This window comes from Pseudomonas sp. P106(2024) (genome assembly GCF_057480815.1).
This window is the reverse complement of the sequence record NZ_JBLIYU010000004.1, coordinates 283,662-340,267: the sequence shown is the minus strand read 5'-3', so window position 1 is coordinate 340,267 and position 56,606 is coordinate 283,662. Positions and strand designations below refer to the sequence as shown.

The window sequence follows — 56,606 nt, the reverse complement described above, 5'->3', positions numbered from 1 at the left end:
GCCAGCTTGTTCAACCACTCGCTCGCCTCGGGCGAGGAGTTGGCGGCCAGGGCCTGCACCGTCAGGCTGCTGCCAAGCAGCAGCGACAGGAGAGGTAGCGCGCGCATGATCCTCCTTAACTTAGCGGTTTTCCAGGCTGGCGGCGCGGGCGTAAGGCAGCGCGGTCTCGTTGCCCTTCAGCGCGGACTCCTGGGCGTGCTGGCGCAGGTAGCCCGGCAAGCGTTGATCCCAGCCGGCCTGGTTCTGCAGCACACCGTTGGCCATTGGCCCGGTCGGTTGCTCGTTGCTTTCACTATATCCTGCCAAAACGGCCGGACCTTGCGCCTGCGGCATGCTCAGCCCCTGCTGGGCAGGCTGCTGGGCGGCCAGTTCGGCACCGCTGATCTCGTCCTGGTTGTAGAAGCGCACACCGGCCAGCACGGCAACGGTCACCGATGCGGCCACGGCCAGGCGACCGAGGCTGCGCCAAGGGCCCTGCTTGACCTTGGCCGGCACGGCCTCATCGGCCAGCGCTGCGGAAACCGCCGAGGCGATGTCCAACTTGGGCAGCAGCAGCTCTTTGTGCATGGCTGCGCGAGCAATCTGGTAACGCGACCAGGTAGCACGGGTTTCGGCATCGTCGACGGCATTCAGCACGCGACGCAGTTCCAGTTCGTCCGCTTCGTTATCCATCACCGCGGACAGCGATTCCTGCAAAGCTTCACGACTCATGGCGGTTCCTCTCTTGGCTGTCGCCGCTGTCTCAGGTTTCCTGCAACAAGGGTTGCAGGGCTTTGTCTATGGCCTCCCGAGCGCGGAAGATTCGAGAGCGCACGGTACCCACTGGACATTGCATGACGCTGGCAATGTCCTCGTAACTCAATCCATCGAACTCACGCAGGGTCAGCGCCGTACGCAAATCTTCCGGCAGTTGCTGGATGGTTCGATGGACGGTGCCTTCGATTTCATCCCGCAACAACGAGCGCTCTGGGGACTCGAGATCCTTGAGACCATGATCGCCGTCATAGAACTCCGCATCCTCGGAGCTCACATCACTGTCTGGTGGCCGCCTTCCGCGGGACACCAGGTAGTTCTTCGCCGTGTTGATGGCGATGCGGTAAAGCCACGTATAGAACGCACTGTCACCGCGAAAATTCCCAAGCGCACGGTATGCCTTGATGAAGGCTTCCTGCGCCACGTCCTGCGCCTCATGGGTGTCGTGTACGAAACGCACGATCAACCCGAGAATCTTGTGCTGATACTTCAGCACCAACAGATCGAAAGCTCGCCTGTCGCCACGCTGCACGCGCTCTACAAGCTGCTGATCCTCTTCCTGGGTTAGCATGAACACTCCTCAGTGATCTCGAAGGAGCGCTGCATCAGCCATCGTTCAGGCTTGCAACCATAGACTCGGGCTTTGCGCAAAAGTTCTCCCCTCCAAGCAAGTTTCCTGCGGCCCTTGGTCGGCTCGCACGAAAGACGCAGCGCGGTCACGGCCGGCTGCGTCGATATTCTGGTTTCGTTACGCAGGTGTCAGCCCAAGATAGAGCTGCCGCCTTGCGTCGCCGCGGCAATCTGTGGCGTACGGGCAGCCTTTATAGGATTTCCAGGGGTATCGGAAAGTTCCCATAAAGATCGCCAGCCACCCGTATGCACCATTGGAAATCAGGCGCCCGGGGCTGCTATAAAGGCATCCCGGCCAGGTTTCACGATAGTTTCACAGTGCCATCTGCGCTCGACTATTGTGCCGTGCCCCCTCCAAAGATTACTAGTGTCCCGACATGAGCCAACAATTCCAACATGATGTCCTGGTGATCGGCAGCGGTGCCGCCGGTCTCAGCCTGGCACTGAACCTTCCCCGCCACCTGCGCATCGCCGTACTGAGCAAGGGCGACCTGGCCAACGGCTCGACCTTCTGGGCCCAGGGCGGCGTTGCCGCGGTGCTTGACGATACCGACACCGTACAGTCCCATGTCGAGGACACCCTTAACGCCGGTGGCGGGCTGTGCCACGAAGATGCCGTGCGCTTCACCGTCGAGCACAGCCGCGAGGCCATCCAGTGGCTGATCGAACAAGGCGTGCCATTCACCCGCGACGAGCATTACAGCGTCGACGACGGCGGCTTCGAGTTCCACCTGACCCGTGAGGGCGGTCACAGCCACCGGCGCATCATCCATGCCGCCGACGCCACGGGCGCTGCGATCTTTACCACCCTGCTGGAACAGGCCAGGCAACGCGCGAACATCGAACTGCTCGAACAGCGCGTGGCCGTCGACCTGATCACCGAGCGCCGCCTGGGCCTGGACGGCGACCGCTGCCTGGGCGCCTACGTGCTTAATCGCAACTCCGGGGAGGTGGACACCTTCGGCGCGCGCTTCACCGTGCTGGCCACCGGCGGCGCGGCCAAGGTCTACCTGTATACCAGCAACCCAGACGGCGCCTGCGGCGACGGCATCGCCATGGCCTGGCGCGCCGGATGCCGGGTGGCAAACCTTGAGTTCAACCAGTTCCACCCGACCTGCCTGTACCATCCGCAGGCCAAGAGTTTCCTGATCACCGAGGCACTGCGCGGCGAGGGTGCCCTGCTGCGCCTGCCCAATGGCGAGCGCTTCATGCCGCGCTTCGATCCACGCGAAGAGCTGGCGCCACGGGACATCGTCGCCCGCGCCATCGACCACGAGATGAAGCGCCTCGGGGTGGACTGTGTCTACCTCGACATCAGCCACAAGCCGGCCGACTTCATCACCAGCCACTTCCCGACAGTGTACGAGCGCTGCCTGACCTTCGGCATCGACATCACCCGCCAGCCGATTCCGGTGGTGCCCGCAGCCCACTACACCTGCGGTGGGGTAATGATCGACGAGCACGGTCACACCGACGTGCCCGGCCTGTATGCCATCGGCGAGACCAGCTTCACCGGCCTGCACGGCGCCAACCGCATGGCCAGCAACTCGCTGCTCGAATGCTTTGTCTACGGTCGCGCCGCCGCCGCCGACATCGAGGCGCGCCTGGACCAGGTCGCCATGCCCCGCGCCCTGCCTTGCTGGGACGCAAGCCAAGTGACCGACTCGGACGAGGACGTGATCATCGCGCACAACTGGGACGAGCTGCGGCGGTTCATGTGGGACTATGTCGGCATCGTGCGCACCAGCAAGCGCCTTCAGCGCGCCGAACACCGGGTGCGCATGCTGCTGGACGAGATCGACGAGTTCTACAGCAACTACAAGGTCAGCCGCGACCTGATCGAGCTGCGCAACCTGGCGCAGGTGGCCGAGCTGATGATCCGCTCGGCCATGCAACGCAAGGAAAGCCGAGGCCTGCACTACACCCTGGACTATCCGGGGATGCTGCCCGAAGCCCGGGACACCATTCTGGTGCCGCAGAACCACGAGTGAGGTTGCAGTCTGCGCGCTCCTACAGGGGCATGCTCCAGATCACACGAGCGTCGGGTCGATCACCAGCACCAGCTTGCCGGATACCTGGTTGCTCGCCAGCTCCGCATAAGCCGCCTCGACGAAGGCTACCGGGTAGGTGTCGACCAACTGTGGCGACAGGCGTCCCTGGGCGAAAAGCGGCCACACGTGCTGACGCAGCTCCTGTAACAACTGCGCCTTGAACGCGTCATCGCGATTGCGCAAGGTCGAACCGGTGATTTCCAGGCGCTTGCCCAGCACCAGCGCCAGGTCCAGCTCGACCTTGCGACCGCCCATCAGGCCGATGATCACCCAGCGCCCGTCACGCGCCAGCAGCTTGAGGTTGAACGGGCCATAGCTGGCGCCCACCGGGTCGAGGATCACATCGAACGGCCCGAGCTGTTCCAGATCATCAAGATTGCCATTGCGTACCACGCCGCCCACGGCGCCGAGGGACTGACAATAGGCCAGGCGCTGCGGCGACCCGACACTGACCCACACCGGGTTGCCGAACGCCTTGCACAGCTGGATGGCTGCAGAACCCACGCCACTGGCACCGGCATGCACCAGCACTTTCTCACCGGCTTTCAATGCACCCAGCTGGAAGATGTTCAGCCAAGCCGTGGCGTACACCTCGGGCACAGCCGCCGCCTCGTGCAGGCTCAGGCCTTCGGGCACCGGCAGCACGTGCCGGGCGTCGACCACGACTTCCTCGGCCATGCCGCCACCGGCCAGCAACGCGCATACCCGGTCGCCCACGCGCCAGTCGGCGCCGGCCCCGACCTGCTCGACGATCCCTGAGCATTCCAGGCCCATATAAGGGCTGGCCCCGGGCGGCGGCGGGTACAGCCCGGCCCGCTGCAGCAGGTCGGCGCGGTTCAACCCGGCGGCGGCTACGCGAATACGCACCTGCCCGGCATCACAGGCCGGGCGCTCGGCCTCAACCCACGCCACATGTCCGTCAACGCCTTGCAATGCCTTCACAGTGCCTCCATAGTTGAATCATATGACCGAGCCTGGGAACGCCAAGTCCCAGGCTTTTTGCAGTATGCGTCCGGCTCCGATGGAACCGGCGAACGGAAAAGACGGCCTACTATGCGTGATCAATTGCCTCCACGTCGAATCAGCATGAAGCATTTCCTCCCCAGCACCGCCCTCGCCCTCATGATCGGCCTGGGCAGCCTCACGCTCGGTGGCAATGCGGCCGCCGCCAACAAGTGGGACAGCCTGCAGCCGGACCGCGACGAGGTCGTGGCCAGTCTCAACATCGTCGAGCTGCTCAAGCGCCACCACTACAGCAAGCCACCGCTGGACGACGCCCGTTCGGTCATCATCTACGACAGCTACATCAAGCTGCTCGACCCGTCGCGCAGCTACTTCACCGCAGCCGACATCGCCGAATTCGACAAATGGAAGACCCAGTTCGACGACTTCCTCAAGAGCGGCAACCTCGAACCTGGCTTCACTATCTACAAGCGCTACCTGGACCGCGTGAAGCAGCGTCTGGACTATGCCTTGGGCGAGTTGAACAAAGGCGTCGACAAGATCGACTTCAGCGTCAAGGAAGACCTGCTGGTCGACCGCAAGGACGCGCCGTGGATGAAGAACCAGGCCGAGCTCGACGAGCTGTGGCGCAAGCGCGTGAAAGACGAGGTGCTGCGCCAGAAGATCTCCGGCAAGGAGCTCAAACAGGTTCAGGAAACCCTGATCAAGCGCTACAAGAACCAGTTGGCGCGCCTGGACCAGACTCGCGCGGAAGACATCTTCCAGGCTTACATCAATACCTTCGCCCAGTCCTACGACCCACACACCAACTACCTGTCGCCGGACAACGCCGAAAACTTCGACATCAACATGAGCCTGTCGCTCGAAGGCATCGGCGCGGTGCTGCAGAGCGACAACGACCAAGTCAAGATCGTGCGCCTGGTGCCGGCAGGCCCTGCCGCCAAGACCAAGCAGGTCGCCCCGGCCGACAAGATCATCGGCGTGGCCCAGGGCAACAAGGAGATGGTCGACGTGGTCGGCTGGCGCCTGGATGAAGTGGTCAAGCTGATCCGCGGCCCGAAAGGCTCGGTGGTACGCCTGGAGGTCATTCCGGCCAGCAACGCGCCGAACGATCAGACCAGCAAGATCGTCTCGATCACCCGCGAAGCGGTCAAGCTCGAAGAGCAGGCGGCGAAAAAGTCGGTGCTCAAGCTCAAGCAGGACGGGCGTGACTACAAGCTGGGGATCATCGAGATCCCGGCCTTCTACCTGGACTTCAAGGCCTATCGCGCTGGCGATCCGGACTACAAGAGCACAACCCGCGACGTGAAGAAGCTGCTCACCGAGCTGCAGAAGGAAAAGGTCGACGGCGTGGTCATCGACCTGCGCAACAACGGTGGCGGCTCGCTGCAGGAAGCCACCGAGCTGACCAGCCTGTTCATCGAGAAAGGCCCGACCGTGCTGGTGCGCAACGCCGACGGCCGTGTCGACGTGCTCGAGGACGAGAATCCGGGCGCCTTCTACAAAGGCCCGCTGGCGCTGCTGGTCAACCGCCTGTCGGCCTCGGCGTCGGAAATCTTTGCCGGTGCCATGCAGGACTACCACCGCGCGCTGATCATTGGCGGCCAGACCTTCGGCAAGGGCACCGTGCAAACCATCCAGCCGCTCAACCACGGCGAGCTCAAGCTGACCCTGGCCAAGTTCTACCGGGTTTCCGGGCAGAGCACCCAGCACCAGGGCGTACTGCCGGACATCGCCTATCCGTCGATCATCGACACCAAGGAAATCGGCGAAAGCGCGCTCCCCGAGGCCATGCCGTGGGACACCATCCGCCCGGTGGTCAAGCCGGCCTCCGATCCGTTCAAGCCGTTCCTGGCCCAGCTCAAGGCGCAGCATGACGCGCGCAGCGACAAGGATGCCGAGTTCGTCTACATCCGCGACCGCCTGGCGCTGACCCAGAAGCTGATGAACGAGAAGACCGTCAGCCTCAACGAGCAGCAGCGTCGCGCCCGCCACGACGAGATCGAGTCCAAGCAGCTGACGCTGGAGAACATCCGACGCAAAGCCAAGGGCGAAGAACCGCTGAAGGAGTTGAAGAAGGAAGACGAGGACGCCCTGCCCGCCGAGCCGGACGACACCAAGCCCGAGGACGATGCCTACCTGTCCGAGACCGGTCGTATCCTGCTCGACTACCTGAGCCTCAGCACGTCGGTGGCCAAGCACTGAAGTGATGGCGAAATAATGTGACCTGTCATCAAACAGTCACTGGACTGTCGTGAAATGGAAGGGCCGAACGTGCAAGCGTCCGGCCTTTTTCACTTCAGGAAGCAGTCCATGACCGTCACCGAACAGCTCAGCGCCTTGAGCGCCATCCTGGCTCAACGCAGTATCCACTGTCTGTTCCAACCCATCGTCTGCCTGTCTGAAAGGCGCATCCTCGGCTATGAGGCCCTGAGCCGCGGCCCGTCCAACAGCCCGCTGCACTCGCCGCTGAACCTCTTCGCCATCGCCCGCCAGGCCGGTCGCCTCGCCGAACTGGAGGTGCTGTGCCGTGAAACCGCCTGCCGCCGTTTCAGCGAGCTGAACCTGCCGGGCCAGTTGTTCCTCAACGTCTCCCCCGAATCCCTGGTCGAGCCCGACTACCCGTCCGGGCGCACCCTGAAAATGCTCGAACAGGTCGGCCTGGCGCCGAGCCGGGTAGTCATCGAGCTGACCGAGCAGACGCCTACCGAAGATTTCCAGCTGCTGTACAACGCCCTGCACCACTACCGCGACATGGGTTTCTCCATTGCCCTGGACGATCTGGGCGCCGGTTACTCGAGCCTGCGCCTGTGGTCGGAGCTGCGCCCGGACTATGTGAAGATCGACCGTCATTTCATCGATGGCATCCACCAGGACCCGCTCAAGCGCGAGTTCGTCGGCTCTATCCTGCAGATCGCCCGGGCCTCCCGCGCTCAGGTGATCGCCGAGGGCATCGAGCTGGCCGAGGAACTGACAGTGCTGGGCGAGATGGGGGTGTTCCTGGTCCAGGGCTACCTGCTTGGCCGCCCCCAGGAGTTTCCAGTGGCAGACTACCTAGGCTTGCCACCCCCGGCGCCAGACTCGGTTGTAGCGCTGGGCGAGGACAGCCGCGACCTCAGCGCCCTGCTTCTCCAGCAGCCTTCGGTCACCCTCGATACTGCCACGCAACAGGTACTAGACGCCTTCCGCCGCCAGGCCAACCTCAACTCCCTCGCCGTGCTGGACGAGCAAGGCAGCCCTTGCGGCATCGTCCATCGCCACTCGCTTGCCGATGCCCTGCTCCAACCCTTCGGCACCGACCTGTTCGCGCGCAAGCCGATCAGCCGGCTGATGAGCCAAGACTTTCTCGCTGTCGAGCGCGGCCAGTCGCTGCAGCAGGTAAGCCGCCTGCTTACCAGCCGTGCGCGCCAGCGTATCGAGGAAGACTTCATCATTACCCAGAATGGGCGTTACCTGGGGCTTGGGCGGGTGATCGACGTGCTCAAGCTGATCACCGAGCAGAAGATCCAGCAGGCAAGGCACGCCAATCCGCTCACGTTGCTACCGGGCAACGTGCCGATCCAGCAGTGCCTGGCGCGCCTGTTGCTGCAGCGACGCGAGGCCGCCGTGTGCTACGTGGACATCGACAGCTTCAAGCCTTTCAACGATATCTATGGCTATGCCCGTGGCGATGAAGTGCTGTTGTGCCTGGCCCAGTGCCTGAACGACTGCGTCGACCCAAGCCGGGATTTCGTCGGCCATATCGGCGGCGACGACTTCATGCTGGTGCTGGGCTCGGCGGACTGGCGCGAACGTCTGCAATTGCTGCTGGAGACCTTTGGCCGGCAATGCCGACGCTTCTACCGCAGCGATCACCTTGAGGCAGGTTGCTTCATCGCCCACAACCGCCAAGGGCAGCGGGAGACCTTCGCCTTGCTGTCGCTGTCAATCGGCGTGGTCTGGCTGGAGCCCGGCAGCAGCGACGGGCTGGATGCCGGTCAATTGGCCGAGCTTGCCTCCCAGGCCAAGCGTCAAGCCAAGGATGACGGTGGCTCAGGGCTGAGCCTGATCGATACAACCGTGCTGAGTTAAACCTGGGGACCGCTGTGCGGTCCTTTCGCCGGCAAACCCGCTTCCACAACCAAGCCTACAGCCACGATTTCAGGCCTCTTCCGGATAGCGATACTCGAACACCCGCACCACTTCAGAGGCATGCCAGGACGCCGCCTCCATGCCATCCACCGGTCCGGAAAACCGTCCCAGGCGCTCGACGCACTCGAAGAAGCCGGTGCGCGGCAGGCGGCTGGCCCCCTGGCTGATCACCAGCGAACTGCGCAGTGGCTGCTCGGCGCGGGCGTCAAGCGCCGCCAGGTATTCAAGCGCCGCGGTCAGCGTCTGCATCGCCGGACTGGGCAATTGCAGGCGCTCAAGCAGCGCACGGTACGTGAGCAGGTGGCGTTGACGGCGGGCCAGGTCGAGCTCGGTCAGCAGGCTCTGCCATTGCTGACGGCTGATCCTGACCTGGCTCATGACGGCTCGCTCCAGCCGGCCACGCCAAGGTGCCAGGCCAGGCTGCGCAGGATCGCAGCGTCCGGGCGGCGCTCCCCGGACTCGATCATCGCCAGGTAGGCCGGGCTGATGCCGACGCTGCGTGCCAGTTGCTCCGGCGCCAGGCCCTTGGCCTGACGCAAGGACGCCAGCTGGTCCAAGGAGGACAGGCTGGCGCTTGGTTGAGTGCTCTCGTTGTGACTGGCTGAGTCGGGAGCCGCGGCCGGCGCCTGGCCTGCGGCCGCCAGCAACTTCTGATATTGCTCCCAGGGAACCACTGCGTACTCGGGCTGACCGTCCCGGCTGATGACCTGAATACCCATACAACCCCCTTGACGTTGGATTACGGCATGTAATCCGTAGGCATAACCCTTATGCCAATTATATTACCAAGCTCGGGGGTCTGTGCGAATCAGCTGCCGGGCCGCTCGAGACGCAGCGCCTCCGGGGTGTCCGGAAGGCGCTCGACCACCCGCAGCCGTTCCGGCGCCTGGGCGTCGCGCCAGGCCTTGAAGCGACCCAGCTCATCGGCGACGGTCTTGAGCACCCAGCCCAGCACGGCGATGTCGTCGAGCAGGCCGACGCCCAGCAGCCAGTCGGGAATGGCGTCCAAGGGGCTTACGAAGTACAGCAGTCCGGCCACGATGGTCACCAGTGCCTTGGGGCTGACGGCGCGGTACTCGCCACGCCACCAGGCCAGGCACAGCGCCTGCATCAGGCGCAGATCCTCGCGCAACTGGCCCAGCTTCGGCCCCTTGCGGGCCACCGCGAACAACAGGGCCGGCAGCCGCCCGCGGCTGAGCAGGCGCTCGGCCAGGGGCAGGAAGCGGGCGAAATTCCAGGGTGCGCTCATGGGACCTCCAGAGGACCAGGGGTTATCCACAATTATTGTGGATAACCTTGTGAACAGGGCGACATTGGCGCCGCGTGGTGCCCGCCGGGCAAGGGCCTGGTACGAATCGGGCGTTTTTTACACAACCGTTTCAATCGCGCAAACGTTTTGCGACACCGGCCTCCGTGCCTGCGTGGGTACTGCTTGCGACAGTGAATGACGCCGACGGTTCGCGTCAAGCCGGACTGAAAACGACGACGCCCCGTCGAAACGGGGCGTCTTCTTGCAACGGGCCGGGTATTACTTGGCCGGTGCCTGGTCGGCCTTGGCCGGATCCTTGATGGCAATCAGTTCCAGGTCGAAGACCAGGACCGAGTTGGCCGGGATCAGCGGGCTCGGGCTCTGGGCGCCATAGGCCAGCTCGGCCGGGATGTACAGCTTGTACTTCTCGCCGACGTGCATCAGTTGCAGACCTTCGACCCAGCCCGGGATCACGCCGCTGACCGGCAGGTCGATCGGGCTGCCGCGCTCGACGGAGCTGTCGAAGACCTTGCCGTCGGTCAGCTTGCCTTCGTAGTGGACGGTGACCACGTCGGTCGGTTTGGGTTGCGGGCCGTCGGCCTTCTTGACCACTTCATACTGCAGGCCCGAAGCGGTGGTGATCACGCCAGGCTTCTTGCCGTTTTCCTCGAGGAATTTCTTGCCGGCGGCGGCAGCTTCCTCGCTAGCCTTGGCCAGGCGTTCTTCGGCGCGCTTCTGCAAGGCGGTGAAGGCTTCGACCAGCTCTTCGTCCTTGATGCGCTGCTCTTTCTTGCCTACCGCGTCCTCGATGCCCTGGGCGACGGCTTTCGAGTCCAGGTCGTCCATGCCTTCCTGGGCCAGGCTCTTGCCCATGTTCAGGCCGATACCGTAGGAGGCCTTCTGTGCCGGAGTCTTCAGCTCGACGCTGCTGGTCTGGGCGTCGCAGCCCGCGAGGACCAGGCCTACCAGGGCAACCGCGGCCGCCAAACGATGCTGTTTCATGTAATTTCCTTGTTCATGCGCCATGAGGGCAATCAGGGTAAAGCCGCGAGCTTAGCAGGCGGCCGCGACCAATGGCTACCGGCATAAGAGCGGGTTGCGCGCAGGAAGTTCCTGGGTGAAAGGTTGTTCATGGTCGCAGTTGCAGCCTATGGCCAGCATTGACGGCTCTTGCGCGGAGGGAACGAGCCGATGGAGACCGGATCATGCAATGCCAACCTGGTTGCGTCCGCTGTTCTTGGCCAGGTACAGCCCCTTGTCCGCCGCCGAGATCAGCTGACGGCAATGACTGCCGACACTCGGCGTCAAGGTCGCCAGACCGATACTCACGGTGAGCAGGGAGGCCGCCTCAGGCACGGTGTGGGCGATCTTCAGGCCCATGATGGTCTGGCGCAGCTTCTCCGCCACCAGCCGCGCACCACCAGGGGAGGTGTTAGGCAGCACCAGGGCGAACTCCTCGCCGCCATAACGCGCCGGCAGGTCGGTCGGCCGCGAGCAGCAGCCGCGAATGGCCTCGGCCACCTGACGCAGGGCCTCGTCACCGGCCAGGTGACCGAAGCTATCGTTGAACGCCTTGAAGTAGTCGACGTCGACCATCAGCAGCGACAACTGCTGCTGTTCACGGATAGCCCGACGCCACTCCAATTCCAGGTACTCGTCGAAATGACGACGGTTGGACAGCCCGGTGAGACCGTCCGAGTTCATCAACCGCTGCAACATCAGGTTGGTATCGAGCAACTGCTGCTGGCTCACCCGCAGTGCGCGATAGGCCTCGTCGCGCTGCAACAGCGTGAGGTACGAGCGCGAGTGATAGCGGATACGCGCCACCAGCTCGATGGTGTCCGGTAGCTTTACCAGGTAGTCGTTGGCCCCGGCAGCAAAGGCCGCGCTCTTGACCAGCGGGTCCTCCTTGGTCGACAGGACGATGATCGGGATATCCTGGGTGGCCGGGTTGTTGCGGTACTCGCGCACCAGGGTCAGGCCATCGAGGCCCGGCATGATCAGGTCCTGGAGAATTACCGTGGGCTTGATGCGCATGGCCTGGGCCACCGCCTGGTGCGGGTCGGCGCAGAAATGGAAGTCAATGTTCTCTTCATGGGCCAGACCACGGCGCACCGCTTCGCCGATCATCGCCTGATCATCGACCAGCAGGACCATCGCCGCGCTTTCGTTGATGGTCGTGAAACCTTCGATCGGTAGATCATTCATCCGTAGTCACCCGTTGACCGCCGGCCACGCGGCGCGCCTCAATACATATCTTCATTTCGAAAAGATTTCCACCAGTCGCCCGGCAATTCGCTCCAGCGGGCGGATTTCCACCGCCGCGTCGATCGCCGCGGCGGCCTTGGGCATGCCGTACACCGCGCAGCTTTGCTGGTCCTGGGCGATGGTCAGGAAGCCCTGCTGGCGCATCAGCTTGAGGCCCTGGGCACCGTCGCGCCCCATGCCGGTAAGCAGCACGCCCACCGCGTCGCCTGACCAGTAGCGCGCCACGCTCTCGAAGAACACGTCGATCGAGGGCCGGTAGATTTCGTTGACAGGCTCGGCAGTGTAGGCCAGCTCGCCATTCCTCAGCAGGCGGATATGGTGGTTGGTGCCGGCCAGCAGCACCTGCCCCGGCTGCGGAGGCTCACCCTCGCGGGCCAGGCGCACCGGCAGACCCGACGCGGTGCTGAGCCATTCGGCCATGCCGGCGGCGAACACCTGATCCACATGCTGGACCAGCACGATGGCCGCCGGAAAACTGCGCGGCAGGCCCTTGAGCAGCACTTCCAACGCCGCCGGCCCTCCGGCCGACGAACCGATGGCCACCAAGGCACGGCGCTGCGAGCTCTCGCGTAGCGGCGCGGCCACCGTACGAGCGGCACTGGGACGCTGCTGGCCGATCAGCCAGCCAATATTCAGGATCTTGCGTAACAGCGGCGCGGCCGCTTCCCGGGCGTCACCCGCGCCCAGCGCCGGGGTATCGACCACATCCAGAGCGCCATGGCCCATGGCCTCGAACACCCGATGCACGTTCTGCTTGCGGTCCACGGTGACGATGACGATGGCGCACGGCGTCTGCGCCATGATCCGCCGGGTGGCCTCGACACCATCCATCACCGGCATGATCAGGTCCATGAGGATCAGGTCCGGGGTCTGCTCGGCGCACAGGCGCACCGCCTCGGCGCCATTGCCCGCCACCCAGATCACCTGGTGCGCGGGTTCGAAGGCCAACGCACGGCGCAGGGCCTCCACGGCCATGGGCATGTCGTTGACGATGGCGATTCTCATCCCTGGGCACCTCCGATCAGCTCCACGACCGCCTCCAGCAACGCATCGTCATGGAAGCTGGCCTTGGCCAAATAATAGTCGGCGCCGGCATCCAGTCCACGACGCCGGTCTTCTTCGCGGTCCTTGTAGGAAACCACCATCACCGGCAGCGATTGCAGGCGACTGTCGCGCCTTACCAGAGTGACCAGCTCGATGCCATCCATGCGCGGCATGTCGATGTCGGTGATCAGCAGGTCAAAATCATCGCTGCGCAGTGCGTTCCAGCCGTCCATGCCATCGACGGCCACCGCCACGTCATAGCCGCGGTTGCCCAGCAGCTTGCGCTGCAGCTCGCGCACGGTGAGCGAGTCGTCGACCACCAGGATGCGCTTGCGCGCCACACCCTTGCCGCCCCGCCCGCCCCGTTCGATACGCTCCAGGCGGCCGGTGCTGAGCAACTTGTCCACCGAGCGCAACAGGTCCTCGACATCGACGATCAGCACCACCGAGCCATCATCGAGCAAGGCGCCCGCGGAAATGTCCTGGACCTTGCCCAGGCGCGGGTCCAGCGGCATCACTACCAACACCCGTTCGCCGATCAGGCGCTCGACCGCCACCCCATAGAGCTGTTCGCGTTCGCGGATCACCACCACCCGCAGGCTCTGCTCGTCGCCCTGCGCCGCCGGCCGGTTGAGCAACTGGCTGGCGGCCACCAGGCCGATATGCCGGCCTTCGTGCCAGAAGTGCTGACGGCCTTCGATCTGCACGATGGCCTCGGCCGGCACTTCGACGGTGCGCTCGATATGCGCCAGGGGGAAGGCATAAGCCTCGCCGCCCACCTCGACCACCAGGCTGCGCACCACCGACAGGGTCAACGGCACTTCCAGGTGGAAGCAGCAGCCCTGCCCCGCCACCTGGGTCAACTCGATGGACCCGCGCAGTTCGCGGACCATGTGCTGCACTGCGTCCAGCCCGACACCGCGACCAGACACCTCGGTGACCGTGTCGCGCAGGCTGAAGCCCGGCAGGAACAGGAACGTCAGCAGCTCGGCCTCGCTCATCTGCGCCACGGTCTCGGCCGGCGACAGGGCTCGCTCGACGATACTGCGGCGCAGGCGCTGCAGATCGATACCGGCACCATCATCGGACAGTTCGAGGATCAGCAACCCGGCCTGGTGCGAGGCGCGCAGGCGTACCGTGCCCTCGCTCGGCTTGCCGGCCAGCAGGCGCTGCTCGGGCAGCTCGATACCATGATCGACCGCATTGCGCAGCAGGTGCGTCAGCGGAGCCTCGAGTTTTTCCAGCACATCGCGATCGACCTGGGTCTTCTCGCCCTCGACCAGCAGGCGCACGGGCTTGTCCAGCGAACGTCCAAGGTCGCGGACCATCCGGCTCTGCCCGGTCAGCACATCGGCGAACGGACGCATGCGACAGGCCAAAGCCGTGTCGTAGAGCAACTGCGCGCGCTGGCTGGCCTGCCAGCCGAATTCGTCCAGGTCAGCCGCCTGTTGCAACAGGATTTGCTGGGTTTCGGCCAGCAACTGCTGGGTCTGGGCCAGGGCTTCGAGCACTTCTGGCCCCTGCCCGCTCTCCTCCAGCTGGGCCTTCAGCCCGTCGAGCCCCCGCATGCCCTGGCCATGCATGCGTTTCAGGCGCTGCAGAGTGGCCAGGTAGGGTTTCAGGCGCTGGGTCTCGACCAGCGACTTGCTCGACAGGTCCAGCAGGCTGTTCAGTCGGTCGGCGGTGACCCGCAACACCCGCTCGCCGCCCTCGCCACCGCGTTTTCCAGCCTTGCGGGCAGGCATCGGTTCCGCTTCGACATCGGGCTCAGGTGGCGGCAGGGGCTCGGGCTCCGGCAGTGCGGGCTGGACGACAGGCGGCAGGCTCGGTGCACTCGGCTGTGCGTTGGCCAGCAACGGCGCCGAGGGGTCGAGCAAGGACGCCATCTGCGCCAGAAACACCGCCACGGCGGCTTCGCTGTCCTGATCGCCCGGCGTGGCGATGCGCATCAGCAGATCGGTGCCCTGCAACAGTGCGTCGATATGCTCGGGGCGCAGCAGCAGGCGGCCTTCCTGGGCTGCTACCAGGCAATCTTCCATGACATGGGCGACACTGACCCCGGCGTCGATGCCGACGATCCGCGCCGCGCCCTTGAGCGAGTGCGCCGCACGCATGCAGGCCTCGAGCTGATCGGGTTGCGCAGGGTTGCGCTCCAGCGCCATCAGGCCCGCACTGAGCACCTGGGTCTGGGCCTCGGCCTCCAGGCTGAACAGCTCGAGCAGCGACGCATCGCGCATTTGCTCCGGGGTCATGACAGGCTCCGCTTCACGGCTGACATCAGGTGTTGTTCATCCAGCACGCGCACGCTGCGCCCACGCCACTGCAGCACCGCCGCAGTGAAGTGCGCCGCATCGCGGCCGTTGTCCAGGGTCGCCGGGTCAAGGCGATGGATACCGTCTATCTCGTCCACCGGTACCACCACCGGCCCGCCTTCGGCCGCCAGGATCAGCATGCGCGGCATGCTCCGCCCACCGCGCTCGCCGCCCGCCTCGACCGATACGCCCAGCAGGTCGGCCAGCGACAGGCAAGGCACCAGCGACCCGCGCACATTGGCGACTCCCTGCAGCACCCGCGAACGCTGGTGAGGCAATGAGTGCACCGGCTGCAACGGGGAGATCTCGGCCAGGCAGGCGGTAGCCAGGGCCAACCATTCCTCGCCCAGGCGGAACAGCAGCATCGAGCGGCCGACCGCTTCTTCCTGCACGAGCGGCGCCTCGAGCGGTTCATCCTGAATCAGCGCATAACGGTCGAGCAGGCGCATTGCCGCCTCGGCATAGACCTCACAATTGCGGCAGTGCACATGCCGTGGCAGCAAGGGGCACTGCTTGTCGCCATGCACCCCGATACGATTCCAGCAGTCATCGATCTGCTCGTCATCGTGGGCGATCAGTTGCATAGGGTATTCGCCGCTCATCGTTCAGACTCCCTGCCTGCCCGAGCGGCACGCTCCTGCAGGCGTCGCGCGCCCGCCTCGTCGCCCTGCGCGGCCAGCAGCATGGCCAGGTGCATCAGCGCCTCCGGGTGCTGCGGATCGAGGTAGAGGGCCTTGCGGTAATGGGTAATGGCCTGCGCGGCATCGCCCTCGGTATCGCTGAGCAACCCCAGCCAGTAGTAGACCTGTGCCTTGGGCGCAAACTTGCGTAGATAGCGCTCGCAGCCTTCCCTGGCCTGGGCGCTGTCGCCGGCATTGGCATGCTGGGCGATGCTGGCCAGCAGTTGCGCCTCACCTTCGGCTGGCATCACCTTGGCGACTGGCGCGGCGTTCGGTCTGCCAACCCGCGGCGGCAGCGTCAAGATACGCGGTGGCACGGATGGCGCGACTGTGGGGCGGGACGCCGGCTTGGCGATGGGGACCGGCGGCGCTTCATCCTGACGCACGTAGGCGAACGACTGGGCGATCCCCAACGGCCGCATGCCCAGGCGCGCCAGCAGGCTGCCCTCGGCCGGCCCGATGAACAGCACGCCCTGGACATGGGTCATGTGCTTGAGCACCTCGAACACTCGCTGCTGGGTCGGCACATCGAAATAGATCAACAGGTTTCGGCAGAACACGAAATCATAGAGACCTTGGCGCGCCCGCAGCGCCGGATCGAGCACGTTGCCCACCTGCAGGCTGACCTGCTGGCGCACCCGCTCATCCAGGCGATGGGCCTCGCCGACGGCGGTGAAATGCCGCTCGCGAAAGGCCAGCTCGCTGCCGCGGAACGAGTTGCGGCCATAGACCCCTAGCTCGCCCTTGGCCACCGAACTGGGGCTGATGTCGAGGCCGTCGATTCGAAATACCCCAGGGCTCAGCCCGCCGTCGAGCAACGCCATGGCGATCGAGTACGGCTCCTCGCCGGTGGAGCAAGGCAGGCTGAGGATCCGCAGCGGCCGGGCACCGGCCAGCTCCGCTACGCGTTTGTGGGCCAGGCCCGCCAGCGCGGTGAAGGATTCGGGATAGCGGAAGAACCAGGTTTCCGGAACGATGACCGCCTCGATCAGGGCTTGCTGTTCATCGGTCGACTGCAACAGGCGCACCCAGTAGTCGTCCAGGTTCTGCGCCTGCACGAGGGTGCAGCGTTGGCGCAAGGCACGCTCAACCATCGCCGCGCCGACCGACTCGACGTCCAGGCCGATACGCTCCTGCAGGAAACGAAAGAAACGCTGCTCAGTCATGCCTGCACCTGCCCTGGCTCCAGCGGATAGAGCAACTCGCGCACCGCATCCGACAACAGGTCATCCACCTCGATGCGTTGCAACAAACCCCGGGCGTCCTGGCGCACAGGCCCGAGGTAACGCGCCTCGGCATTGTCCAGCCCGTAGGGTTGGAAGTCGTCAGGCGCGCAGCGCAGGGTGTCGGTGGCCTGCTCCAGGATCAGCCCCAGCTGCAACTGCGGACGCTGTGGATCGGCGCGGTAATGCACCAGCACCAGGCGTGTGCTGCTGCGCGACTGGGCCGAGGAGCCGAAACTGAGCGCCGACAGGTCGATCACCGGCACCAGCACACCGCGATGGGCGAGCACGCCAGCCACCCAGACCGGAGCCTGGGCAATGGGCTTGAGCGCACGTTGCGGCAGGACCTCGATCACCTCGCGCACGTCCAGGGCGAAACGCTGGTCGGCGATGCGAAACTGCAGGTACAGCACGCCCTTTTCAGTGCTGGCGCGCGCCTCGCGGGGGGACATGTCGTTCATCGTCGTCAGACTTTGAACCGCGACACACCACCGCGCAGCCCGGCGGCCACCTGGCTCAGTTCGTCGATGGCGAAACTGGCCTGGCGCAGCGACTCGACGGTCTGGGTGCTGGCATCGCTTAGCTGGGCCAACGCCTGGTTGATCTGCTCGGCGCCGGTGGCCTGGGCCTGCATGCCCTCGTTGACCATCAGTACCCGCGGCGCCAACGCCTGCACCTGGTGAATGATCTGGCTCAGTTGCTCGCCGACCTGCTGCACCTCGAACATGCCGCGGCGCACTTCCTCGGAGAACTTGTCCATGCCCATCACCCCGGCCGACACCGCCGACTGGATCTCGCGCACCATCTGCTCGATGTCGTAGGTGGCCACGGCGGTCTGGTCGGCCAGGCGCCGCACCTCGGTGGCGACCACGGCGAAGCCACGACCGTATTCGCCGGCCTTCTCGGCCTCGATGGCGGCGTTGAGCGACAGCAGGTTGGTCTGGTCGGCGACCTTGACGATGGTCACCACCATCTGGGTGATGTTGCTGGCCTTTTCGTTGAGGATCGCCAGCTTGGCATTGACCAGGTCGGCGGCGCCCATCACCTGGTGCATGGTTTCTTCCATGCGCGCCAGGCCCTGCTGGCCGGAGCCGGCAAGGCTCGAGGCCTGGTCGGCGGCGCTGGTGACTTCGGTCATGGTACGCACCAGGTCCCGCGAGGTGGCGGCGATTTCCCGCGACGTGGCGCCGATCTCGGTGGTGGTGGCGGCAGTTTCGGTGGCGGTGGCCTGTTGCTGCTTGGAGGTGGCCGCTATCTCGGTGACTGAGGTGGTCACTTGCACCGACGAGCGCTGGGCCTGGGCCACCAGGTTGGCCAGGGACTCGGCCATCTCGTTGAAACCACCCTCGATCGCGCCGAACTCATCCTTGCGGTCCAGGTTCAGGCGCATGCTCAGATCACCCGAGCGCAGACCGTCCAGAGCGTGGACGATGCGTTGCATGGGTGCGGTGATCTGGCGCATGAGCAGCAGTCCGCAAACACCGGCGGCGATAATGGCCAGCAGCAGCGAGACAACCATGCTGCCTTTGGCGGTGTTCACCGCACTGACGATGTCGTGGGTGGCCTTGTCGGCGGACTCGCGGTTGCGCTCGATCACTTCGTTCAGGTGCTGGCGCCCTTCTTTCCAGGCCGGCGTAAGCACATCCATGATCAAGCGCTGGGCTTCGGGGTAGTTCTTCTGGCGGTAGGTCTCCAGGACCTGGTCGACGAGCTTGACGTACTCCTCCTCCAGACGGGTGAAGTCGTCGAACGCCGCCTGGTCGGCGGCGTCGCGGATGGTCGCCTGGTAGCTGGCCATGTGTTTCTTGAGGCGATCGTTGAAGCCCTTGAACAGCTCCAGGTCGGCCGAGGTGATCTCGCGGTGGTTCGACAGCCCCACCAACTGCTGGCTGGTGACGTAGCTGTCGACCCACGCACTGCGGATCATCGAGCTGTAGTAGACGCCGGGGATGCTGTCGGACCCCACGGCTTCCTCGCTGGACTCGATCGCCACCAGCCGCGAGTAGGCGGCCACAATCATCAGCAGCATGATGGCGATGATCACGGCGAAACTTGCCAGGATCCGTTGGCGCAAGGTCCAGTTCTTCACATTCAGCCCTCAGGAATTCGATACGAGCGGGAAAAATCGCCGAAGTATAGCCCAGGCTTCCCGTTCAATTGCGGCTGAATGCAGCGGTATTCAGGCGTCCGTGCCCGTTCAGGCGGCCAAATGCCGGTTCACTGACCTGCGGCAAGCCTGACCTGATTCTCCAGTTCCTGGCGCAGGTTCGGGTCGAGGCGCAGCTGGCGGGCCAGTTCATCGAGATAGGCACGCTCCATGAAGTTCTCCTGATCGACCATCATCACACTGGCCAGGAACATTTCGGCGGCCATCTCCGGCGTCTGCGCGGCGCGGGCCACCTCGGCCGGGTCCAGCGGCTTGTTCAGTTCGGCATGCAGCCAGTGCTGCAACTCACGGTCGCTGTCCAGGCGGGTGAACTCGCCTTCGATCAATGCCCGCTCTCGTTCATCGATATGGCCATCGGACTTGGCCGCTGCCACCAGTGCCCGAAGCACGGCTTGGCTATGCTGCTCGGCCTGGGCCGGCGGCAGACGGTCGAGGGTTTGCGGCTCGTGATTGCCCGCGCCCTGGCGCGCCTGCCAGTTGCCATAGGCCTTGTAGGCCAGCACGCCAAGTGCGGCCAGCCCGCCGTAGGCGAGTGCCTTGCCGCCGTACTTGCGCGCCTTCTTGTTCCCCAGCAGCAGGCCCATCGCTCCAGCCGCCAATGCGCCGCCGCCGGCACCGGACAACAGGCTGCCAAGGCTCCCGGAGCCCTTGTGACGGGTGCCCTTGCCCTGTTGGTTCTGCAGCATGGATTGACCGGTTTTCAATAGCTGATCGAGCAGACCACGGGTGTTCATCTGGCAGACCTCGCAAGCATCCAAAGTAGGTAGGACTGCAGAGTAGGCCGGCAAGCTGAAGCCACGCTTAACGCATTTGCATCCGGATGTTGCCCAGCTTGGTTTGTTTGTTCAGCCAATCGCTTTCGAGGAAGCCGTCGATGACTATCTCGAAACTTGCAAGCACCTGGGGCGCGAACCGCAGAAGACCTACTCCGGAACACTCAGCCTGCGCCTGGAGCCCACCCTCCACGCCAGCGTGGCGGCCGAGGCCGAGCTGGCGCAGAAGAGCATCAACCAGTGGGTCAGCGACATTCTCAGCCAGGCGGCCTGTCGCTGAATCAGTCGCGCAGGTCCGACTCGTGGATGGGGTTGGCCCGGCTGGTGGCCCGCTGATACTGCGCTGGCCAGGTCGCCTTGTTGCCGCCCAGGTCGTCGTCGGCATGCAACGGCCAATAGGGGTCGCGCAGCAGCTCGCGGGCGAGGAAGATCACATCGGCCTGGCCGGTGCGCAGGATATGCTCGGCCTGGGCCGGTTCGGTGATCATGCCGACGGTGCCGGTGGCGATTTCCGACTCCTTGCGTACCCGTTCGGCAAAGCGGGTCTGGTAGCCGGGGCCGGTGGGGATCTCGGCATTGACCGAGGTCCCGCCTGACGACACATCAATCAGGTCGACGCCCAGGGCGCGCAGGCGACGGGCCAGCTCGACGGTCTCGTCCGGGTTCCAGCCATCCTCGACCCAATCGGTGGCCGACACCCGCACGAACAGCGGTAGTTCCTGCGGCCAGGCCTTGCGTACCGCCTCGGCAACCTGCAGGGTCAGGCGAATGCGGTTTTCGAAGCAGCTGCCGTATTCATCGCGGCGCTGGTTGCTCAACGGCGAAAGGAACTGGTGCAGCAGGTAACCGTGGGCGGCGTGGATCTCGACCACCTTGAAGCCAGCCTGCAATGCCCGCTCGGTCGCGGCGACGAACGCGGCGACCACGTCCTGGATCTCGTCCTTGGTCAATTCACGTGGTGCGGTGTGCTGCGGATCGAAGGCGATCTTCGACGGCCCGACCGGCTGCCAGCCGCCCTCCTCGATCTTGACGCTGCCTTGCTTTCCGAGCCACGGCCTGTGGGTGCTGGCCTTGCGCCCGGCATGGGCCAGCTGGATACCGGGCACGGCGCCCTGGGCGGTGATAAAACGGGTGATGCGTTGCAAGGGCTTGATCTGGTCGTCAGTCCACAAGCCGAGGTCCTCGGCAGTGATGCGCCCATCGGCGGTGACCGCGACGGCCTCGCTGATCACAAGACCCGCGCCACCGACCGCGCGGCTGCCCAGGTGGACCAGGTGCCAGTCGTTGGCCAGGCCGTCGACGGCGGAGTACTGGCACATGGGGGAAACGGCGATGCGGTTGGGCAGGGTCAGCTGACGCAGGGTGTATGGCTCTAGCAGCAGGCTCATGGGGCACCTCCCAGGGACTCCAATGGTTTCCGGGCCGGCGGTTGTAGTCGAGCGTGGGCCGGTACCGGTAGTTTCAGACTAGACCATGAAGATGGGAGGCGAGCCTGGGTGCCAAGTTCCGATGACGGGCTGCACCATGATCCAGGCATCCGTGCTTAGGAACCCTTTGCAGCCTGCCGCTCTTCCTCACGCAAGGTCAGCACCTCGAATCCGCTCTCGGTCACGGCCACCGTGTGCTCCCATTGCGCCGACAGCGTGTGATCGCGAGTGATCACCGTCCAGCCATCGCGCAGACCACGGGTCCCACGCCCACCCTGGTTGATCATCGGCTCGATGGTGAACACCATCCCCGGTTGCAGCTTCATGCCCATGCCGCGCTGGCCGTAGTGCAGCACCTCCGGTGCCTCGTGCATCTGCCTGCCGATGCCATGCCCGCAGTATTCGCGCACCACGCTGTAGCCAGCGGCCTCGGCGTGGACCTGGATGGCATGACCGATATCACCGAGCGTCGCGCCGGGGCGCACCTGCTCGATGCCCTTCCATAATGCGGCATAGGTGGTATCGACCAGGCGCCGGGCCTGGTCGCCGATCTGACCGATGCCGTACATCTTCGACGAGTCGGCAATGTAGCCGCCCTGCTCCAGGGTGATATCGACATTGACGATCGAGCCTTCCTTCAACACCTCGTCGGCCTTGGGCATGCCATGGCAGACCACATGGTCCACCGAGGTGTTCAGTGAATAGGGGAAACCGTACTGGCCCTTGCTCGCCGGTCGGGCCTTGAGGGTTTCGACGATGAAGGCCTCGGCGCGGTCGTTGATCTGCATGGTGGTCACTCCGGGGCGGATGAAACCGTCGAGGTCGGCAAACACCCGGGCCAGCAGTTGGCCTGCGCGGCGCATCAGCTCGAGCTCGGCGGCGTCCTTGAGGATGACCTTGCTCATTGCAGAAGCGCCTTGAGGTTGGCCTGCTCCTGGCGCAGCAACTGGCGCAGCAGTTCCTGATAGGTGGCTTGCGGGTGCAGTTCGGCCAGCATGCCGAGGCGGATCCAGTGCTCGGCCTGGGCGTTGATCGAACGCGACAGCGCGGCGCTGGCCACGCGCAGGTCTTCGTGGAGGTCGTCGCAGATCTTGACGATACCCATGGTGTAGTTACTCGCATATATGAAACGTACGCGAATCATATATCCGCCCGTATGCACGCGCCATCCGTTGGTGCGTGGTTCCCCGTATTGATGCACGCCTTTGCCAAGCTAACCATCGAACCTGTGAGCGGGCTTGACCCGCGATGACATGGCCCGGGATTTGCTGCCTGGTTGCCATCGCGACCATCAACGCCGATGGTCCCTTTCATCACGACGAAGGCGCCGTGTTGCCCCGCTTGCCGCTTGCAGGCCGGGCAGCCGGCGCCTTTGTCGTTTCGTCAGCAGGAGATTGCCGATGAGCGACAGCCAAGTGCGCAGTGTTTGCCCGTATTGCGGGGTCGGCTGCGGCATCGTCATGCACGTGAGCGATGCCAAGGTGGTCAAGGTCAGTGGCGACAAGCAGCACCCGAGCAACTTCGGTCGCCTGTGCACCAAGGGCCTGAGCGCCCATGTGCCGCTACAGGCCGGGCGCATGACCCACGCCTTCGTGCGCGACCAGCGCAGCCAGCAGCCGGCGCGTTGCAGCCTGGACATGGCCATCAGCGAAGCCGCCGCGCGGTTGCGCGCGATCATCGACACCCATGGCGCGGATGCCGTGGCCTTGTACGTGTCCGGACAGATGTCACTGGAAGCCCAGTACCTGGCCAACAAGCTGGCCAAGGGCTTCATCCGCACCCGTCATATCGAATCCAACTCGCGCCTGTGCATGGCCAGTGCCGGCAGCGGCTACAAGCAGTCACTGGGTGCCGACGGACCGACGGGCAGCTACCAGGACTTCGAACGCGCCGAGGTGTTCCTGGTGATCGGCGCGAACATGGCAGACTGCCACCCGATCCTGTTCCTGCGCCTGCTCGACCGGCTCAAGGCCGGGGCCAGGCTGATCGTCGTCGATCCCCGGCGCAGTGCCACCGCCGACAAGGCCGACCTGTTCCTGCAACTGCGCCCGGGCACCGATCTCGCGCTGCTCAATGGCCTTCTTTACCTGCTGCATGTCAACGGCCACACCGACGCGGATTTCATCGCCCGCCACACCGAGGGCTGGGAGGACCTGCCGGCGTTTCTCGCGGACTACACCCCGGAACGGGTCGCGGCCATCACCGGGTTGGACGAGGCCGACCTCCACGAAGCCGCCCGCCTGATCGGTGAGGCCGGCGAATGGATGAGCTGCTGGACCATGGGCCTGAACCAGAGCATCCACGGCACCTGGCACACAAATGCCCTGTGCAACCTGCACCTGGCCACCGGCGCCATCTGCCGCCCCGGCAGCGGGCCGTTTTCGCTGACCGGCCAGCCCAACGCCATGGGCGGCCGCGAGATGGGCTACATGGGACCGGGCCTGCCGGGCCAGCGTTCGGCGCAGGTGGCGGCGGACCGCGCCTTCGTCGAGCGGCAGTGGCAGCTGGCGCCCGGCACATTGCGCAGCGAGGGCGGCGAAGGCGCGGTGGCGCTGTTCGAACAGCTCAAGAACGGCGAAGTGAAGGCCTGCTGGATCATCTGCAGCAACCCGGTGGCCAGCGTCGCCAACCGCCAGCAGGTGATCGACGGCCTGAACCAGGCGCACCTGGTGATCAGCCAGGACGCCTTCCTCGACACCGAGACCAACCGCTACGCCGACATCCTCCTGCCCGCGGCGCTGTGGGCCGAGGGCGAGGGGGTGATGATCAACAGTGAGCGCAACCTGACCTTGATGCCACGCGCCGTCGAGCCGCCTGGCGAGAGCCTGGAGGACTGGCGCCTGATCGCGCGCATCGCCTGTGCCATGGGCTACGCGCATGCCTTCGACTACCCGGACGCCGAGGCGGTGTTCGAAGAGATCCGCCGCTTCCATAACCCGGACACCGGCTACGACCTGCGCGGCATCGACTATGCCGGGCTGCGCGCCAGCCCCCGGCAGTGGCCCTGCGCGCCGGGGCGCGAGGATAACCGCAGCCCGCTGCGCTATCGCAACGACGCAGACGGCCAGCCAGCGGCGCTGAGCTTTCCGACTACCAGCGGCAAGGCGCGTTTTCATGCCCGACCCTGGCTGGCGCCGGCCGAGTTGCCGGACGATGCCTACCCCTTCATCCTCAACACCGGCCGCGTGCAACATCAGTGGCACACCTTGACCAAGACCGGCAAGGTCCCAAGCCTGAACCGCCTCGACCCCGGCCCCTTCGTCGAGATCCACCCCGCCGATGCCCGGCGCCTGGGCATCGGCGACAAGGACCAGGTGGCGATCCGTTCACGTCGAGGCCAGGCGCTGCTGCCGGCCCGCCTCAGCGACCGGGTGTTGCCCGGCGGCTGCTTCGCGCCATTCCACTGGAATGACCTGTACGGCGAGCAGTTGGCGATCAACGCGGTGACCTGCGACGCCGTCGACCCCACCTCGCTGCAACCGGCCTTCAAGTACTGCGCCGTGACCCTCGAACGGGTCGCGGGTGAACGCATCGAGGTCCTCGACCTGGACGTCACCATTCCTGCGGAGCCCGTCCCCATGCCGACCGCCACCCTCGCCCGCCTGCTGGGCCTGGAGACACAACCTGCTCCGGTGCTTGCCGAAGAGGAGCGCCATTACCTGCAAGGTTTCCTGCTTGGCCTGCAACAGACACGCGCCGAGGGTGTGCCAAGCCTCCCGGCCACCGCACCATTGGCGCCGGCCCGGCGCCTGTTCGTCGATGGCCTGCTGGCGGGGCTGTTCGCCCAGCCCCAAGCACAGGCGGCAGTACCTTGCCATCGCGTGTTGTGGGCCTCGCAGACCGGCAACGGTGAGGCGCTGGCCGAACGCTGCGCCCAAGGCCTGCGCGAGGCGGGGCTGATGGTGGCGCTCAGCAGCATGGAAAGCGTCAGCCCGGCGCAATTGCACGGCTGCGCCAGCGTACTGCTGATTGCCAGCACCTTCGGTGACGGCGATGCTCCGGACAGTGGCGCCGCATTCTGGCAGGCCCTGCAGGGTGCGGGCGAAACCGATTGCGCCAATCTGCCCTACGCGGTGCTGGCCCTGGGCGACTCCAGCTACGACCAGTTCTGCGGCTTTGGCCGCAAGCTCGACCAGCGCCTGGCGGAACTGGGCGGCCAGCGCCTGCTGGAGCGGGTCGAGTGCGAGCCGGACTTCGAGGCTGCATTCAGTACGTGGCTCGAGGCCCTGCTGCTGGCCCTTGGCACAAACACGGTGGCTACGCCGGCGCCACCGACTGCCGAGCCTCACGGCAGAAACCAGCCATGGCCTGCACGCCTGGTGGAGAACCGCCTGCTCAATGGCCCAGGTTCGACCAAGGAGACCCGTCAACTGGTGTTCGACCTGGCGGGTAGCGGCCTGGACTACCACCCCGGCGACGCGCTGGGCGTGTGGCCGCGCAACTGCCCGGCGCTGGTCGAGGAGCTGCTCGGCCTGATGCAGCTCGATGGCCAGGCCATTGTCGAGCTTGAAGGCCGCAAGCCAATGCCCCTGGGCCTGGCGCTGGAACGGCATCTGGACATTGCCCATGTCACGCCACGACAGCTCGAGGCGCTCAGCGAAAACGCGCCCTCTCTGCAGCAGCTGTTGCAGCCTGAATGCAAGACCGCGCTCAAGGACTGGTTATGGGGCCGGCAACTGGCCGATGTGCTGCGCGAGTTCCCCCGGCAATGGCCAATGGCCCGCTGGCTGGCGCTACTCAGGCCCTTGCAGCCAAGGCTGTACTCGATCAGCTCAAGCCCCAAGGCGCACCCGGGGCAGGTGCACCTGACGGTGTCCACGGTGCGCTATGGCGAACGCAAGGGAGTCTGCTCGGCCTTTCTCGCCGACCGAGCGACGAACGTCGAAGTGGCCATCTTTGCACAGCCATCGAAACACTTCCGCCTGCCCGACGACGACGGCACGCCCATCGTCATGATCGGCCCCGGCACCGGCATCGCGCCCTTCCGGGCCTTCCTCGAGGAACGCCAGGCACGTGCAGCGCCTGGCCGCAACTGGCTGTTCTTCGGCGAGCAGCACGAGGCACACGACTTCTACTATCGCGAACAGTTGCTGGCCTGGGAAGCGCAGGGCCATGTACGCCTGAGCACCGCGTTCTCCCGCGACCAGCCGGAGAAGATCTATGTGCAGCAACGCCTGCTGGAACAGGGCGCCGAACTGTGGCGCTGGCTGCAGGACGGCGCGCATGTGTATGTCTGCGGCGATGCCCAGCGCATGGCCCGGGATGTGGATGCGGCCTTGCGCCAGGTGGTGGCGCAGCACGGCGGCCTGGACGAGACCGCGGCAGCGGCCTATGTCGAAGGTTTGGGACGGGACAAGCGCTACCGGCGGGATGTGTATTGATGCACCACGGTGGTGAGGGCTGCACCCTGCTTGTGCGCCCGCACCACCTGGCCAGCACATGCCCAAAGCTGTAACCCTTGTGAAAGCGGGCTTGCCCCGCAATTAAAGGGAGCCTGGCACGCTCCCTGCTTCAAGCAATGCACAACAGCCCCAACGACCAACGGCGGTCAACAGGGGCCTCACACTGATGAGTACAGGCAAAGGCGCCTGGAGCTTCGGCTCCAGGCGCCTTTTTCGTTTTCCGTGATCGAGGATCGGCTATGCAGGCAACAGCGAACGGGGCACAACGAGCACGACTGGTCATCGTCGGCAATGGCATGGTCGGCCATCACTGCGTCGAGCAGCTGATCGAACGCGGCGCCACGGCACACTTCGAGCTGCATGTGTTCGGCCAGGAGCGCCAGCGCGCCTACGACCGGGTGCACCTGTCGGAGTATTTTACCGGTAGCTGCGCCGAGACCCTGGCCCTGTGCGCCCCGGACTACTACAGCCGCCACGGCGTGCACCTGCACCTGGGCGAGGCGGTGCTGGACATCGATCGCGAGCGCCGGGAGCTGGTCACCGCCGAGGGCCGCCTGGGCTATGACCAGTTGATCCTGGCCACCGGTTCCTATCCGTTCGTGCCGCCAATCGAAGGTTCCAGCGGCAATGCCCGACTGGTTTACCGCACCCTCGAGGACCTCGATGCGATCCGCGCCGCCGCCGCAGATGCCCGCCGTGGCGTGGTGGTGGGCGGCGGCCTGCTCGGCCTCGAGGCAGCCAACGCCCTGAAGTCCCTGGGCCTGGAGGCGCATGTGGTGGAATTCGCCCCACGCCTGATGCCGGTACAGCTGGACAGCGAAGGCGGCGCGGCGCTCAAGGCGCGGATCGAGGCCCTGGGCGTGGGCGTGCACCTGTCCCGCGCGACCCAGTCGATCAGCGCTGGCGAGCAGTACCGCTACCGGATGAACTTCGACGGTGGCGAACACCTGGAGACCGATCTGATTGTCTTTTCCGCCGGCATCCGCCCACAGGACGCCCTGGGCCGGGCCTGTGGCCTGGAGATCGCCGCGCGCGGCGGCGTGGTGATCGACAGCCAGTGCAAGACCAGCGATCCACGGATCTTCGCCATCGGCGAGTGCGCGTCGTGGAACGGCAGCGTGTTCGGCCTGGTCGCCCCCGGCTACGCCATGGCGCGCAACCTGGCCGCGCGGCTGCTGGGCGAGACGGCGGACGATTTCACCGGCGCCGACATGTCGACCAAGCTCAAGCTGCTGGGCGTGGATGTTGGCTCGATCGGCGATGCCCATGGCGCCACGCCCGGTTCACGCAGCTACCGCTTCAGCGACGAGGCCAACAGCGCCTACCGCCGGCTGGTGGTGGATGCCAGTGGCAAGCACGTGCTCGGCGCGGTGCTGGTGGGCGACAACAGCTACTACGACACCCTGCTGCAGTACGCCCAGAACGGCATCGCCCTGCCGACCGACCCGGCATCGCTGATCCTGCCGCGAGGAAGTGGAGCGCCGACCCTGGGCGCTGATGCGCTGCCCGACAGCGCGACCATCTGCTCCTGCCATAATGTCAGCAAGGGCGCGGTGTGCGCCGCCATCGACAGTGGTTGCGGCGACCTTGCCGCCGTCAAGGGCTGCACCAAGGCCGCCAGCGGCTGCGGTGGCTGCGCTGCCCTGCTCAAGCAGGTCTTCGAGCATGAGCTGACCGCCCGTGGCGTGACGCTCGACAAGAGCCTGTGCGAGCACTTCGCCTACACCCGCCAGGAGCTCTACGGGCTGGTGCGGGTGGAGGGTATCCGCACCTTCGGCGAACTGCTCGAACGCCACGGCAAAGGTCACGTGGGTTGCGACATCTGCAAACCGGCGGTGGGCAACATCCTCGCTTCATGCTGGAACCAGCCGATCATGGACCCGGCGCTGGTACCGTTGCAGGACACCAACGACACCTTCATGGCCAACATGCAGAAAAACGGCACCTACTCCGTGGTGCCGCGCATTCCCGGCGGCGAAATCACCCCGCAGAAGCTGATCGTGATCGGCCAGGTGGCGCAGAAATACGACCTCTACACCAAGATCACCGGCGGCCAGCGCATCGATCTGTTCGGGGCCCAGCTGCACGAACTGCCGCTGATCTGGGGCGAGTTGATCGCTGCCGGCTTCGAGACCGGGCACGCCTATGGCAAGTCGACGCGCACGGTGAAATCCTGCGTGGGCAGCACCTGGTGCCGCTATGGCGTGCAGGACAGCGTGGCCATGGCGCTGCGCCTGGAGGATCGCTACAAGGGCCTGCGCGCGCCGCACAAGCTCAAGTTCGCGGTATCCGGCTGCACCCGCGAATGCGCCGAGGCGCAAAGCAAGGACATCGGCGTGATCGCCACCGACAAGGGCTGGAACCTGTACGTATGCGGTAACGGCGGCATGCGCCCGCGCCACGCCGAGCTGTTCGCCACCGACCTGGACGACGAGACCCTGGTACGGCTGATCGACCGCGTGCTGATGTTCTACATCCGCACCGCCGACAAGCTGCAGCGCACCTCGGTGTGGCGCGAGGGCCTCGAAGGCGGGCTCGACTACCTCAAGCAGGTGGTGATCGACGACAGCCTGGGCCTGGCAGCCGAACTCGAAGCGCAGATGCAGCAGGTGGTCGAGCGCTACGAGTGCGAATGGGCCAACGCCCTGGGCGATCCGGAAAAGCTCAAGCGCTTCCGCACTTTCGTCAACGACCAGCGCGCCGATCCGGATGTGCATTTCGTGCGCGAGCGTGGCCAACGCCGACCGGCTGCGCCGCTTCAGCTGATTCCCACCCACGAGGAGGCAATGTGATGAACCTGTCCAACACGGTTTCAGCCAGTGAAATCCGCTGGCAGGTGGTGTGCCAGGCCAGCGACCTGGTCGCCGACTCCGGGGTGGTGGTGTGGCACGAGGGTGAGCAGGTGGCGTTGTTCTATCTGCCGGGACAAGGGCGGGAGCTGTACGCCGTCGGCAACCGTGACCCACGCTCGGGCGCGAACATCATCGGGCGTGGGTTGGTGGGCAGCCTGGGCGCAACCGTTGTGGTAGCGGCGCCGCTGTACAAGCAACATTTTTGCCTGCAAAACGGCAACTGCCTGGAAGATCCGACACAGCGCTTGCCGGTGTGGCCAGTGCGTATCCGTGGTATGACGGTCGAACTGGGACAAAGACTCAGATGACAATCAGTTTGCCGGGAGCATGCCCAACCGGCCAGTGCCCGGCCAGGTACAGGTCGACCACCCGACGCCAGTGATCGCCCAGACCGAAGAACTGCTCGGTGGCGTACTGACGGAACGCGAAGGCCGCGCCGCCGCGAGCGGCCTCGCTGAAGTCGTGCGGGCGGCAGATGAACGGCGCCTTGTCGAGCGTGCGGGTGGCGGCCATCACTGCCCTGTTCAGCGCCATGCGCTGCTCGCTCAGCACTTTGGTCGTCTCTTGCCGCGGGTAGTACGGATCGTCTTCGCCCGCCGAGGTGGGGAGCCATTGAGTGGCATCGTACAAGCCCTGGAACGCCTGGTCCGAGGGGGTCACGAACACCGCCTCGACCGAAGCGATGAGAATCACCTGCGGATCCTGGATGTCAGGCTTGCCCAGATTGCCGAAGAATCGAGTCTGCCCGATCTGTTCGAGCGTGTGTTCCAGGTCGATCATGTTACAGCCTCAAATCGGTGATGGTCTTGGGTGGCAATGCCTTGCGACCTTGCTGGATGGTGGTGCGAAGTACACCACCGGCGGCATGCGGGCCGGGGATACCGGGCAACGAATGGTTGGGCAGCGTGCCGTGGGTCGGCATCAGGTTCCACCATTTGTTGGCGCCACCGCTTTCCAATGGAATCACATGGTGGGCCGTGGCGCCGTCTGGCCAGGTCCGGTTGGTGTTCTTTTCCCACTGTTTGATCAGGCCTTTCTCGGTTTTCACGAACTCCTTGCGCATCGCCTGGTTCTGCGCCGCGTTGCGCCGCTGCACCACCGGCAGGTTGCCGCGCAGGATCTGGGCCTGCCGCGCGGTCACTTCGCCACCGGGTGAAGCGACCTTGTTGGCGTCTTGGATGATACGGTCGAGAAGCGAACATTCCGACAAGCCCAGCGGGTCGATCCAGGTCAGTGGATTGGGAGCATAGGCATACAGGTTGATGCTGCCTTCCAGCCCCAACGGGTCCTGCTGGGTGAAGCGGCCGATGTCCGGGTCGTAATAGCGGAACGTGTTGTAGTGCAGGCCAGTCTCGCGGTCAAGGTACTGCCCCTGCATACGCAGGTTCTGCTGGCGGTTTTGGTCGGGCGCGTGCCACTCTTCGCGGCTGCGGCCCCACAACAGGTAGTCGCTGTACCAGACTGAATTGCCCTGTGCGTCGGTCAGTTGCTCGGGCAGCCCGGCAATGTTGGTGTGGAAGTACTGCACCACTTCCTGGCCAGGTGCGCCGTCGATACGCGCCAGCGGCTCGTGGCTGCCAGGGTCGGCATACAGGTACAGGCTCGATTTGCCGTCCTGCACCTCCTGCAGTAAACGCAGGCCCTGCCAGAGGAAGTCGGTGCGACTGACGGGTTGCTCATGGCCGCTGCGGTAGAGGCGCTTGCCGATGCGCCGCCCCAGTGGGTCGTAGCTGAACTCAATGCGCTCGTGCACGGTGCCGCGTTGCTGGTTTACGCGGACCAGCCGATGCTCGGCATCGTACTCGAAGCGCTGTAACAGCCGGCTGCCGCTGCGCTTCTCGACCATGCGGCCGAAACCATCGTAGCGGTAGCGTTTGTCCTGATGGACCGTGACCCGGTTGTGCCGCACATGAGCCTTGGGCTGGTAGCCCTCGATCAGGTTACCAGCGCGGTCGTACCCATAATGCTCGACGATCGGCACATCTCCCAGCGTCAGGCGGCGGGTCACACCATAGATGCGTTGGCTCGGCCCATAGTCGTAGGTCACCGAGCCCTGGCAGCTGCCATTGCCGAGGCCAGCACTGTGGAAGCGCAGCGCATGCTCTTGCTGGGCCGGATTCTGTGTGCCGGGTCGCTGGGTCTGGGTAAAGGTTTCGCAGACCAGGTTGTCGCCGTCGTCATAGCGATAGTCCTTTTGCAACAACGCCAGCGTCATGCTCGAGGCGTCCCGGTAATGGATCGCCCTCTGTTGCAGGCGCCCACAGCTGTCATAGCGGGTGCGGGTCTGCAACTGGCCCTGAGTGCGCAGCACTTCGTCATGCAAGCTGTCGCGCTCGAAATCGCAGATCACCCGCCCGTCGAGATTGAGCTGATGCAGGTGGCCGCTGCCGTAATACAGGTGGTTTATCCGGCGTTGATCGGGCAGGGTCAGGCTCTGCAGATTATTCAACTCGTCATGCGCATAACCCACGGTACCGGCAGCGCTGGTCTCGCTCAGCAGGCGGCCCATGCGGTCATAGCTGAACGCCAGTCGCCGGGCATTGCCCTGCTTATCGGTGAATGTCACCGACAGCAGGTTGTCGCCCTCGTCATGGACGTATTCGGTGCAACCATCGGTGGTGTGCTTGCGTAGCAAGCGACCAACGGCATCGTGCTCCAGCTGATGGATCTGTATGGCCGTGTCGTGAGCCTGATCCGGGATCGGGTGGTGGGCGATACACGTCACGTTGCCCCGGTGGTCGTAGGTATAGGCGTAGCCACCACCATCGAGGTTCTGCTGGGTGAGCGCACGGTCCAGCGCATCCCATTCAAAGCGATAGCGTTCGCCGTTCTCGTTCACCAGCGCCTGCAATCGGCCATAGGCATCGTAACTCAGACTCAGCGCCGCCCCCATGGGGTCGATACGTTGCAACAGGCGACCGCTGGAGTCGAAATGCCAGTGGGTGGTGCGCCCGGCGCCATCGATATGGCGGGTCAACTGCCCGGCGGCGTTGACCTGATAATGATCGGTGCGCCCGTCGGCACCCTGGCTTTCGATCAGGTAGCCGCGCACATCGTAGCGGTGGCGGCTACGCTCGCCCCGCGGATTGACAGACTCCGCCAGTTCACCGCGCTCGGTGTAGCGATAATGCGTGACATGGCCGGAACAGTCGCGGTAGCTGAGCAACTGGCCACGATCATTCCATGTGAACCGGCGTTGTCGGCCATGCGCGTCGGTGATGGCCAGCAGTCGCCCGCGATCGTCGTAGCGGTAACCTGTGGTATTACCCAGGGCGTCGGTTTCACTGAGCACATTGCCTTGGCAATCGTACTGCATGCGCAAGCTTGCGCCGCCAGGCGACACGATGCTCAGCGGCAGTGCCCAATGTTCGCCATAGGCAATGCTTTCACTGCGCCCGAGCGGGTCCTGGCTACAGACAAGGCGGCCTGCACCGTCGTAGCTGTAGCACCACTGGCTGCCATCGGGCTCGGTACTGGCGATCAACTGCCCCTGCTGGAAGGTCTCCTGCCAGAGGTTGCCCAGGGCATCGACATACCGATGGATCTCATAGTGCGGCCCCCAATGGAACGACTCCTCCCGCCCCAGGCTGTCGCGAACCCGGGTCAGGCCCTGAGCCAGGTCGTAGTCGAAGTGATAGTCCTCTGCGCTATCGCTGTGGTGGCGCATCACTCGCCACTGGTGTGTGGGCTGCGCCTCGAGCGGTGCCGGGAGGTCCCGTGGCCAGCCCCCACGCGAGGCCACTCCGTCTGGCGGTACCGCCAGGCTGGCCCATTCATAGTGATGGACGACACCGCTGGCGAGAGTCTGGCTCGCCATGCACCCCGCTGCGGTGTAGGTGAAACGGCGTACCGTTTGCCCGCTGGCATCGCGTACCTCGGCTAGCTGACCGGCCTGGGTGTAGCGGTAGCTGACCAGCAACTGCTGGTCAGCGATCTGGAACGCATCGCCTGGGGCCAACTGTAGCCGCCACACCTCGCGCACTCGGCGCCCATGCTGGTTGTCGTGGCGCAACTGCACGGCAGTGCGACCGAAGGCATCGACCAGCAATTGCAAGCGCCCTTGGTCGTCATACAGCAGTTCAAGGCGGTTGAGGTTGCGATCGCCAAGTTGCACGAGGCGCGACCGGCTGTGTGCTGTCGGATCGGTCTTGAACACCTGGTACTGGCCGCTATAGATGTCCTCCACCACCGTGATGCCATCGTCCTGATGGAAAATGGCAACACCGTCCAAGGTACTGAGCAGCGCGCTGCCGGGCACCATGCGGCCCAACTCGATGCGACTGCCGTCTTCGTCGACATAGATCCACAGCTCGCCACCTTGCGGATGAGGCACCCGTTCCAGACGCACTTCGTAGGGCAGGCTCCAGCCCTTGCCCAACAGACCATCGTCGCGCAGGTCGTTGCTGTCATAACGACGCGACCAATCGATGGCCAGCAGGCCGGGCAGGCTGAAGTCCAGGTCCTCGGGGCCATCGAGCCGTTTGCTGCCGGTGGCGACCAGCACCGGGTGTCCCTTGCAGCCAGGAATACGGGAACGGGGCTTGGGTGCGTTGCGTGGCCGCGAGCGGCTCTTGACGCGCCTTGCCAGCAGCATGCCGGCGACCAGGCCAATGATCTTTGCCGCTGCGCTCTTGCCGTCGCGGATGTCTCGCACGGTCACCGTGCCACCTCCAACCCGCACATTGGGCGAGAAGGTCATGCCGATGGGACCGTCGCAGGTGCTCTTGTCCCCGACCCTGGCCGCAGGATGGCCATTGATGAAAACCTTGTCCGACCCTTGCGCGACGAAGTTGGGGACCGGGTGCTTGCTGCACTTGACGGTGTCCAGTTCGGCAGGTTGGGTGCCAGGATTCGCCGGGGTGGCGACTGGGGGATTGAAGATGCTGTTGATTTCCTGAGCCAGCCCGATGACCGGCAGCATCAGCGATGCGCCCATCATCGCGTAGTTACCGATGTTTTCCAGTATCGAGGGTGCCTCGGCGGAGGGTTCGGCCTCACTGGCACCCGTGACGATCCCTGCCGCGCGGGCTGCAGGCATGCCATTGATGCGGGTGTTGGATGATCCGCTGTCGATCGCACCGTAGGGTTCGGGGGGAAACATCGAATTGCCGACCCAACTGCTCAGATCGGAAATGTGCTCGCCTATGCTCTTGTCTTCGCCAGCAGGCAACATAGCGGCGGCACCGACCAGGGCACCGGCGATCAATGGTGTGAGCGTGGCGGCGGCCCCACCTGTGCCAACCACGGCCACCACGGCACCGCCGATCGCCGCCGCGACCGCCGCAGTAGCGGCGGCATAGATCACCGCTTCGGTCAGCCCGCTGACCAGCTCGGCCATCAACGGCGGATGCAATATGAGATCGCCCTCGCGGGCGGCATGCAGGCTATCGCCCATGAACCACTTCCTTGTGCCCGGGTCAGTTCAGCCGCAATCCTGCCTTGAGGGCTTCCCAATGGGCGAGATCGACCGCCTCCAGCGGTGTTTCCTTGCTATAGCTGACCGCCACGAAACGGGCCTGCCCGCTTGGCGCGTAAGCCAACTGACGCTGGTACGAGACCACTTCGCCGCGCTTGAATTGCAGGCTGACTTCCAGGCCGTGGATGCCACGATCGACGCCTGCGCTGACCGGCTGTGGTTCGCTGATGATCGCCCCCAGGCGTTCACGCAACTGCGCCAGTTGCTGCAGGTAAAGCGCCTCCAGCGTCTGCCCGGCAGCCAGCGGACTGCGAGCGATCACCAGGGTGGTGCCACGCTGACGGAAGGTCAGCATGTTCATGGTGGTGTCTTCGGGCGTTTCATCGCCCAGTTCAAGGACCAGGTCCTGGGTCAGGTAGGCGGCCATAGCGCTGCTCCATGCATCGAAGCGGCACACGCTAAAGGTTCAGGGCTTTGCCTGCAAGGGAGGAACCGTCGCCGAGTGACGAAGATCACCCAGACGTTGCAGGTCTGGCCCGCACGGATACACTGCCGGGCATGAACCTCGATACCCGCATCAAGTTCCGTCACCTGCTGTGCTTCCTGGAGATTGCCCGGCAGGGCAGCCTGGCCAGGGCCGCCGACATGCTTGCGATCAGCCAGCCAGCGATCTCCAAGACCCTCAAGGAACTGGAGGACCTGCTCGAGGCACGCCTGTTCGAGCGTGGTCACAACGGCGTTACCCTGACCCCGGCCGGCACCCGCTTCATGCGCTACGCCGGCCCCAGCGTGCAGGCGTTGCGCGACGGGGTCTGCAGTGTGCGCGGCGAGGCGCGGGCACCGTCGCAGGTGCGCATCGGCGTGCTGTCGACGGTCGAAGGGCTGCTGATGCCCGAGGTGTTGTGCCGCCTGCATCAACGCCACGAGGCGTTGCTGATCAGCGTGGTGACCGGGGCCAGTGCCCAATTGCTCGGTCAGTTGCATCTGGGGGAACTGGAACTGGTGGTCGGGCGAATGACCGACAGCCCGCAGATCCAAGGGTTGTCGTTCGAGCACCTGTACAGCGAGTCGATGACCCTGGTGGTGCGGCCGGGGCACCCGCTTTTGGCGCAGCGGCCCGTCGAGCGCAGGCAGGTCGGTGATTACCCGCTGGTGCTGCCGCCGCCGGGGACGACCATTCGCCAGCATGCCGACAGCCTGTTCGTGCAATGCGCGATCCCGCTGCCGGCGCAGCGCCTGGAAACCCTGTCGCTGGCCCTGAGCAGGCGCTATGTGCTGGGCAGCGAGGCGGTCTGGGTGGCGCCACGGGACGCCGTGCTGATCGACCTCGGGCGTGGCGAGCTGGCCGAGCTCGACCTGGGCGTGCTCGAACCGGGCGGGTCGGTGGGCATCTGCCGCAATGCGGCGCTGCCCCAGAGCCTGCCGGCGCAATGGGTGTGCGAAGTGCTCCGCGAGGTGGCCGAGGCCTATCGACTCGGGACCTATCCCTGAGAACCCGGCAGGAAACTTCCTATACAATCCCCGCCAGTTCCCAGCACCTCCAGGACTCCTTTCATGGACGAAACCGCGCAGCACTGGCTGCATGCTCTCTCCGCCCCCATGGCCGCCCTCAACGGCGCCAGCTATACCGCACCCGACTATTTCGAGGGCGAAGACCAGACCGACCTTGAGCGCTGGTGGGGCATCAGCAACCGCGCCCAGTTGCTGGACATGCTCAGCATGGCCGACAACGGCCACGCCACCGAGATGAGCGAGGCCTACTGGCAGTACCAGCGCTGCCTGCCCAGCCAGTGGCAGGCCTTGCTCGACACCCTGCCCCCGCGCGAGCGCATCCGCCACGAATACGCCGCCCGCACCTTTCCCGACTGCGGCCCGGGCGGCACCCGGGCCTGGGACCTGGGGCGCATGGGTTTCCTGCTGCGCGCCGGCGTCAAGAAAGGCCTGATCGATCGCGACGAAAGCCTCTACCTGCACTACCGCCTGGCCCTGCGCGCCCGCCATTACTACAACCGCTGGGACGGCTACCTGGCCGGCTACCTGTTCGGCAAGGCGCTGTGGAATGCCAGCGACAGCAGCGACGAGACCCTGGCCGCCAACCTCGAGCGCCAGGGCTGCGAGCACTGGAACCGCTGCATCGTGCTCAACCTGCGCCTCGGCGCCCATGACCTGCTGGCCGGACTGCCCTGGGACATGCCCCTGCCCGAGCCCGCACGACCCACCACGCTGGAAGAGGACTGCTGGTCATGAGTTGCTGGATTCGCCTGGGAATCGAACCGACCCAGGACATGGACGCCATCCGCCTGGCCTATCGCGGCCGCCTGCCCTCGCACCACCCGGAAACCGATCCCGAAGGGTTCCAGGCACTGCGGGCAGCCTACGAGGAAGCCCTGCGCCTGGCCCGCGAGCGGGCGCCCAGCGAGGCTGAGCCAACACGCGAAGAAAATGCCCCCCATCCAGCCCTCAAGCAGTTCCACACCCTGCTCGAGGAGCCGTCCAAGCGCTTCGACCCACAAGCCTGGCAGCGTTTTATCGCCGAACTGGACGAGTTGCCGCTGGATGAACTGGACGACCTCAGCTGGCAACTGCTGCACACCCTGCGCGACTGCGGACCGTTGTCCCACCACTGCGCGGGCCTGCTGGCACGGCGCCTGGGCTGGGCCGAGCAGCTGCTGCGCCTGGACGAGCGCCACGAAGTGGAAGCTTTCCTCGACCGCCTGGAACAGCCCGATCCCTTCGACACCGCCTGCATGCGCGACTGGCCGGCCAGCGCGCAGATGGAAAGCCTGTGGTATTTCCGCAGCCTCGAGTACTGCTACCAGCAGCGTCCACTGTTCGAGTACGAGCAGTTCGCCGGTGTGCATACCTGCCTGGCCATGCCGGATGACCCGGCCTTGGTGCAACGCCTGCTGGTGCAGTTCAGCCAGGCCGGTATCCCCAGCCGGACCTTCCACGAAATGCTCAAGACGCGCCAGCAACAGGCCCCGGACGATGCCGACCTGCTCTACCTGCTGGCGCGCCAGGCCGATGCCCTGGGCGCCGAGCAACAGGCCCTGGACTGCTGGTTGCGGCTGTATCGCGAACACCAGCACCCACAGGCCGAACGCTGGCTGATCGACCTCTGCGCCCGCCATCAGCCCCAGCGCCTGCCGTTGCTGATCCAGGCCTTTGACCGCCTGCACACCCCGGCCGGCTGGCCCGCCGAGCTGGACGACCCCGCCCAGAACTGGGGCAGCCCCGGGCAGTCCCCGCAGACCCTGGCGCGCTGGTCCGAAGCCTCACGCCTGGAGCTGCAAGGCATCGCCGCGACCTTCATCGACTGGCGGCTGGACGGTGATGACGAACTGCCGCTGCTCGCCTGGCTGCTGCAGGACCCGCAGGACCACGACCTGCACCGCCTCTACTGGCAGGCCTGGGCGCTGCAACGCGGGGAAGCCGGTCTGCTGCGCCAGGTGCTCGCCCAGCCGCTCGCCGAAGATGCCCTCGACGCGCTGATCCTCGAAGGCTTCCAGCGCCAGGCCAGCCAGCAGTTGCACTGGCTTGAACAGGCCCCGGTGGTCAAGGTGCTGGTGGATTTCTGCGCCAGCGAAGCCCCGGGGGCGGAGCTGCCCGAGGCCTTGACCGAGGACGCCATTCGCCCGGTCTGTCGCGAATGGCTGCGGCGCATGCGGGTATACCCGGCCCACGCCCTGCATGCCCTGAATGTGCGGTTTGACATGCGCCGCCTGTTCACCACGCCGTTCGCCCTGCAACTGCAGGACACGCTCGCCGAGACCGGCGTACTGCTGCCGGCCATGCCCGAGGGCGACGCGCTGTGGAACTGGCACCGCCAGCACTTGTTCATGCTTGCCCTGCTGGAGCAGCCGTCACGCTGGCTGGCGCTGATCGACCCGACCCTGCCAAGCCAGTTGCACTACCCGTCCGGGCATCCGTTCGCCCCATTGCACACCCTGCTCTGCCAACAACTGCCCAGCCCTGACGGCAGCAGTGGCCTGCTTGGCAGCCTGGATACCCGCGACCCTGTACAGGCGATGGTTTCAGCGCGGTTGCTGACCCTGCAACAAGCCCTGAGCAGCACGCGCCTACCCGGTGCAGGGCAATTGCTGGCCTGCCTGGAGCATGACGATGGCAGCCTGGGCAACGACCATCCTCTGGGCTATCTGCTGTTTTGCGCCGTGCTGCACCATGACCGCTCCCTGGACACCGAGCAACGTGAACGCCTGCGCCAGCGCCTGGATGCGCTGGCGCCGCAGGATGAATGGTTCGAGGCACTGCGCAGCGGCCTGCTGCAAGGCAAGACCAAGCATCCACCGGCCGAACTCGCCCATGCCCACGGCGTCGACAGCCGTGCGTTCAATGATGTGCTCGACGCCCTGGACAGCCTGTACAACGATTGCGCGCCGCCGAAGATCCGCGCCTTGCGCGCCTTGCAGAAGATCAAGGACGACCCGCAGCAGGACCTGGGCTTGCGCTGTGCAATCATGGCCGTGCTGTCGTGGAGCGAGCGCATGTTGCGCAATGCCCTGCAGCACCCTCCCGCGAAATTCTGGGCCGTGTGGAAACTCAACAGCCGCCTGAACCGCTCAGGGTTTGCCTTGAACCTGGCGGCCGCCGCCCTCTGCGCCAGCATGATGCTCACACTGCCAGTGTTGATGCTGGTCACGGTGCTGCTGCTGATCAGTGCCTTCCTCAGGCGCCTGCGCGACCTTGGCCAGGGTATCCCGGCGCTGATCCTGCTGCTCGTGCTGAGCAGGGTGCTACCGGTACTACCGCTGTTGCTGCTGTTGCTGCCCGGTGACCGGCTGCCGAACCGCTACGGCTCGCAACCGGGCCAGCAAGCGCTGCTCGATGACAGCCTGCAGGCTACCCTGCGGCGGCTGAACGGTCAGTAGCGCAGCTCGTCAAGCGCCTGGCTCAACGCCTGGCGCTCACGGCTGATCTCAGCGGCCTGTTGCCCGGCTAGCACAGCGTTGAAGGCGTCCAGCCAACTGCCGATCAGCTCGCGCTCGTCGCCCAGGCTCTGCATCCAGGCCCGCTCCAGACGGGCCAGCAGGGTGCGGTTGGGCAGCGTGTCACGCGGGTGGATCTTCAGCCGCGCCAAGCGCTCCTCGCTGGCCAGGCGCGCCTCGGCATCCAGCCCGGCGGGGCTGCGGTCGATGCTGTGGCTGTGCTTCTGGCCGCTTTCGAGGAAGGTCACATCTACTTCCAGCAAACCGTTGATGTCGTAGCTGAAGCGCACGTCCAGCGACTGGATTTCACCGGTCGGCTGCAACGGGACCTCGAAACTGTCCACCAGGATGTTGTCCCGCACCCACGGCCGCTCGCCCTGGTACACGGCGATGCGCACGAACTTCTGCTCTGGGTGGCTGCTGTAGAAGCGCTGCACCTTCGAGGTAGGGATCACCGTGTTGCGCTCGATGATCGGCGAGAACGCTCCGGTGACGTCGTCGCCCCGGGACGAGGCCACACCGAGGGTGTAGGGGCAGACATCGGTCAGAATCAGTTCGTCGATGGCCGCGTCGCGGGCCTTGCAGGCGGCCTGGCTGGCGGCGCCGAGGGCGACAATGGTGTCCGGGTCCAGGTGCCGGTACGGCAAGCGTCCGAACAGCTTGGCCACCAGTTGCTGCACCTGCGGCATGCGCGTGGCGCCACCGACCAGCACCAGGCTGTCCAGCTCGCGCGGGCTCAACCGGGCATCGCGCAGGGCCTGCTCGATGGGCGCACGCACCCGGGTCAGCAAAGGCGCCCAGATCGCCTGCAGCTTGAGGTCGTCCAGCCGCCACTCGCGGGGCTGCGCGCCATCGTGCCAGTCCAGCACGCGGCTGCCCTCGCCCGCCTCGCGCTTGAGCTGTTCGATGGCGTCATGCAGGCTGGCCAGGGCCTGGGGGGCCAGGTCCTCGGCCTTGAGGTTCCAATCGCGCAGGCAGGCCTGCAACAATGCCTCGGTAAAATCCTCGCCGCCCAGGTAATTGTCACCGGTGGAGGCATGCACCTCGATCAGCGGCAAGGCGTACTCCAGCACGGTGACATCGAAGGTGCCGCCGCCCAGGTCGAACACCAGGGTGCGCTCGAACTTCTGCTCATGCAGGCCATAGGCCATGGCCGCGGCGGTCGGCTCGTTGATCAGCCGCTGGACCTTCAGCCCGGCCAGCTCGGCGGCGAAGACCGTGCGCTTGCGCTGCTCGTCGCTGAAATACGCCGGTACCGAAATCACCGCCTCGCTGACCGCGCAGCCCAGGTGCGCCTCGGCGTCCTGCTTCAATGCGCCCAGCACCAGCGCCGACAATTCTTCAGGCGTGAATCGATGCTCGCCTAGCGCATAGCGCTTGTCGCTACCCATGAAGCGCTTGAACGCCGCCGCGGTGCGCTCGGGGTGCGTGGTCAATCGCGACCGGGCAGCCTGGCCGACCAGGATCGAGCCGTCGTCATCGACACTGACCACCGAGGGGGTGAGCACTTCACCCACGGCATTAGGGATCAGCCGAGCTTCGCCGTCCTGCCAGACGGCAATCAGGCTGTTGGTGGTGCCGAGGTCGATACCGAGCAGTGGCGTGGAATAGGTGGGGGGGTTGGAGAGGCTGGCATCCTGCATGATCGGTCTCTGGCTTGCGATAGGAACCGACGCGGGGCCTGCTGGCCACATGCGGCGGACAGGGGCATTCTGGCGTAATGCCAGAAACAAAAAAAGCGACCCTAAGGTCGCTTTCTCTGTTGCTTCCGGGTGTTCAGTGGGCCCTGGAAGCTAAATATGGCGCGGCGGACGGGACTCGAACCCGCGACCCCCGGCGTGACAGGCCGGTATTCTAACCGACTGAACTACCGCCGCGCTATACATCGAGTGGTGGGTGATGACGGGATCGAACCGCCGACCCTCTGCTTGTAAGGCAGATGCTCTCCCGGCTGAGCTAATCACCCTTCGTCTCGGTGTGGCGCGCATTCTACGGAGGACCTCCTACCCTGGCAAGCACTTTTTTCAAATTTTTTGAAAAAAAATTCCAGGCCTTTCAAAGACCTAGCCGCGCCGCGATTTTCTTCCTCTATATAGGACTGCTGGCCCTATGACAGGGTTGGCCTGGAAGCGCCCCTCGGAGAATAATGCCCGCCTTATGTATTAAGGAGAGATTCCCCCTCATGTGGTTCAAGAACCTGCTGTCCTATCGCCTGACCCAGGAAGTACCGTTCGAGGCCGAGGCGCTGGAGGCCGCCCTGGCCAGCAAGCCGGCCCGCCCCTGCGCCAGCCAGGAACTGACCACCTACGGTTTCGTCGCGCCGTTCGGCAAGGGCGAGGACGCGCCCCTGGTTCACGTCAGTGGCGAGTTCATGCTGATCGCCGCACGCAAGGAAGAACGCATCCTGCCCAGCAGCGTGGTCAACGACGCGGTCAAGGAGAAGGTCGAGGAGATCGAGACCGAGCAGATGCGCAAGGTCTATAAAAAGGAACGCGACCAGATCAAGGACGAGATCATCCAGGCCTTCCTGCCGCGCGCCTTCATCCGCCGCTCGATGATCTTCGCCGCCATCGCCCCGCGCCTGGGCATGATCCTGGTCAACTCGGCCAGCGCCAAGCGCGCCGAAGACCTGCTGTCGACCCTGCGTGAAGTGATCGGCTCGCTGCCGGTGCGCCCGGCCACCGTGAAGATCGCGCCAAGCGCGACCATGACCGACTGGGTCAAGTCGCAGCAGGCCGCCGAAGGCTTCTTCGTTCTCGACGAGTGCGAGCTGCGCGACACCGCCGAGGACGGCGGCATCGTGCGTTGCAAACGCCAGGACCTGACCAGCGAGGAAATCCAGCTGCACCTGAGCACCGGCAAGCTGGTCACCCAGCTGGCCCTGGCCTGGCAGGACAAGCTGTCGTTCGTGCTCGACGACAAGATGGTGATCAAGCGCCTGAAGTTCGAGGAGCTGCTGCAGGAGCAGGCCGAACAGGATGGCGGCGACGAGGCCCAGCAACAGTTCGACGCCAGCTTCCAGCTGATGATGATGACCTTCACCGAGTTCCTGCCGGTGCTGTTCGAAGCCCTGGGCGGCGAAGAGATCCCGCAGGGGGTGTGAGGGTCAGGCCGGCGCGGCCCAGCGGCGCCGGCTGAACTTCAGGCGCACCCGCAATCGCCGGTGCGCCTCACGATCCAGTGCGTCCCTGGGGATGCACTGGCTCTGGCTGAACCTGCGCCCCTTGCGCACGAACCGCAACACTACCATGGCCGGCAGGGCGACGCTGTCTCGGCACAGGCGCGCCGGCTGCCAGCCCTGGGCGCGGCTATAGAGGTACCAGCCACGCCGGTCACGGCGCAGGCCGGTGATGGCCTCGGGGTGGGTCAGCAGGAGGCGCCGGGGGATAACCCAGCAGGCGTGGGCAAGACAGACGACGGCCAACAGGCCGCGCAGCCACCCGGGCAGCGCCATCAGCGCGAGGGTAAGCAGTGCCAGCGCCAGGCTGGCGAGGTAGGCCGTCAGCAGCAGGCGCGAGCCTTGCCAACGGCACTCGAAAACTTCACTTGGGCTGGACACGGTCCAGGATGAGGCGGACCATGCGCTGCAGCTCCGGATCCTCGGACTCGCTGCGCTCCATGAACCAGCCGAACATGTCCTGATCCTCGCAGGTCAGCAGGCGACGGTACAGCTCGCGGTCGGCTTCGCTCAGGCTTGGGTAGACCTCCTGGGTGAAAGGGACCAGCAGCACGTCCAGTTCCAGCATGCCGCGACGGCTATGCCAGAAAAGCCGGTTGAGTTCAGTTTGTTCGACCATGGGGCCCTCCTCGAGTGGTCGCGCAGTATACCGCGCAGCGAACGAAGCGGCACAAGGCGTTGGTCTAGTCACCTACCTATTTTGTTACCGGCGTTCTATGATGGCCGCCAGTCTTTAGCTACCGCGATGACCCATGGCCGATTCCGCTTTCTTCTGTACCCTCTCCCATGAGGGCATCCTCGCCGTCCGCGGCTCCGACGCCGGCAAGTTCCTGCAAGGTCAGCTGACCTGCAACATCGGTTACCTCAACGACGAGCACGCGAGCCTTGGCGCCCGCTGCATGGTCAAGGGCCGCATGCAGTCGAGCTTTCGTATCCTGCCCGAGGGCAATGGCTACCTGTTGGCCATGGCCAGCGAGCTGCTCGAGGCGCAACTGGCCGACCTGAAGAAATACGCGGTGTTCTCCAAGGCCACGCTGAGTGACGACAGCGCCGCCTGGACGCGCTTCGGCCTGCAGCAGGGCGACGCCGCCCTGCAGGCGCTGGGCCTGTCCGTGGCGGACGAGGCCGGCGCGACCGCCCGTCATGCGGGTCTGATCGCCGTCCGCGCTTCGGCCGGCCGTGTCGAACTGTGGGCGCCTGCCGAGCAGGCCGCCGCCGTTACCCAGAAACTGGCCGCCTCGCTGCCCGAGGGCACGCTCAACGACTGGCTGCTGGGCCAGGTCCGCGCCGGCATCGGCCAGGTCATGGGCCCGACCCGCGAGCTGTTCATCCCGCAGATGATCAACCTGCAGGCCGTCGATGGCGTGAGCTTCAAGAAAGGTTGCTACACCGGCCAGGAAATCGTCGCCCGCATGCAGTACCTGGGCAAGCTCAAGCGCCGGCAATATCGCCTGGCGCTGGCCGAGACAGCGGTACCCCAGCCGGGCGCCGAGATCTTCTCGCCGACCCACGGCTCGTCGGTCGGCGAAGTGGTGATCGGGGCCAGCACCGGCAGCGCCGTCGAACTGCTGGCCGTGCTCAGCGCCGAGGCGGTGGCGGACGACAACCTGCATCTGGGCAGCCTCGAAGGCCCGCGCCTGTCGCTGCTCGACCTGCCTTACGAACTGGACCGCGACCGGGAAATCCAGCGCTGACCAGCCCGCCCCGGCGACATGCCGGGGCTGCACCACCTTTGCCGTAGAGAAGTCCATGAACAAGCTGGCCGAGAAGGTCCAAGCGCAACTGCTCGCCGCCATCGACCGGGACGACCTGGTCCTGCCGACCCTGCCGGAAGTCGCCCTGAGCATCCGCGAAGCCGCCGAAGACAGCGAGATTAGCGTTTCCGCCCTGAGCAAGGTGATCGGCCGCGACGCCGCGCTGTCGGCCCGCCTGATCAAGGTGGTCAACAGCCCGCTGATGCGCGCCGCCGTCGAAGTCACCGACCTGCACACCGCCATCACCCGCCTGGGCATCAACTACAGCTGCAACCTGGCCATCGGCCTGGTGATCGAGCAGATCTTCCATGCCCGCGCTCCGGCGGTGGAACACAAGCTGCGGGATATCTGGGCCAACAGCCTGGAAGTCGCGGGCATCAGCTATGAACTGTGCCGCCGCTACACCCAGCTCAAGCCCGACCAGGCCACCCTCGGCGGCCTGGTGCACCAGATCGGCGCCCTACCGGTGCTGATCTATGCCGAGGAGCACAACGAGCTGCTCTCCGACCCGATCTGCCTGCATTTCGTCATTGAGCAGATCCAGCCGGTACTGGGCGACAAGATCCTCAGCGCCTGGGAATTCCCCGAGCAGTTGGTCAACGTGCCCAGCCAGGTGCAGGACCTGGACCGGCGCACCGACCAGATCGACTACATCGACATCGTGCAGATCGCCCGCTGCATCAGCCAGCGCGAGCGCAGCCGACCGCTGGCCGCCCTGCCCGCCTACCGCCACCTGGGCCTGCCCTACGGCACCGAGCTGGATATCACCGAGCTGCTGGATGCGCGGGGCATGCTGCGCTGAATCGACAGGCCCCACGATGACCTTCAGTCCGCGATAAAACTCACCCGCACCTTCAGCCCGCCCCGCTCGCCGTCGTGCAGGCTGATCTGCGCCAGATGCGCCCGGCAGATCTCGCCGACGATCGCCAACCCCAGGCCGCTGCCCTGGGCGCTGCGTCGGTAGAAGCGCTCGAACACCCGCTCACGCTCGTCCTCGGGAATCCCCGGCCCGTCGTCCTCGACTTCGAGCACGGCCGGCGCCAATACCCGCAGGACCACATCGCCGCCGGGCGGGGTGTGGGCAAGGGCGTTGTCCACCAGGTTGCTGAGCAGTTCGTTGAGCAGGGTCGGCTCGCCCTTTAGCCACACCGGCGCCTCGGCCTCCAGCGCCAAGGCGACGCCGCGGGCATGGGCCAGGGGCGCCATGGCCATGCCCAGTTCACGGGCCAGCTGGCTCAGGTCCAGGCGCTGGGCGCCGCCCTCGGCGATGGCGCGGGCGCCGTTCTCCACCCGCGCCAACGACAGCAATTGGTTGGCCAGGTGGGTGAGCCGGTCCGTGCCCTGGGCGGCGGCTTCGAGGGTCTTGCGCCATTCGTCCGGCTCCCGTGAGCGCAGGCCCAGTTCCACCCGCGCCTTTAGCGCCGCCAGCGGCGTGCGCAGTTCGTGGGCGGCGTCGGCGATGAACTGCGCCTGGCGTTCGAACTGGCCCCGCAAGCGCTCGGTGAAGTGATTGAGCCCGCGCACCAGCGGCCCCAGTTCACGCTGCACCTGGACCACCGGCAAGGCGCGCAGGTCGTCCGGCTGGCGCTCCTCCACCGCCGTGCGCAAGCGCTCCAGCGGGCGCAGCGCGGCACTCACCGCGAACCACACCATCACCAGCGCGCCGAAGGCCAGCATGCCCAGGCGCAGCAGGGTGTCGGCCATCAATCCGCGGGCCATGCGCACCCGCGCCTCCTCGGTCTCGGCCACGCGGATCTCGGCCATGCCGTTCATGTTCGGTTCGCTCACCGCCTTGAGCAGGCTGACCACGCGCACGTCCTGGCCCAGGTAGGTGGCGTTGTAGAAGCGCGCCAGCGCCGGATAATCGTCGGTGCGCGGCGTGCCCGCAGGCGGAGGCGGCAGGTTCTCGTAGCCGGAAATCAGCTTCTGGTGAATGTCCAGCACCTGGTAGTAGATGCGCCCGGCGCTGTCGTAGGCGAACGTATCCAAGGCCACATAGGGCACGTCGGCGCTGAGGGTGCCGTCGCGCTGCGACAGGCCGGCGGCGATGGTCCGCGCCGACGCCAGCAGGGTCCGGTCATAGGCGGTGTCGGCGGCTTCGCGACCGTTCCAGTAGGCGCTCAGGCCGCTGGCCAGCATCAGCACCACCAGCAGCAGCGCCAGGTTGCCCAGCAAGCGCCCGCGCAGGCTGCCGTTGTCACGCATCGCGGTGCTCGAGCAGGTAGCCCAGGCCACGGAAGGTGACGATGGCCACCGGGTGGCCGTCGAGCTTCTTGCGCAGGCGGTGGATGTAGATCTCGATGGCGTCGGGGCTGGCCTCCTCGTCAAGGCCGAACACCTGGGCCGCCAGCTGTTCCTTGCTCATCACCCGACCAGGGCGAGCGATCAGCGCCTCTAGCACGCTCTGCTCGCGCTGGGTCAAGGTCAGCGGCTCGCTGCCCAGGCTGAAGCGCCGGGTATCCAGGTCGTAGACCAGCGGGCCGCAGCGCTGCTGGCGCTCGCCACCAAGCACGCTGCGACGCAGCAGGGCCTTGACCCGCGCTTCCAGCTCGGTCAGCTCGAAGGGCTTGGCCAGGTAGTCGTCGGCGCCGAGGTTCAGGCCGTGCACGCGGTCCTTCACATCGCTGCGGGCGGTGAGCATCAGCACCGGCAGGGTCTTGCCGCGCCCGCGCAGACGCGCCAGCACCTCGAAACCGTCCAGCCGCGGCAGGCCGACATCCAGCACCGCCACGGCGTAGTCCTCGCTGGCCAAGGCCAGGTCGGCGGCCACGCCGTCATGCAGCACGTCCACGGTCAGGCCCTGGCTCTTGAGGGCCTGGGCCACGCTTTCGGCCAGTTGCAGATGGTCTTCGACCAGCAGCACACGCATCGGATTCTCCCTGTTCGGCTGGGCTTTTTGCGCGGAGTGTAACGCCGTGGCGGGTGCTGTGAAGCCCTCGCCGGAAACCTTTCACGCTGAAAGGTTAGCGAAAGGTTGGTTGCCTAGCATCGCACCACGGTCGCCCCGTGCGCCGCAAAAAGCACCAGCAAGGTGCAACACATAAGAACAATAAATGGAGTCACCGACGATGCTGTCCATGCAGCCGCAGGCGTTCGCGCCTATCCGTTCGTTCGCCGCCCGACCTTCCGCCCTCGCCAGCGCCTTCGCCCTTGCCGGTGTCGCGCCCATCAGCCAGGCCGCCTTCTTCGAAGACAGCACGGCCACCTTCGAAACCCGCAACATGTACTTCAACCGCGACTTCCGCGACGGCACCAGCGCGCAGCAATCCAAGCGCGACGAATGGGCCCAGGGGTTCATGCTCAATTTCGAGTCCGGCTACACCGAGGGCACCGTGGGCTTCGGCCTGGACGCGCTGGGCATGGTCGGGGTCAAGCTCGACTCCAGCAAGGACCGCACGGGCACGGGCCTGCTGCCCACCCACGACGACGGCAAGGCCGCCGACGAGTACTCCAAGCTGGGCCTCACCGGCAAGGTCAAGGTCTCGCAGACCGAGCTGAAGATCGGCACGCTGATCCCCGAACTGCCGACCCTGCAGCCCAACGACGGGCGCATCCTGCCGCAGACCTTCGAAGGCGGTCTGGTCACCTCGAAGGAGATCAAGGGCCTGACCTTCACCGGCGGGCGCCTGGAAAAGGCCAAGGACCGCGACGACAGCAACTGGGAAGACCTGGCCCTGAACAACAAGAACGGCCGCTTCGGCGGCACCTTCAGCGCCGACAACTTCGACATGGGCGGCCTGGACTACCAGTTCACCGATCGCATCACCGGCAGCTACCACTTCGCCCAGCTCGACGACATCTACCGCCAGCACTTCATCGGCCTGCTCGCCACCCAGCCCTGGGGCCCTGGCACCTTCGGCGCCGACCTGCGCCTGGCGATCAGCGACGACGCCGGCGCGGCCAAGGCCGGCAAGATCGACAACACCACCGTCAACGGCATGCTCAGCTATACCCTGGGCGGACACAAGGTCAGCGGCGCCTGGCAGCAGCTGTCCGGCGACAGCGCCTTCCCCTACGTCGATGGCGCCGACCCGTACCTGGTCAACTTCGTCCAGATCAACGACTTCGCAGGCAGAGACGAACGTTCCTGGCAGGCGCGCTACGACTACAACTTCGCCGCCCTCGGCATCCCCGGCCTGACCTTCATGACCCGCTACATCAGCGGCGACAACGTCAGCCGCGCCGCCGGTGGCGAGGGCAAGGAGTGGGAACGCAACACCGAACTGAAGTACGTGGTACAAAGCGGCCCGTTGAAGAACGTCGCCGTGCGCCTGCGCAACGCCACCTTCCGCTCCAACTTCACCCGCGACGCGGACGAGGTGCGGCTGCTGGTGAGCTACAGCGTGGCCCTGTGGTAACCCATAACAACAACGCTCACGGAGATAGACGATGACCTTTTCACTGCGCCGCCTCGTCCTGGCCACCGGTTGCCTGCTGCTGGCCGGCAACGCCCTGGCCGCCGAACCGAAACGCCCCGAATGCATCGCCCCGGCCTCGCCCGGCGGCGGTTTCGACCTGACCTGCAAGCTGGTGCAGAGCGCCCTGGTCAACGAGAAGATCCTCAGCAAGCCCATGCGCGTGACCTACATGCCCGGCGGCGTCGGCGCGGTGGCCTACAACGCCGTGGTCGCCCAGCGCCCGGCGGATGCCGGCACACTGGTGGCCTGGTCCAGCGGCTCGCTGCTGAACCTGGCCCAGGGCAAGTTCGGCCGCTTCGACGAGAACGCGGTGAAATGGCTGGCCGCGGTCGGCACCAGCTATGGCGCCATCGCGGTGAAGAGCGACTCGCCCTACAAGACCCTCGACGACCTGGTCGCGGCGCTGAAGAAAGACCCGAGCAAGGTGGTGATCGGCTCCGGCGGCACCGTCGGCAGCCAGGACTGGATGCAGACCGCGCTGATCGCCAAGGCCGCCGGGATCAACCCGCGCGACCTGCGCTACGTGGCACTTGAAGGCGGTGGCGAGATCGCCACCGCGCTGCTGGGCGGGCACATTCAGGTTGGCTCCACCGACATTTCCGACTCCATGCCGCACATCCAGAGCGGCAACATGCGCATCCTCGCGGTGTTCTCCGACAAGCGCCTGGACGAGCCGGAGATGAAGGACATCCCCACCGCCAAGGAGCAGGGCTACGACATCGTCTGGCCGGTGGTGCGCGGCTTCTACCTGGGGCCAAAGGTCAGCGACGAGGACTATGCCTGGTGGAAGGCTTCGTTCGACAAGCTGCTGGCGTCCGAGGACTTCGCCAAGCTGCGCGACCAGCGCGAACTGTTCCCGTTCGCCATGACCGGCGAGGAGCTGGACGGCTATGTGAAGAAACAGGTGGCGGACTACAAGGCGCTGGCCCGTGAGTTCGGGCTGATCCAGTAAGCCTCCCCCGATCCCTGCAGGAGCGGCCTTGTGTCGCGAAAGGGGTGCGAAGCGGCCCCAGGTTCTGAGCGTCAACGCATGAATCGCTGGGGCTGCTGCGCAGCCCTTTCGCGACACAAGGCCGCTCCTACAGGGGGCCGCGCCGTGTCGAACATTACCGAGGATTCTCCCATGATCCTGCAACGCCTATTCGCCCTGGTCCTGCTGGCGGTATGCGCCGCCCTGGCCGTCATGGCCTGGCCCTATCAGGCCGCCTTCTCCTATGAACCGGTCGGCCCGCGCGCCTACCCACTATTGATGCTCGGCCTGATGAGCCTGGGCCTGCTGTACCTGGCGATCCGCCCCACGCCCATCGTACGCAAGGACGACGAACCGGAGCTGGACCGCGAGACCCTGATCAAGATCGCCGCCTGCGTCGGCCTGCTGATCGTCTTCGCCAGCACCTTCGAAGCCCTGGGCTTCATCCTCAGCGCCATCCTGGCCGGCGTGCCCATGGCCCGCCTTTATGGTGGCCGCTGGCTGCACAGCGCCCTCGTGGTGGTGGGCATGAGCCTGTTCCTCTACTGGCTGTTCGACCGCGTGATGGACGTGCCCCTGCCCCTCGGCCTGCTCGACGTACTGGAGAACTGACATATGGATACCTTGAGCTACCTGGGCCAGGGCTTCGGCGTCGCCCTGAGCCCGTACAACCTGGTCACCGCCCTGACCGGCACCCTGATCGGCACCGTGGTTGGGCTGCTGCCGGGCCTGGGCCCGATCAACGGCGTGGCCCTGCTGATCCCCATCGCCTTCGCCCTCGGCCTGCCGCCAGAGTCGGCGCTGATCCTGCTGGCCGCGGTGTACCTGGGCTGCGAATACGGTGGGCGGATCAGCTCGATCCTGCTGAACATCCCCGGCGAAGCCTCCACCGTGATGACCACCCTCGACGGCTACCCAATGGCCCGCCAGGGCCTGGCCGGCGTGGCCCTGTCGCTGTCGGCCTGGAGTTCGTTCATCGGCGCCTTCATCGCCACCTGCGGCATGGTGCTGTTCGCCCCGCTGCTGGCGAAATGGGCGATCGCCTTCGGGCCGGCGGAGTACTTCGTGCTGATGGTGTTCGCCATCGTCGCCCTCGGCGGCATGGCCGGCGACAAGCCGCTGAAAACCTTTATCGCCGCGCTGATCGGCCTGTTCCTCTCGGCGGTGGGCATCGACGCCAACAGCGGCGTGTACCGTTTCACCGGCGACAGCGTGCACCTGGCCGATGGCATCCAGTTCGTGGTGCTGGTGCTGGGCCTGTTCTCCATCAGCGAGATCCTCCTGCTGCTGGAAAAGACCCACCACGGTCATGTGGCGGTCAAGGCCACCGGGCGCATGCTGTTCAACCTCAAGGAAGCGGCCTCGGTAATCTTCGTCAACATCCGTTGCGGCCTGCTGGGCTTCTTCATGGGCGTGTTGCCGGGTGCCGGCGCGACCCTGGCCAGTGCCGTGGCCTACATGACCGAAAAACGCATCGCCGGCGACAAAGGCAAGTTCGGCAAGGGCGACGCCCGTGGCCTGGCCGCGCCTGAAACCGCCATCGGCGCCTCCTGCTGCGGCGCCCTGGTGCCGATGCTGACCCTCGGCGTGCCCGGCTCGGGTACCACCGCAGTGATGATCGGCGCGCTGACCCTGTACAACATCACCCCCGGCCCGCTGCTGTTCGAGCAACAGCCGGACATCGTCTGGGGGCTGATCGCCTCGCTGTTCATCGCCAACCTCATGCTGATCATCCTCAACGTGCCGATGATCCGTGTGTTCACCCGCATCCTCGCCGTGCCGAACTGGGCGCTGGTGCCGGTGATCGCGATCATCACCGCGATCGGCGTGTACGCGGTGCATGCCACCACCTTCGACCTGTTCCTGATGGTCGGTATCGGCATCATGGGCTACATCCTGCGCAAGCTGGACTTCCCGCTTTCGCCGATCCTGCTGGGCTTCATCCTCGGCGGGCTGATGGAACAGAACCTGCGCCGCGCGCTGTCGATCTCCAACGGTGAACTGGGCATCCTCTGGTCGAGCCCGATCAGCATGGGTGTGTGGGTGCTGGTGGTGTGCATGCTGAGCCTGCCGCTGCTGCGCAGCTGGCGCAAACGTGCCCTGCAACGCCGGGCCATGGCCGATGCCTGATCGCTCGGTGCCACTGTTCTGGGCCACCGGACTGGTCGGCCTTGCCGGCGGATTTCTCGCCAGCAAGGTCGGCTGGCCCTTGCCGTGGATGATCGGCTCGTTGCTGGCGATCATCCTGGTGCGCTGCCTGACCCCCTGGCAACTCAGTGAAATCCCCAATGGTCGCAAATGCGGGCAATGGATCATCGGCATCGGCATCGGCCTGCACTTCACCCCGGCGGTGATCGAACAGGTGGCCAGCCACTTCGCGCTGATCTTCTTCGGCGCGCTGTTCACCACCCTCTCCAGCGTGATCAGCGTGTGGCTGTTGCGGCGCACCGGTGAGGACCGCGCCACGGCGTTCTTCGCCAGCATGCCGGGCGGTTCGGGCGAGATGGTCAACCTCGGCGCGCGCAACGGCGCGGTGCTCAGCCAGGTGGCCGCGGCGCAGAGCCTGCGGGTGCTGGCGGTGGTGCTGTGCGTGCCGGCGCTGTTCAAGTTGCTGCTTGGCGATGGCGCGCCGCTGAACCATGCCGGCAGCGTGAGCTGGGGCTGGCTGGTATTGATCGCGCCGCTGGGGGTGCTGATGGCGCTGCTCTGGCAGCGTCTGCGCCAGCCCAACCCCTGGTTGTTCGGACCGTTGCTGGTGGCAGCCAGCGTGAGCCTGGCGGGCAACCTGCAGATCGGCCTGCCCAACGGCGCCAGCCAGATCGGCCAGTGGCTGATCGGCAGCGGCCTGGCCTGTCACTTCAACCGCGCATTCTTCCGCCGGGCGCCGTCGTTCCTTGGCCGGACATTGCTGGCCACGGCACTGTGCATGCTGATCGCCGCAGGCGCGGCCTGGGCGTTGAGCCTGCTGACGCACCTGGACCTGCGCTCGCTGACGCTGGGGATGATGCCCGGGGGCATCGCCGAGATGAGCCTGACGGCGGAGACCCTGCAACTGTCCGTGCCGCTGGTGACGGCGCTGCAGGTGATGAGGCTGTTGTTCGTGCTGTTCCTGGCCGAGCCGTTGTTCAGGCGCTGGGCCAGGACATGAAATCAAAGGGCCGCGAAACGGCCCTATGATTTCATGTCACAACGGCGGCAACGCCCAATCGATCGGCGCCATCCCGCGTTGCTCCAGGAAGCTGTTGGTACGGCTGAAATGCCCGCAACCAAAGAACCCACGGTAAGCCGACAGCGGCGAGGGATGCACCGACTTGAGCACCAGGTGCTTGCTGGCATCGATCAGCTTCTGCTTGCTCTGCGCATGGGAGCCCCACAGCAGGAACACCACGTTCGGGCACTGCTCGCTGACCACCTGGATGATCCGGTCGGTGAAGAACTCCCAACCTCTCTTCGCGTGGGACGCGGCATTGGCACGCTCCACGGTCATGGTGGTGTTGAGCAGCAACACGCCCTGCTCGGCCCAGCTCTGCAGATAGCCATGCGCGGGGATCGGCAGGTTGAGATCGCGCTGCAGCTCTTTGTAGATATTGACCAGCGATGGCGGCGTGGGGATACCCGGCTGCACCGAGAAGCACAGGCCATGGGCCTGGCCGGGACCGTGGTATGGGTCCTGGCCGAGGATGACCACCTTGACCTGCTCCAGCGGTGTGGAATTCAGGGCGTTGAAGATCAGCGGCCCAGGCGGGTAGATCTCCTTGCCGGCGGCGTGCTCCGCACGCAGGAACTCGCGCAGCTGCTGCATGTAGGGCTGGTCGAACTCGGCGCGCAACGCGGCCTTCCAGCTGGGTTCGAGTTTGATGCGATCGTCGTCGGTCATGGGGGCATCCAAAAGCAAAGTGCCGCGACACTAGGAAAGCCGGGCCGGCTTGTCAATCGATCCGACCGACGACCGGCAGCTTCGCCGCGGCAGGCCATACTGAGGGGATGACCTGCGCGAGGTAGTCCATGTCCATTCAATGCGAGGTACTGACCGGCGCCGACGGCGCCCGTATCGGCATCGCCACCCTGGATGCGCCCAAGGCGCTCAACGCCCTGACGCTGCCCATGATCGAGGTGCTCGACGAACGGCTGCGCGCCTGGGCCAGCGACCCCGGGATCGTCTGCGTGCTGCTGCGCGGCAACGGGCCGAAGGCCTTCTGTGCCGGCGGCGATGTCCGCGCCCTGGTCGAGGCCTGCCGCGAACACCCCGGCAGCGTGCCGCCGCTGGCCGCTGCGTTTTTCGCCAGCGAGTACCGCCTCGACCACCGCCTGCATACCTACCCCAAACCCTTGTTGTGCTGGGGCCACGGCCATGTGCTGGGCGGCGGCATGGGCCTGCTGCAAGGCGCCGCGGTGCGTATCGTCACCCCCAGCAGCCGCCTGGCCATGCCGGAAATCAGCATCGGCCTGTACCCGGACGTCGGCGCCAGCTGGTTCCTCGCCCGACTGCCGGGCAAGCTCGGCCTGTTCCTGGGGCTCACCGGCGCCCCGCTCAATGCCCGTGACGCACTGGACCTGAACCTGGCCGATCGCTTCCTGGGCGAGCACCAGCAGGAGGCGCTGATCGAGGAACTGCTGCAATTGAACTGGCAGGAGCAAACCACCCTGCAGCTCAACAGCCTGCTCAAGGCCGAGCAGCACCGCGCCTGCGCCGAACTGCCGCAAGGCCAGTGGCTGGCGCGCCGCGGCGTGATCGACGAAGTGCTCGACGTGGCCGACCCGGTAGCGGCCTGGCGGGCCCTGGCCGGCCTGGCCACGCACGCCGATCCCGTGCTGGCGGCGGCCGGCCAACGCCTGCACGAGGGCTGCCCGCTGACGGCGCACCTGGTGTGGGAGCAGATCCGTCGGGCGCGGCACCTTTCGCTGGCGCAGGTGTTCCAGATGGAATACACCCTGAGCCTGAACTGCTGCCGTCACCCGGAGTTCAGCGAGGGGGTGCGCGCCCGTCTGTTGGACAAGGACAACACCCCGCACTGGCACTGGCCGGATGTGGCGCAGGTGCCGGCGGCGGTGGTGGAGGCGCATTTCAGCAAGGTCTGGGAGGGGCGGCATCCGTTGGCGGAACTGGGATGACGTCAGTGCCCTGTCACCGCGACCAGCCCCGCTCGCCACCGCGGCCCCCATCGGGTCTACGGTCACGGTTGCCCTGCCCGTTGGAGTGCCAGCGATCGCCCCGACGGTCGTCATTGCGGTAGTCGTGGCGGTCGCGATCCCGACCGTAGTCGTAGCGCTGGCGGTTGCCGTAGTCATAACGCGGATTCCCGTGCCAGCGCGGTTGCATGCCGGGCGCCGGATAAGGGCGGTACTGTGGCACCGGCGCCGGCCCGTAGTAACGCGGCGCAGGCTGGTAGTAGTAGCGGGTCTGCGGTACCACGTAATAGCGGTCCTGGCGGTAATAGCCTGGGTAAACGTAGCGATCGCTGGTGTAGTAGTCGCTGCGGTAGTAACCACCGCTCTCGTAGTAAGGGGCGCAGGCGGAGGTCAGCAGTCCGAGCAGGACGACGAGCAGGATTCGTGGGTACATGGCGGCCTCCTGGACCGCAGGGATGCCCGGCACAGCGACGCTGGCGGGCGTCGACGACAAGCTGTTGGTCGACACAGGATAAGACCGTGGCAACAGGGTTCAGTGCCATTTGCGCAACAAATTGAAACAGGTCCTATAACCCTGAAAAACATGCAGTCATTTTTCGATCATCTCACTAGAATGTGGCCACCGGCACACTTCACGGGAAGATCATGCCTTCGCCTTCCGCCCTGTTCTCGCAACGCTCGCTGATCGTCGCCCTGCTGCTGCTGCTGGCCGGCGGCTTCCTGGCCACCTCGCTGCTCGGCTACTACGCCTCGCGCGGGGCGATCCGCGACGGCATCGTCAACACCGAGCTGCCGCTGACCTCCGACACCGTCTACTCCGAGATCCAGAAAGACCTGATCCGCCCGGTGCTGATCGCCTCGATGATGGC

Annotated in this window: 48 protein-coding genes, 2 tRNA genes and 1 pseudogene (2 of these 51 cut by a window edge); 20 read left to right on the top strand and 31 right to left on the bottom strand. The window is 65.6% G+C overall.

The genetic code is table 11. The features are described from left to right. The 3 genes in view from AC25M7_RS10005 to rpoE are tightly spaced (at most 31 nt apart) and all read right to left on the bottom strand, a layout consistent with a single transcriptional unit that may run on beyond the window. On the bottom strand, nt 1–107 hold the beginning of the coding sequence (locus AC25M7_RS10005; RefSeq protein WP_486970986.1) for a MucB/RseB C-terminal domain-containing protein. It extends 856 nt beyond the left edge of the window; 107 of the gene's 963 nt are visible here — the first part of the coding sequence; its start codon is at nt 105–107; its stop codon lies beyond the left edge, outside the window. 13 nt (nt 108–120) lie between these two features. After that, nucleotides 121–711 (bottom strand): sigma-E factor negative regulatory protein, encoded by a 591-nt coding sequence (locus AC25M7_RS10000; protein WP_028690128.1) that lies wholly within the window; start codon nt 709–711, stop codon nt 121–123. 31 nt (nt 712–742) lie between these two features. Beyond that, nucleotides 743–1,324, bottom strand: a complete 582-nt coding sequence (gene rpoE / locus AC25M7_RS09995; protein ID WP_003252049.1) for an RNA polymerase sigma factor RpoE/AlgU — start codon at nt 1,322–1,324, stop codon at nt 743–745. 436 nt (nt 1,325–1,760) lie between these two features. Between rpoE and nadB the strand changes: the two genes are divergently transcribed. Beyond that, on the top strand, nt 1,761–3,374 hold the full coding sequence (gene nadB / locus AC25M7_RS09990; protein WP_028690129.1) for an L-aspartate oxidase: 1,614 nt from the start codon (nt 1,761–1,763) through the stop codon (nt 3,372–3,374). A gap of 39 nt (nt 3,375–3,413) precedes the next feature. Here the strand turns inward: nadB and AC25M7_RS09985 are convergent, their stop codons facing one another. Next, entirely contained in the window at nt 3,414–4,376 is a 963-nt protein-coding gene (locus tag AC25M7_RS09985) for an NAD(P)H-quinone oxidoreductase (protein ID WP_486970985.1), read from the bottom strand. A gap of 144 nt (nt 4,377–4,520) precedes the next feature. Here AC25M7_RS09985 and AC25M7_RS09980 point away from each other — a divergent pair, with 144 nt between their 5' ends. After that, nucleotides 4,521–6,602 carry a carboxy terminal-processing peptidase gene (locus AC25M7_RS09980; protein ID WP_028690131.1) on the top strand — a complete coding sequence of 694 codons (2,082 nt, stop codon included), beginning with the start codon at nt 4,521–4,523 and terminating at the stop codon, nt 6,600–6,602. Nucleotides 6,603–6,710: 108 nt separating this feature from the next. Further along, on the top strand, nt 6,711–8,468 hold the full coding sequence (locus tag AC25M7_RS09975; RefSeq protein ID WP_028690132.1) for a bifunctional diguanylate cyclase/phosphodiesterase: 1,758 nt from the start codon (nt 6,711–6,713) through the stop codon (nt 8,466–8,468). A gap of 69 nt (nt 8,469–8,537) precedes the next feature. On the opposite strand, the gene AC25M7_RS09970 is transcribed toward AC25M7_RS09975, so the two are convergent. The 12 genes from AC25M7_RS09970 to AC25M7_RS09915 form a co-directional block, all read right to left on the bottom strand. Next, nucleotides 8,538–8,906, bottom strand: coding sequence for a hypothetical protein (locus AC25M7_RS09970; protein ID WP_028690133.1), 369 nt, complete (start codon nt 8,904–8,906; stop codon nt 8,538–8,540). Beyond that, on the bottom strand, nt 8,903–9,247 hold the full coding sequence (locus AC25M7_RS09965) for a helix-turn-helix domain-containing protein (RefSeq protein ID WP_069016064.1): 345 nt from the start codon (nt 9,245–9,247) through the stop codon (nt 8,903–8,905). Before AC25M7_RS09965 ends, AC25M7_RS09970 begins: the two co-directional genes overlap by 4 nt. A gap of 89 nt (nt 9,248–9,336) precedes the next feature. Further along, nucleotides 9,337–9,777: a YkvA family protein gene (locus AC25M7_RS09960; protein WP_028690135.1), complete on the bottom strand. Its 441-nt coding sequence runs from the start codon at nt 9,775–9,777 to the stop codon at nt 9,337–9,339. 279 nt (nt 9,778–10,056) lie between these two features. After that, the gene (gene bamJ, locus AC25M7_RS09955) at nt 10,057–10,779 is read right to left on the bottom strand and encodes a BamJ family beta-barrel-assembly machinery protein (protein ID WP_028690136.1); all 723 of its coding nucleotides are present in this window, start codon (nt 10,777–10,779) and stop codon (nt 10,057–10,059) included. A 201-nt stretch (nt 10,780–10,980) separates the two neighbouring features. Continuing rightward, complete coding sequence (locus AC25M7_RS09950; RefSeq protein WP_028690137.1) at nt 10,981–11,985, bottom strand: response regulator; 1,005 nt, start codon at nt 11,983–11,985, stop codon at nt 10,981–10,983. Nucleotides 11,986–12,036: 51 nt separating this feature from the next. Continuing rightward, nucleotides 12,037–13,050, bottom strand: a complete 1,014-nt coding sequence (cheB, locus tag AC25M7_RS09945; RefSeq protein WP_028690138.1) for a chemotaxis response regulator protein-glutamate methylesterase — start codon at nt 13,048–13,050, stop codon at nt 12,037–12,039. Beyond that, on the bottom strand, nt 13,047–15,341 hold the full coding sequence (locus AC25M7_RS09940; RefSeq protein WP_028690139.1) for a hybrid sensor histidine kinase/response regulator: 2,295 nt from the start codon (nt 15,339–15,341) through the stop codon (nt 13,047–13,049). The genes cheB and AC25M7_RS09940 overlap by 4 nt, the downstream gene beginning before the upstream one ends. Then, a complete protein-coding gene (locus AC25M7_RS09935; RefSeq protein WP_028690140.1) occupies nt 15,338–16,003 on the bottom strand; it encodes a chemotaxis protein CheW in 666 nt (221 codons plus the stop codon). Before AC25M7_RS09935 ends, AC25M7_RS09940 begins: the two co-directional genes overlap by 4 nt. Further along, complete coding sequence (locus AC25M7_RS09930) at nt 16,000–17,247, bottom strand: CheR family methyltransferase (RefSeq protein ID WP_280093120.1); 1,248 nt, start codon at nt 17,245–17,247, stop codon at nt 16,000–16,002. The genes AC25M7_RS09935 and AC25M7_RS09930 overlap by 4 nt, the downstream gene beginning before the upstream one ends. Beyond that, entirely contained in the window at nt 17,244–17,765 is a 522-nt protein-coding gene (locus AC25M7_RS09925; protein WP_028690142.1) for a chemotaxis protein CheW, read from the bottom strand. The genes AC25M7_RS09930 and AC25M7_RS09925 overlap by 4 nt, the downstream gene beginning before the upstream one ends. A 5-nt stretch (nt 17,766–17,770) precedes the next feature. Further along, nucleotides 17,771–19,393: a methyl-accepting chemotaxis protein gene (locus AC25M7_RS09920; protein ID WP_247284113.1), complete on the bottom strand. Its 1,623-nt coding sequence runs from the start codon at nt 19,391–19,393 to the stop codon at nt 17,771–17,773. Nucleotides 19,394–19,521: 128 nt separating this feature from the next. After that, the gene (locus AC25M7_RS09915; protein WP_028690144.1) at nt 19,522–20,205 is read right to left on the bottom strand and encodes a tellurite resistance TerB family protein; all 684 of its coding nucleotides are present in this window, start codon (nt 20,203–20,205) and stop codon (nt 19,522–19,524) included. Nucleotides 20,206–20,326: 121 nt separating this feature from the next. Here AC25M7_RS09915 and AC25M7_RS09910 point away from each other — a divergent pair. Then, nucleotides 20,327–20,524 (top strand): annotated as a pseudogene (locus AC25M7_RS09910) (type II toxin-antitoxin system HicB family antitoxin); the annotation flags it as partial. A 1-nt stretch (nt 20,525) separates the two neighbouring features. On the opposite strand, the gene AC25M7_RS09905 reads toward AC25M7_RS09910, so the two are convergent. The 3 genes from AC25M7_RS09905 to AC25M7_RS09895 all read right to left on the bottom strand — a co-directional run bounded on the left by AC25M7_RS09905 (nt 20,526) and on the right by AC25M7_RS09895 (nt 22,776). Beyond that, entirely contained in the window at nt 20,526–21,632 is a 1,107-nt protein-coding gene (locus tag AC25M7_RS09905; RefSeq protein ID WP_028690145.1) for an NADH:flavin oxidoreductase/NADH oxidase, read from the bottom strand. 155 nt (nt 21,633–21,787) lie between these two features. Beyond that, a complete protein-coding gene (gene map / locus AC25M7_RS09900; protein WP_028690146.1) occupies nt 21,788–22,576 on the bottom strand; it encodes a type I methionyl aminopeptidase in 789 nt (262 codons plus the stop codon). Beyond that, nucleotides 22,573–22,776, bottom strand: a complete 204-nt coding sequence (locus tag AC25M7_RS09895) for a ParD-like family protein (RefSeq protein ID WP_028690147.1) — start codon at nt 22,774–22,776, stop codon at nt 22,573–22,575. The genes map and AC25M7_RS09895 overlap by 4 nt, the downstream gene beginning before the upstream one ends. Before the next feature lie 295 nt (nt 22,777–23,071). Here AC25M7_RS09895 and AC25M7_RS09890 point away from each other — a divergent pair, with 295 nt between their 5' ends. The 3 genes from AC25M7_RS09890 to nirD all read left to right on the top strand — a co-directional run bounded on the left by AC25M7_RS09890 (nt 23,072) and on the right by nirD (nt 30,233). Then, the gene (locus AC25M7_RS09890) at nt 23,072–27,052 is read left to right on the top strand and encodes a bifunctional nitrate reductase/sulfite reductase flavoprotein subunit alpha (RefSeq protein WP_207851274.1); all 3,981 of its coding nucleotides are present in this window, start codon (nt 23,072–23,074) and stop codon (nt 27,050–27,052) included. Nucleotides 27,053–27,312: 260 nt separating this feature from the next. Then, complete coding sequence (gene nirB, locus AC25M7_RS09885) at nt 27,313–29,865, top strand: nitrite reductase large subunit NirB (protein ID WP_486970984.1); 2,553 nt, start codon at nt 27,313–27,315, stop codon at nt 29,863–29,865. Next, complete coding sequence (gene nirD, locus AC25M7_RS09880; RefSeq protein ID WP_069016072.1) at nt 29,865–30,233, top strand: nitrite reductase small subunit NirD; 369 nt, start codon at nt 29,865–29,867, stop codon at nt 30,231–30,233. Before nirB ends, nirD begins: the two co-directional genes overlap by 1 nt. On the opposite strand, the gene AC25M7_RS09875 is transcribed toward nirD, so the two are convergent. The 3 genes from AC25M7_RS09875 to AC25M7_RS09865 are packed head-to-tail and all read right to left on the bottom strand — an operon-like array spanning nt 30,226 to nt 35,768. Next, nucleotides 30,226–30,705: a hypothetical protein gene (locus tag AC25M7_RS09875; protein WP_062364169.1), complete on the bottom strand. Its 480-nt coding sequence runs from the start codon at nt 30,703–30,705 to the stop codon at nt 30,226–30,228. The two genes, nirD and AC25M7_RS09875, sit on opposite strands and share 8 nt — an antisense overlap. 1 nt (nt 30,706) lies before the next feature. After that, nucleotides 30,707–35,320 carry an RHS repeat-associated core domain-containing protein gene (locus tag AC25M7_RS09870; protein ID WP_486970983.1) on the bottom strand — a complete coding sequence of 1,538 codons (4,614 nt, stop codon included), beginning with the start codon at nt 35,318–35,320 and terminating at the stop codon, nt 30,707–30,709. 22 nt (nt 35,321–35,342) lie between these two features. Then, entirely contained in the window at nt 35,343–35,768 is a 426-nt protein-coding gene (locus AC25M7_RS09865; protein ID WP_088852658.1) for a DcrB-related protein, read from the bottom strand. Between the two features lie 131 nt (nt 35,769–35,899). Between AC25M7_RS09865 and pcaQ the strand changes: the two genes are divergently transcribed. The 3 genes from pcaQ (at nt 35,900) to AC25M7_RS09850 (ending at nt 40,230) form a co-directional block, all read left to right on the top strand. Continuing rightward, nucleotides 35,900–36,832 carry a pca operon transcription factor PcaQ gene (pcaQ, locus tag AC25M7_RS09860; RefSeq protein WP_069016074.1) on the top strand — a complete coding sequence of 311 codons (933 nt, stop codon included), beginning with the start codon at nt 35,900–35,902 and terminating at the stop codon, nt 36,830–36,832. 63 nt (nt 36,833–36,895) lie between these two features. Next, nucleotides 36,896–37,588, top strand: coding sequence for a DUF1266 domain-containing protein (locus tag AC25M7_RS09855; protein WP_028690154.1), 693 nt, complete (start codon nt 36,896–36,898; stop codon nt 37,586–37,588). Then, nucleotides 37,585–40,230 (top strand): molecular chaperone DnaJ, encoded by a 2,646-nt coding sequence (locus AC25M7_RS09850; RefSeq protein ID WP_486970982.1) that lies wholly within the window; start codon nt 37,585–37,587, stop codon nt 40,228–40,230. The genes AC25M7_RS09855 and AC25M7_RS09850 overlap by 4 nt, the downstream gene beginning before the upstream one ends. Here AC25M7_RS09850 and AC25M7_RS09845 read toward each other — a convergent pair. The 3 genes from AC25M7_RS09845 to AC25M7_RS09835 all read right to left on the bottom strand — a co-directional run bounded on the left by AC25M7_RS09845 (nt 40,224) and on the right by AC25M7_RS09835 (nt 42,253). Next, nucleotides 40,224–41,930: a molecular chaperone HscC gene (locus AC25M7_RS09845; protein ID WP_028690156.1), complete on the bottom strand. Its 1,707-nt coding sequence runs from the start codon at nt 41,928–41,930 to the stop codon at nt 40,224–40,226. The two genes, AC25M7_RS09850 and AC25M7_RS09845, sit on opposite strands and share 7 nt — an antisense overlap. 157 nt (nt 41,931–42,087) lie before the next feature. After that, nucleotides 42,088–42,164: transfer RNA gene (locus tag AC25M7_RS09840), tRNA-Asp, on the bottom strand. 13 nt (nt 42,165–42,177) lie between these two features. Then, nucleotides 42,178–42,253: transfer RNA gene (locus AC25M7_RS09835), tRNA-Val, on the bottom strand. Between the two features lie 216 nt (nt 42,254–42,469). Between AC25M7_RS09835 and rdgC the strand changes: the two genes are divergently transcribed. Further along, a complete protein-coding gene (gene rdgC, locus AC25M7_RS09830) occupies nt 42,470–43,390 on the top strand; it encodes a recombination-associated protein RdgC (protein WP_028690157.1) in 921 nt (306 codons plus the stop codon). 3 nt (nt 43,391–43,393) lie between these two features. Here rdgC and AC25M7_RS09825 read toward each other — a convergent pair whose 3' ends face one another. Both AC25M7_RS09825 and AC25M7_RS09820 read right to left on the bottom strand, forming a co-directional pair. Next, nucleotides 43,394–43,846: a protein YgfX gene (locus AC25M7_RS09825; RefSeq protein ID WP_084941898.1), complete on the bottom strand. Its 453-nt coding sequence runs from the start codon at nt 43,844–43,846 to the stop codon at nt 43,394–43,396. Then, nucleotides 43,830–44,084 carry an FAD assembly factor SdhE gene (locus AC25M7_RS09820; RefSeq protein ID WP_486970981.1) on the bottom strand — a complete coding sequence of 85 codons (255 nt, stop codon included), beginning with the start codon at nt 44,082–44,084 and terminating at the stop codon, nt 43,830–43,832. The genes AC25M7_RS09825 and AC25M7_RS09820 overlap by 17 nt, the downstream gene beginning before the upstream one ends. Nucleotides 44,085–44,217: 133 nt before the next feature. Between AC25M7_RS09820 and ygfZ the strand changes: the two genes are divergently transcribed. Together ygfZ and AC25M7_RS09810 are read left to right on the top strand one after the other, a co-directional pair. Then, nucleotides 44,218–45,159, top strand: coding sequence for a CAF17-like 4Fe-4S cluster assembly/insertion protein YgfZ (ygfZ, locus tag AC25M7_RS09815; protein WP_062364155.1), 942 nt, complete (start codon nt 44,218–44,220; stop codon nt 45,157–45,159). Nucleotides 45,160–45,214: 55 nt separating this feature from the next. After that, nucleotides 45,215–46,021 carry an HDOD domain-containing protein gene (locus AC25M7_RS09810; RefSeq protein WP_028690161.1) on the top strand — a complete coding sequence of 269 codons (807 nt, stop codon included), beginning with the start codon at nt 45,215–45,217 and terminating at the stop codon, nt 46,019–46,021. A gap of 23 nt (nt 46,022–46,044) precedes the next feature. Here the strand turns inward: AC25M7_RS09810 and AC25M7_RS09805 are convergent, their stop codons facing one another. After that, on the bottom strand, nt 46,045–47,424 hold the full coding sequence (locus AC25M7_RS09805) for a sensor histidine kinase (protein WP_028690162.1): 1,380 nt from the start codon (nt 47,422–47,424) through the stop codon (nt 46,045–46,047). Then, nucleotides 47,417–48,088, bottom strand: coding sequence for a response regulator (locus AC25M7_RS09800; protein WP_028690163.1), 672 nt, complete (start codon nt 48,086–48,088; stop codon nt 47,417–47,419). The genes AC25M7_RS09805 and AC25M7_RS09800 overlap by 8 nt, the downstream gene beginning before the upstream one ends. Before the next feature lie 199 nt (nt 48,089–48,287). Between AC25M7_RS09800 and AC25M7_RS09795 the strand changes: the two genes are divergently transcribed. The 5 genes from AC25M7_RS09795 (at nt 48,288) to AC25M7_RS09775 (ending at nt 53,755) form a co-directional block, all read left to right on the top strand. Beyond that, nucleotides 48,288–49,577, top strand: a complete 1,290-nt coding sequence (locus AC25M7_RS09795) for an OprD family porin (RefSeq protein ID WP_028690164.1) — start codon at nt 48,288–48,290, stop codon at nt 49,575–49,577. A gap of 31 nt (nt 49,578–49,608) precedes the next feature. After that, on the top strand, nt 49,609–50,589 hold the full coding sequence (locus AC25M7_RS09790; RefSeq protein WP_028690165.1) for a Bug family tripartite tricarboxylate transporter substrate binding protein: 981 nt from the start codon (nt 49,609–49,611) through the stop codon (nt 50,587–50,589). 171 nt (nt 50,590–50,760) lie between these two features. Beyond that, the gene (locus AC25M7_RS09785) at nt 50,761–51,219 is read left to right on the top strand and encodes a tripartite tricarboxylate transporter TctB family protein (RefSeq protein ID WP_028690166.1); all 459 of its coding nucleotides are present in this window, start codon (nt 50,761–50,763) and stop codon (nt 51,217–51,219) included. A gap of 3 nt (nt 51,220–51,222) precedes the next feature. Then, the gene (locus AC25M7_RS09780; protein WP_486970980.1) at nt 51,223–52,737 is read left to right on the top strand and encodes a tripartite tricarboxylate transporter permease; all 1,515 of its coding nucleotides are present in this window, start codon (nt 51,223–51,225) and stop codon (nt 52,735–52,737) included. After that, nucleotides 52,730–53,755 (top strand): AbrB family transcriptional regulator, encoded by a 1,026-nt coding sequence (locus AC25M7_RS09775; protein WP_028690168.1) that lies wholly within the window; start codon nt 52,730–52,732, stop codon nt 53,753–53,755. Before AC25M7_RS09780 ends, AC25M7_RS09775 begins: the two co-directional genes overlap by 8 nt. Before the next feature lie 36 nt (nt 53,756–53,791). Here the strand turns inward: AC25M7_RS09775 and ung are convergent, their stop codons facing one another. Beyond that, on the bottom strand, nt 53,792–54,484 hold the full coding sequence (gene ung, locus AC25M7_RS09770) for a uracil-DNA glycosylase (RefSeq protein WP_028690169.1): 693 nt from the start codon (nt 54,482–54,484) through the stop codon (nt 53,792–53,794). 128 nt (nt 54,485–54,612) lie between these two features. Between ung and AC25M7_RS09765 the strand changes: the two genes are divergently transcribed. Next, entirely contained in the window at nt 54,613–55,719 is a 1,107-nt protein-coding gene (locus AC25M7_RS09765) for an enoyl-CoA hydratase/isomerase family protein (protein ID WP_028690170.1), read from the top strand. Between the two features lie 13 nt (nt 55,720–55,732). Here AC25M7_RS09765 and AC25M7_RS09760 read toward each other — a convergent pair whose 3' ends face one another. Then, nucleotides 55,733–56,170: a hypothetical protein gene (locus tag AC25M7_RS09760; protein WP_028690171.1), complete on the bottom strand. Its 438-nt coding sequence runs from the start codon at nt 56,168–56,170 to the stop codon at nt 55,733–55,735. Between the two features lie 212 nt (nt 56,171–56,382). On the opposite strand from AC25M7_RS09760, the gene AC25M7_RS09755 reads away from it, so the two are divergent. After that, on the top strand, nt 56,383–56,606 hold the 5' end (the start) of the coding sequence (locus tag AC25M7_RS09755) for a sensor domain-containing diguanylate cyclase (protein WP_486970979.1). The gene runs 1,267 nt beyond the window's last position; the window shows 224 of its 1,491 coding nt (coding positions 1–224); it begins with the start codon at nt 56,383–56,385; its stop codon lies beyond the right edge, outside the window.

Excerpts from the sequence above, each read along its gene's own strand:
- AC25M7_RS10000 (WP_028690128.1), bottom strand. The coding sequence starts at position 711 with ATGAGTCGTGAAGCTTTGCAGGAATCGCTGTCCGCGGTGATGGATAAC.
- rpoE (WP_003252049.1), bottom strand. The coding sequence starts at position 1,324 with ATGCTAACCCAGGAAGAGGATCAGCAGCTTGTAGAGCGCGTGCAGCGT.
- nadB (WP_028690129.1), top strand. The coding sequence starts at position 1,761 with ATGAGCCAACAATTCCAACATGATGTCCTGGTGATCGGCAGCGGTGCC.
- AC25M7_RS09980 (WP_028690131.1), top strand. The coding sequence starts at position 4,521 with ATGAAGCATTTCCTCCCCAGCACCGCCCTCGCCCTCATGATCGGCCTG.
- AC25M7_RS09975 (WP_028690132.1), top strand. The coding sequence starts at position 6,711 with ATGACCGTCACCGAACAGCTCAGCGCCTTGAGCGCCATCCTGGCTCAA.
- AC25M7_RS09970 (WP_028690133.1), bottom strand. The coding sequence starts at position 8,906 with ATGAGCCAGGTCAGGATCAGCCGTCAGCAATGGCAGAGCCTGCTGACC.
- AC25M7_RS09965 (WP_069016064.1), bottom strand. The coding sequence starts at position 9,247 with ATGGGTATTCAGGTCATCAGCCGGGACGGTCAGCCCGAGTACGCAGTG.
- AC25M7_RS09960 (WP_028690135.1), bottom strand. The coding sequence starts at position 9,777 with ATGAGCGCACCCTGGAATTTCGCCCGCTTCCTGCCCCTGGCCGAGCGC.
- bamJ (WP_028690136.1), bottom strand. The coding sequence starts at position 10,779 with ATGAAACAGCATCGTTTGGCGGCCGCGGTTGCCCTGGTAGGCCTGGTC.
- AC25M7_RS09950 (WP_028690137.1), bottom strand. The coding sequence starts at position 11,985 with ATGAATGATCTACCGATCGAAGGTTTCACGACCATCAACGAAAGCGCG.
- cheB (WP_028690138.1), bottom strand. The coding sequence starts at position 13,050 with ATGAGAATCGCCATCGTCAACGACATGCCCATGGCCGTGGAGGCCCTG.
- AC25M7_RS09940 (WP_028690139.1), bottom strand. The coding sequence starts at position 15,341 with ATGACCCCGGAGCAAATGCGCGATGCGTCGCTGCTCGAGCTGTTCAGC.
- AC25M7_RS09935 (WP_028690140.1), bottom strand. The coding sequence starts at position 16,003 with ATGAGCGGCGAATACCCTATGCAACTGATCGCCCACGATGACGAGCAG.
- AC25M7_RS09930 (WP_280093120.1), bottom strand. The coding sequence starts at position 17,247 with ATGACTGAGCAGCGTTTCTTTCGTTTCCTGCAGGAGCGTATCGGCCTG.
- AC25M7_RS09925 (WP_028690142.1), bottom strand. The coding sequence starts at position 17,765 with ATGAACGACATGTCCCCCCGCGAGGCGCGCGCCAGCACTGAAAAGGGC.
- AC25M7_RS09915 (WP_028690144.1), bottom strand. The coding sequence starts at position 20,205 with ATGAACACCCGTGGTCTGCTCGATCAGCTATTGAAAACCGGTCAATCC.
- AC25M7_RS09905 (WP_028690145.1), bottom strand. The coding sequence starts at position 21,632 with ATGAGCCTGCTGCTAGAGCCATACACCCTGCGTCAGCTGACCCTGCCC.
- map (WP_028690146.1), bottom strand. The coding sequence starts at position 22,576 with ATGAGCAAGGTCATCCTCAAGGACGCCGCCGAGCTCGAGCTGATGCGC.
- AC25M7_RS09895 (WP_028690147.1), bottom strand. The coding sequence starts at position 22,776 with ATGGGTATCGTCAAGATCTGCGACGACCTCCACGAAGACCTGCGCGTG.
- AC25M7_RS09890 (WP_207851274.1), top strand. The coding sequence starts at position 23,072 with ATGAGCGACAGCCAAGTGCGCAGTGTTTGCCCGTATTGCGGGGTCGGC.
- nirB (WP_486970984.1), top strand. The coding sequence starts at position 27,313 with ATGCAGGCAACAGCGAACGGGGCACAACGAGCACGACTGGTCATCGTC.
- nirD (WP_069016072.1), top strand. The coding sequence starts at position 29,865 with ATGAACCTGTCCAACACGGTTTCAGCCAGTGAAATCCGCTGGCAGGTG.
- AC25M7_RS09875 (WP_062364169.1), bottom strand. The coding sequence starts at position 30,705 with ATGATCGACCTGGAACACACGCTCGAACAGATCGGGCAGACTCGATTC.
- AC25M7_RS09870 (WP_486970983.1), bottom strand. The coding sequence starts at position 35,320 with ATGGGCGATAGCCTGCATGCCGCCCGCGAGGGCGATCTCATATTGCAT.
- AC25M7_RS09865 (WP_088852658.1), bottom strand. The coding sequence starts at position 35,768 with ATGGCCGCCTACCTGACCCAGGACCTGGTCCTTGAACTGGGCGATGAA.
- pcaQ (WP_069016074.1), top strand. The coding sequence starts at position 35,900 with ATGAACCTCGATACCCGCATCAAGTTCCGTCACCTGCTGTGCTTCCTG.
- AC25M7_RS09855 (WP_028690154.1), top strand. The coding sequence starts at position 36,896 with ATGGACGAAACCGCGCAGCACTGGCTGCATGCTCTCTCCGCCCCCATG.
- AC25M7_RS09850 (WP_486970982.1), top strand. The coding sequence starts at position 37,585 with ATGAGTTGCTGGATTCGCCTGGGAATCGAACCGACCCAGGACATGGAC.
- AC25M7_RS09845 (WP_028690156.1), bottom strand. The coding sequence starts at position 41,930 with ATGCAGGATGCCAGCCTCTCCAACCCCCCCACCTATTCCACGCCACTG.
- rdgC (WP_028690157.1), top strand. The coding sequence starts at position 42,470 with ATGTGGTTCAAGAACCTGCTGTCCTATCGCCTGACCCAGGAAGTACCG.
- AC25M7_RS09820 (WP_486970981.1), bottom strand. The coding sequence starts at position 44,084 with ATGGTCGAACAAACTGAACTCAACCGGCTTTTCTGGCATAGCCGTCGC.
- ygfZ (WP_062364155.1), top strand. The coding sequence starts at position 44,218 with ATGGCCGATTCCGCTTTCTTCTGTACCCTCTCCCATGAGGGCATCCTC.
- AC25M7_RS09810 (WP_028690161.1), top strand. The coding sequence starts at position 45,215 with ATGAACAAGCTGGCCGAGAAGGTCCAAGCGCAACTGCTCGCCGCCATC.
- AC25M7_RS09805 (WP_028690162.1), bottom strand. The coding sequence starts at position 47,424 with ATGCGTGACAACGGCAGCCTGCGCGGGCGCTTGCTGGGCAACCTGGCG.
- AC25M7_RS09800 (WP_028690163.1), bottom strand. The coding sequence starts at position 48,088 with ATGCGTGTGCTGCTGGTCGAAGACCATCTGCAACTGGCCGAAAGCGTG.
- AC25M7_RS09795 (WP_028690164.1), top strand. The coding sequence starts at position 48,288 with ATGCTGTCCATGCAGCCGCAGGCGTTCGCGCCTATCCGTTCGTTCGCC.
- AC25M7_RS09790 (WP_028690165.1), top strand. The coding sequence starts at position 49,609 with ATGACCTTTTCACTGCGCCGCCTCGTCCTGGCCACCGGTTGCCTGCTG.
- AC25M7_RS09785 (WP_028690166.1), top strand. The coding sequence starts at position 50,761 with ATGATCCTGCAACGCCTATTCGCCCTGGTCCTGCTGGCGGTATGCGCC.
- AC25M7_RS09780 (WP_486970980.1), top strand. The coding sequence starts at position 51,223 with ATGGATACCTTGAGCTACCTGGGCCAGGGCTTCGGCGTCGCCCTGAGC.
- AC25M7_RS09775 (WP_028690168.1), top strand. The coding sequence starts at position 52,730 with ATGCCTGATCGCTCGGTGCCACTGTTCTGGGCCACCGGACTGGTCGGC.
- ung (WP_028690169.1), bottom strand. The coding sequence starts at position 54,484 with ATGACCGACGACGATCGCATCAAACTCGAACCCAGCTGGAAGGCCGCG.
- AC25M7_RS09765 (WP_028690170.1), top strand. The coding sequence starts at position 54,613 with ATGTCCATTCAATGCGAGGTACTGACCGGCGCCGACGGCGCCCGTATC.
- AC25M7_RS09760 (WP_028690171.1), bottom strand. The coding sequence starts at position 56,170 with ATGTACCCACGAATCCTGCTCGTCGTCCTGCTCGGACTGCTGACCTCC.